The 56294-nt window shown below is 60.0% G+C and carries 55 protein-coding genes (2 of these 55 cut by a window edge); 21 read left to right on the forward strand and 34 right to left on the reverse strand.

The window, feature by feature from the left end; genetic code table 11:
* The 5 genes from hscA to udk all read left to right on the forward strand — a co-directional run.
* On the forward strand, nucleotides 1-982 hold the 3' portion of the coding sequence (gene hscA / locus NKT35_RS02335) for a Fe-S protein assembly chaperone HscA (RefSeq protein WP_254298393.1). It extends 878 nt beyond the left edge of the window; 982 of the gene's 1860 nt are visible here — the last part of the coding sequence; its start codon lies off the left edge, out of view; the stop codon is at nucleotides 980-982.
* A 9-nt stretch (nucleotides 983-991) separates the two neighbouring features.
* The gene (gene fdx / locus NKT35_RS02340; protein ID WP_254298395.1) at nucleotides 992-1333 is read left to right on the forward strand and encodes an ISC system 2Fe-2S type ferredoxin; all 342 of its coding nucleotides are present in this window, start codon (nucleotides 992-994) and stop codon (nucleotides 1331-1333) included.
* Between the two features lie 17 nt (nucleotides 1334-1350).
* On the forward strand, nucleotides 1351-1545 hold the full coding sequence (gene iscX, locus NKT35_RS02345; protein WP_254298397.1) for a Fe-S cluster assembly protein IscX: 195 nt from the start codon (nucleotides 1351-1353) through the stop codon (nucleotides 1543-1545).
* Between the two features lie 131 nt (nucleotides 1546-1676).
* Nucleotides 1677-2312, forward strand: coding sequence for a glutathione S-transferase family protein (locus NKT35_RS02350; protein ID WP_254298399.1), 636 nt, complete (start codon nucleotides 1677-1679; stop codon nucleotides 2310-2312).
* Nucleotides 2313-2406: 94 nt separating this feature from the next.
* Nucleotides 2407-3021 (forward strand): uridine kinase, encoded by a 615-nt coding sequence (gene udk / locus NKT35_RS02355; RefSeq protein ID WP_254298401.1) that lies wholly within the window; start codon nucleotides 2407-2409, stop codon nucleotides 3019-3021.
* Nucleotides 3022-3077: 56 nt separating this feature from the next.
* Here the strand turns inward: udk and NKT35_RS02360 are convergent, their stop codons facing one another.
* The 6 genes from NKT35_RS02360 to NKT35_RS02385 form a co-directional block, all read right to left on the reverse strand.
* Nucleotides 3078-4091 (reverse strand): MvdC/MvdD family ATP grasp protein, encoded by a 1014-nt coding sequence (locus NKT35_RS02360; protein ID WP_254298403.1) that lies wholly within the window; start codon nucleotides 4089-4091, stop codon nucleotides 3078-3080.
* A gap of 81 nt (nucleotides 4092-4172) precedes the next feature.
* Nucleotides 4173-4391 carry a hypothetical protein gene (locus NKT35_RS02365; RefSeq protein WP_254298405.1) on the reverse strand — a complete coding sequence of 73 codons (219 nt, stop codon included), beginning with the start codon at nucleotides 4389-4391 and terminating at the stop codon, nucleotides 4173-4175.
* Between the two features lie 24 nt (nucleotides 4392-4415).
* Nucleotides 4416-4592, reverse strand: a complete 177-nt coding sequence (locus tag NKT35_RS02370) for a hypothetical protein (protein WP_254298407.1) — start codon at nucleotides 4590-4592, stop codon at nucleotides 4416-4418.
* A 319-nt stretch (nucleotides 4593-4911) separates the two neighbouring features.
* On the reverse strand, nucleotides 4912-7062 hold the full coding sequence (locus NKT35_RS02375) for a peptidase domain-containing ABC transporter (RefSeq protein WP_254298409.1): 2151 nt from the start codon (nucleotides 7060-7062) through the stop codon (nucleotides 4912-4914).
* A 2-nt stretch (nucleotides 7063-7064) separates the two neighbouring features.
* Complete coding sequence (locus NKT35_RS02380) at nucleotides 7065-8177, reverse strand: HlyD family secretion protein (RefSeq protein WP_254298411.1); 1113 nt, start codon at nucleotides 8175-8177, stop codon at nucleotides 7065-7067.
* Between the two features lie 558 nt (nucleotides 8178-8735).
* On the reverse strand, nucleotides 8736-9101 hold the full coding sequence (locus NKT35_RS02385) for a hypothetical protein (protein WP_254298412.1): 366 nt from the start codon (nucleotides 9099-9101) through the stop codon (nucleotides 8736-8738).
* 856 nt (nucleotides 9102-9957) lie between these two features.
* On the opposite strand from NKT35_RS02385, the gene NKT35_RS02390 reads away from it, so the two are divergent.
* Nucleotides 9958-10323, forward strand: a complete 366-nt coding sequence (locus tag NKT35_RS02390; RefSeq protein ID WP_254298415.1) for a hypothetical protein — start codon at nucleotides 9958-9960, stop codon at nucleotides 10321-10323.
* Nucleotides 10324-10552: 229 nt separating this feature from the next.
* Complete coding sequence (locus NKT35_RS02395; protein WP_254298417.1) at nucleotides 10553-11005, forward strand: LEA/WHy family protein; 453 nt, start codon at nucleotides 10553-10555, stop codon at nucleotides 11003-11005.
* Nucleotides 11006-11008: 3 nt separating this feature from the next.
* On the opposite strand, the gene NKT35_RS02400 is transcribed toward NKT35_RS02395, so the two are convergent.
* Together NKT35_RS02400 and NKT35_RS02405 are read right to left on the reverse strand one after the other, a co-directional pair.
* Nucleotides 11009-11452 (reverse strand): hypothetical protein, encoded by a 444-nt coding sequence (locus NKT35_RS02400; protein ID WP_254298419.1) that lies wholly within the window; start codon nucleotides 11450-11452, stop codon nucleotides 11009-11011.
* 102 nt (nucleotides 11453-11554) lie between these two features.
* The gene (locus NKT35_RS02405) at nucleotides 11555-13438 is read right to left on the reverse strand and encodes a methyl-accepting chemotaxis protein (RefSeq protein WP_254298421.1); all 1884 of its coding nucleotides are present in this window, start codon (nucleotides 13436-13438) and stop codon (nucleotides 11555-11557) included.
* Here NKT35_RS02405 and NKT35_RS02410 point away from each other — a divergent pair.
* Complete coding sequence (locus NKT35_RS02410; RefSeq protein WP_254298423.1) at nucleotides 13428-13742, forward strand: hypothetical protein; 315 nt, start codon at nucleotides 13428-13430, stop codon at nucleotides 13740-13742. The two genes, NKT35_RS02405 and NKT35_RS02410, sit on opposite strands and share 11 nt — an antisense overlap.
* Before the next feature lie 128 nt (nucleotides 13743-13870).
* Here NKT35_RS02410 and NKT35_RS02415 read toward each other — a convergent pair whose 3' ends face one another.
* Both NKT35_RS02415 and NKT35_RS02420 read right to left on the reverse strand, forming a co-directional pair.
* The gene (locus NKT35_RS02415; protein WP_254298425.1) at nucleotides 13871-15757 is read right to left on the reverse strand and encodes a methyl-accepting chemotaxis protein; all 1887 of its coding nucleotides are present in this window, start codon (nucleotides 15755-15757) and stop codon (nucleotides 13871-13873) included.
* A 113-nt stretch (nucleotides 15758-15870) separates the two neighbouring features.
* Complete coding sequence (locus NKT35_RS02420; protein ID WP_254298427.1) at nucleotides 15871-16812, reverse strand: LysR family transcriptional regulator; 942 nt, start codon at nucleotides 16810-16812, stop codon at nucleotides 15871-15873.
* Between the two features lie 86 nt (nucleotides 16813-16898).
* On the opposite strand from NKT35_RS02420, the gene NKT35_RS02425 reads away from it, so the two are divergent.
* Both NKT35_RS02425 and NKT35_RS02430 read left to right on the forward strand, forming a co-directional pair.
* Nucleotides 16899-18410, forward strand: a complete 1512-nt coding sequence (locus NKT35_RS02425) for an MFS transporter (protein WP_254298429.1) — start codon at nucleotides 16899-16901, stop codon at nucleotides 18408-18410.
* Between the two features lie 51 nt (nucleotides 18411-18461).
* The gene (locus tag NKT35_RS02430; protein ID WP_254298431.1) at nucleotides 18462-19106 is read left to right on the forward strand and encodes a TetR/AcrR family transcriptional regulator; all 645 of its coding nucleotides are present in this window, start codon (nucleotides 18462-18464) and stop codon (nucleotides 19104-19106) included.
* A 128-nt stretch (nucleotides 19107-19234) separates the two neighbouring features.
* Here the strand turns inward: NKT35_RS02430 and sucD are convergent, their stop codons facing one another.
* The 13 genes from sucD to NKT35_RS02495 all read right to left on the reverse strand — a co-directional run bounded on the left by sucD (nucleotide 19235) and on the right by NKT35_RS02495 (nucleotide 33182).
* A complete protein-coding gene (gene sucD / locus NKT35_RS02435) occupies nucleotides 19235-20119 on the reverse strand; it encodes a succinate--CoA ligase subunit alpha (protein ID WP_254298433.1) in 885 nt (294 codons plus the stop codon).
* Between the two features lie 27 nt (nucleotides 20120-20146).
* The gene (gene sucC / locus NKT35_RS02440; protein WP_254298434.1) at nucleotides 20147-21319 is read right to left on the reverse strand and encodes an ADP-forming succinate--CoA ligase subunit beta; all 1173 of its coding nucleotides are present in this window, start codon (nucleotides 21317-21319) and stop codon (nucleotides 20147-20149) included.
* Between the two features lie 164 nt (nucleotides 21320-21483).
* On the reverse strand, nucleotides 21484-22917 hold the full coding sequence (gene lpdA / locus NKT35_RS02445; RefSeq protein ID WP_254298436.1) for a dihydrolipoyl dehydrogenase: 1434 nt from the start codon (nucleotides 22915-22917) through the stop codon (nucleotides 21484-21486).
* Nucleotides 22918-22933: 16 nt separating this feature from the next.
* On the reverse strand, nucleotides 22934-23119 hold the full coding sequence (locus NKT35_RS02450) for a hypothetical protein (protein ID WP_254298438.1): 186 nt from the start codon (nucleotides 23117-23119) through the stop codon (nucleotides 22934-22936).
* 56 nt (nucleotides 23120-23175) lie between these two features.
* Nucleotides 23176-24420 (reverse strand): 2-oxoglutarate dehydrogenase complex dihydrolipoyllysine-residue succinyltransferase, encoded by a 1245-nt coding sequence (gene odhB / locus NKT35_RS02455; RefSeq protein WP_254298442.1) that lies wholly within the window; start codon nucleotides 24418-24420, stop codon nucleotides 23176-23178.
* A 52-nt stretch (nucleotides 24421-24472) separates the two neighbouring features.
* The gene (locus NKT35_RS02460; protein WP_254298455.1) at nucleotides 24473-27301 is read right to left on the reverse strand and encodes a 2-oxoglutarate dehydrogenase E1 component; all 2829 of its coding nucleotides are present in this window, start codon (nucleotides 27299-27301) and stop codon (nucleotides 24473-24475) included.
* Nucleotides 27302-27431: 130 nt separating this feature from the next.
* A complete protein-coding gene (gltA, locus tag NKT35_RS02465; RefSeq protein ID WP_254298470.1) occupies nucleotides 27432-28721 on the reverse strand; it encodes a citrate synthase in 1290 nt (429 codons plus the stop codon).
* Nucleotides 28722-28769: 48 nt separating this feature from the next.
* Nucleotides 28770-29018, reverse strand: a complete 249-nt coding sequence (locus NKT35_RS02470; protein WP_254298486.1) for an FAD assembly factor SdhE — start codon at nucleotides 29016-29018, stop codon at nucleotides 28770-28772.
* The gene (locus tag NKT35_RS02475) at nucleotides 29015-29725 is read right to left on the reverse strand and encodes a succinate dehydrogenase iron-sulfur subunit (RefSeq protein ID WP_254298502.1); all 711 of its coding nucleotides are present in this window, start codon (nucleotides 29723-29725) and stop codon (nucleotides 29015-29017) included. Before NKT35_RS02475 ends, NKT35_RS02470 begins: the two co-directional genes overlap by 4 nt.
* Nucleotides 29726-29739: 14 nt before the next feature.
* A complete protein-coding gene (sdhA, locus tag NKT35_RS02480; protein ID WP_254298524.1) occupies nucleotides 29740-31512 on the reverse strand; it encodes a succinate dehydrogenase flavoprotein subunit in 1773 nt (590 codons plus the stop codon).
* The gene (gene sdhD, locus NKT35_RS02485; protein ID WP_254298525.1) at nucleotides 31512-31856 is read right to left on the reverse strand and encodes a succinate dehydrogenase, hydrophobic membrane anchor protein; all 345 of its coding nucleotides are present in this window, start codon (nucleotides 31854-31856) and stop codon (nucleotides 31512-31514) included. Before sdhD ends, sdhA begins: the two co-directional genes overlap by 1 nt.
* Entirely contained in the window at nucleotides 31850-32227 is a 378-nt protein-coding gene (gene sdhC, locus NKT35_RS02490; protein WP_254298543.1) for a succinate dehydrogenase, cytochrome b556 subunit, read from the reverse strand. Before sdhC ends, sdhD begins: the two co-directional genes overlap by 7 nt.
* 220 nt (nucleotides 32228-32447) lie before the next feature.
* Entirely contained in the window at nucleotides 32448-33182 is a 735-nt protein-coding gene (locus tag NKT35_RS02495; RefSeq protein WP_254298551.1) for a GntR family transcriptional regulator, read from the reverse strand.
* 198 nt (nucleotides 33183-33380) lie between these two features.
* Here NKT35_RS02495 and NKT35_RS02500 point away from each other — a divergent pair, with 198 nt between their 5' ends.
* From NKT35_RS02500 to lysS, 3 genes are all read left to right on the forward strand, one after another.
* A complete protein-coding gene (locus NKT35_RS02500; protein ID WP_021478556.1) occupies nucleotides 33381-34361 on the forward strand; it encodes a malate dehydrogenase in 981 nt (326 codons plus the stop codon).
* A 111-nt stretch (nucleotides 34362-34472) separates the two neighbouring features.
* Nucleotides 34473-35580 (forward strand): peptide chain release factor 2 gene (gene prfB / locus NKT35_RS02505; RefSeq protein WP_254298554.1). Its coding sequence is split into 2 segments (ribosomal slippage): nucleotides 34473-34556 and nucleotides 34558-35580, totalling 1107 coding nucleotides; the frame shifts between segments, so codons are not numbered across the junction.
* 87 nt (nucleotides 35581-35667) lie between these two features.
* Nucleotides 35668-37176 carry a lysine--tRNA ligase gene (gene lysS, locus NKT35_RS02510; RefSeq protein ID WP_254298558.1) on the forward strand — a complete coding sequence of 503 codons (1509 nt, stop codon included), beginning with the start codon at nucleotides 35668-35670 and terminating at the stop codon, nucleotides 37174-37176.
* A 129-nt stretch (nucleotides 37177-37305) separates the two neighbouring features.
* Here lysS and NKT35_RS02515 read toward each other — a convergent pair whose 3' ends face one another.
* The 4 genes from NKT35_RS02515 to NKT35_RS02530 all read right to left on the reverse strand — a co-directional run bounded on the left by NKT35_RS02515 (nucleotide 37306) and on the right by NKT35_RS02530 (nucleotide 40696).
* A complete protein-coding gene (locus NKT35_RS02515) occupies nucleotides 37306-38148 on the reverse strand; it encodes a polysaccharide deacetylase family protein (RefSeq protein ID WP_254298561.1) in 843 nt (280 codons plus the stop codon).
* 37 nt (nucleotides 38149-38185) lie between these two features.
* Nucleotides 38186-38563 (reverse strand): hypothetical protein, encoded by a 378-nt coding sequence (locus tag NKT35_RS02520; RefSeq protein WP_254298564.1) that lies wholly within the window; start codon nucleotides 38561-38563, stop codon nucleotides 38186-38188.
* Between the two features lie 770 nt (nucleotides 38564-39333).
* The gene (locus NKT35_RS02525; protein ID WP_254298567.1) at nucleotides 39334-39729 is read right to left on the reverse strand and encodes a hypothetical protein; all 396 of its coding nucleotides are present in this window, start codon (nucleotides 39727-39729) and stop codon (nucleotides 39334-39336) included.
* Between the two features lie 499 nt (nucleotides 39730-40228).
* Nucleotides 40229-40696: a hypothetical protein gene (locus NKT35_RS02530; RefSeq protein WP_254298570.1), complete on the reverse strand. Its 468-nt coding sequence runs from the start codon at nucleotides 40694-40696 to the stop codon at nucleotides 40229-40231.
* Between the two features lie 430 nt (nucleotides 40697-41126).
* On the opposite strand from NKT35_RS02530, the gene NKT35_RS02535 reads away from it, so the two are divergent.
* The 3 genes from NKT35_RS02535 (at nucleotide 41127) to NKT35_RS02545 (ending at nucleotide 42792) form a co-directional block, all read left to right on the forward strand.
* The gene (locus NKT35_RS02535) at nucleotides 41127-41543 is read left to right on the forward strand and encodes a DUF1484 domain-containing protein (RefSeq protein WP_254298573.1); all 417 of its coding nucleotides are present in this window, start codon (nucleotides 41127-41129) and stop codon (nucleotides 41541-41543) included.
* A gap of 657 nt (nucleotides 41544-42200) precedes the next feature.
* A complete protein-coding gene (locus NKT35_RS02540; RefSeq protein ID WP_254298575.1) occupies nucleotides 42201-42515 on the forward strand; it encodes a DNA-binding protein in 315 nt (104 codons plus the stop codon).
* Nucleotides 42516-42519: 4 nt separating this feature from the next.
* Nucleotides 42520-42792: a helix-turn-helix domain-containing protein gene (locus NKT35_RS02545; protein ID WP_254298578.1), complete on the forward strand. Its 273-nt coding sequence runs from the start codon at nucleotides 42520-42522 to the stop codon at nucleotides 42790-42792.
* A gap of 331 nt (nucleotides 42793-43123) precedes the next feature.
* Here the strand turns inward: NKT35_RS02545 and NKT35_RS02550 are convergent, their stop codons facing one another.
* The 3 genes from NKT35_RS02550 to NKT35_RS02560 form a co-directional block, all read right to left on the reverse strand.
* A complete protein-coding gene (locus NKT35_RS02550; protein ID WP_254298581.1) occupies nucleotides 43124-44440 on the reverse strand; it encodes an enoyl ACP reductase FabMG family protein in 1317 nt (438 codons plus the stop codon).
* Between the two features lie 112 nt (nucleotides 44441-44552).
* On the reverse strand, nucleotides 44553-45743 hold the full coding sequence (locus NKT35_RS02555; RefSeq protein WP_254298583.1) for a radical SAM/SPASM domain-containing protein: 1191 nt from the start codon (nucleotides 45741-45743) through the stop codon (nucleotides 44553-44555).
* Nucleotides 45744-45850: 107 nt separating this feature from the next.
* Nucleotides 45851-47473 (reverse strand): methyl-accepting chemotaxis protein, encoded by a 1623-nt coding sequence (locus tag NKT35_RS02560; RefSeq protein WP_254298585.1) that lies wholly within the window; start codon nucleotides 47471-47473, stop codon nucleotides 45851-45853.
* A 440-nt stretch (nucleotides 47474-47913) separates the two neighbouring features.
* On the opposite strand from NKT35_RS02560, the gene NKT35_RS02565 reads away from it, so the two are divergent.
* Nucleotides 47914-49530, forward strand: coding sequence for a methyl-accepting chemotaxis protein (locus tag NKT35_RS02565; RefSeq protein WP_254298586.1), 1617 nt, complete (start codon nucleotides 47914-47916; stop codon nucleotides 49528-49530).
* 45 nt (nucleotides 49531-49575) lie between these two features.
* On the opposite strand, the gene NKT35_RS02570 is transcribed toward NKT35_RS02565, so the two are convergent.
* Nucleotides 49576-50340 (reverse strand): SDR family oxidoreductase, encoded by a 765-nt coding sequence (locus NKT35_RS02570; protein ID WP_254298588.1) that lies wholly within the window; start codon nucleotides 50338-50340, stop codon nucleotides 49576-49578.
* A 349-nt stretch (nucleotides 50341-50689) separates the two neighbouring features.
* Between NKT35_RS02570 and NKT35_RS02575 the strand changes: the two genes are divergently transcribed.
* A complete protein-coding gene (locus tag NKT35_RS02575) occupies nucleotides 50690-51307 on the forward strand; it encodes a hypothetical protein (protein ID WP_254298590.1) in 618 nt (205 codons plus the stop codon).
* A gap of 72 nt (nucleotides 51308-51379) precedes the next feature.
* On the opposite strand, the gene NKT35_RS02580 is transcribed toward NKT35_RS02575, so the two are convergent.
* Nucleotides 51380-51616: a hypothetical protein gene (locus NKT35_RS02580; protein WP_254298592.1), complete on the reverse strand. Its 237-nt coding sequence runs from the start codon at nucleotides 51614-51616 to the stop codon at nucleotides 51380-51382.
* A 288-nt stretch (nucleotides 51617-51904) separates the two neighbouring features.
* On the reverse strand, nucleotides 51905-52705 hold the full coding sequence (locus NKT35_RS02585) for an AraC family transcriptional regulator (RefSeq protein ID WP_254298594.1): 801 nt from the start codon (nucleotides 52703-52705) through the stop codon (nucleotides 51905-51907).
* A gap of 91 nt (nucleotides 52706-52796) precedes the next feature.
* Between NKT35_RS02585 and NKT35_RS02590 the strand changes: the two genes are divergently transcribed.
* The 3 genes from NKT35_RS02590 to NKT35_RS02600 all read left to right on the forward strand — a co-directional run bounded on the left by NKT35_RS02590 (nucleotide 52797) and on the right by NKT35_RS02600 (nucleotide 55470).
* Entirely contained in the window at nucleotides 52797-53546 is a 750-nt protein-coding gene (locus NKT35_RS02590; protein ID WP_254298596.1) for an alpha/beta fold hydrolase, read from the forward strand.
* Nucleotides 53547-53774: 228 nt separating this feature from the next.
* The gene (locus NKT35_RS02595) at nucleotides 53775-54200 is read left to right on the forward strand and encodes a hypothetical protein (RefSeq protein WP_254298598.1); all 426 of its coding nucleotides are present in this window, start codon (nucleotides 53775-53777) and stop codon (nucleotides 54198-54200) included.
* 265 nt (nucleotides 54201-54465) lie between these two features.
* Nucleotides 54466-55470: a hypothetical protein gene (locus tag NKT35_RS02600; protein WP_254298599.1), complete on the forward strand. Its 1005-nt coding sequence runs from the start codon at nucleotides 54466-54468 to the stop codon at nucleotides 55468-55470.
* Nucleotide 55471: 1 nt separating this feature from the next.
* Here the strand turns inward: NKT35_RS02600 and NKT35_RS02605 are convergent, their stop codons facing one another.
* On the reverse strand, nucleotides 55472-56294 hold the 3' end of the coding sequence (locus NKT35_RS02605) for an EAL domain-containing protein (RefSeq protein WP_254298601.1). It continues 3506 nt past the right edge of the window; only the last 823 of its 4329 coding nucleotides appear in the window; its start codon lies off the right edge, out of view; the stop codon is at nucleotides 55472-55474.

The following is a 56294-nucleotide window of genomic DNA, read 5'->3' on the forward strand; positions in this document are numbered from 1 at the left end:
GCTGGATCTGGAACTGGACCAAGCCGCCTTGCACGCCATCACCAAGACGCTGGTGGACAAGACGCTGACCCCGGTGCGCAAGGCCCTGCGCGACGCCAAGATTTCCACCGACGACATCCAGGGCGTGGTGATGGTGGGCGGCGCCACCCGCATGCCGCACGTGCAAAAAGCCGTGGCCGACTTCTTCGGCCGCGCGCCGCTGACCAATCTGGACCCGGACAAAGTGGTGGCGCTCGGCGCCGCCATCCAGGCCAATGTGCTGGCCGGCAACAAGCAGGACGACGAGTGGCTGCTGCTGGACGTGCTGCCGCTGTCGCTGGGCATCGAAACCATGGGCGGCCTGACCGAGAAGATCATTCCGCGCAACAGCACCATTCCGGTGGCCCGCGCCCAGGACTTCACCACCTTCAAGGATGGCCAGACCGCCATGTCCATCCACGTGCTGCAGGGCGAGCGCGAGCTGGTGACCGACTGCCGCAGCCTGGCCAAATTCGTGCTGAGCGGCATTCCGCCGATGGTGGCGGGCGCCGCGCGCATCCGCATCACCTTCCAGGTGGACGCCGACGGCCTGCTGTCGGTCACCGCCCGCGAGCAGACCTCAGGCGTGGAGGCCAGCATCGAAGTCAAGCCGTCCTACGGCCTGTCCGACGACGAAATCAGCCGCATGCTGACCGACTCCATGGCCAACGTGCAGGAAGACATCGAGGCGCGCAAGCTGCGCGAAGCCATCGTCGATGCCGAGAGCCTGGCGGAAGCCACCCGCAACGCGCTGTCGCAAGACGGCGACCTGCTGGACGCGGCCGAGCGCGCCGAGGTGGAAGCCGCGGTCGCCGCCGTGAGCGCAGCCATCGCCGAAGGCGTCACCCGCCGCGTCAACGAAGCCAGCGCCGCGCTGAACCACGCTACCGAAACCTTCGCCTCCCGCCGCATGGATCGCAATATCCAGCGCGCGCTGAAGGGCCACAAGATTACCGATTTGTAAGGACTCGCCATGCCGCGAATCATCGTACTGCCCCATCCCGACCTGTGCCCCGAAGGCGCGGTGATCGACAACGCCGAAACCGGCCAAAGCATTTGCGACGCGCTGCTCGCCCACGACATCGAAATCGAGCACGCCTGTGAAATGTCCTGCGCCTGCACCACCTGCCACTGCATCGTCCGCGAAGGCGGCAACTCGCTGAACGAGGCCGACGAGCTGGAAGAAGACCTGCTGGACAAGGCTTGGGGCCTGGAAGCCCAGTCGCGTCTGTCCTGCCAGGCCCTCGTCGCCGACGAGGATCTGGTGATCGAGATTCCGAAGTACACAATCAACCACGCCCGCGAACATCACTGACAGGAAGGGAACGACTGATGAAATGGACCGACGTTAACGACATCGCCATCGAGCTGGCCGAAGCCCACCCGGACGTGGATCCGAAGGCCGTGCGCTTTGTCGATCTGCACAACTACGTGGTGGATCTGCCCGGCTTCGACGATGACCACGCCCGCGGCGGCGAACGTGTGCTGGAAGCGATCCAGCAAGCGTGGATAGACGAAGTGGAATAAGCATCTCCCCATCCAAGACAAATGCCCCAGACCGGGGCATTTGTCTTTTCCACGGCTGAAAAACGCCGCCGCCAAGGGTATGATCCAAGAACGCGAGCCGGCCTTCGCCGCCTCACCGCCCTGGAGCCGCCATGTTCACCCTCGTCATCGGCAACAAAAACTATTCCTCCTGGTCGCTGCGCCCCTGGCTGGTGCTGAAAATGCTGAATGAACCGTTCCAGGAACAGCAGATCGACCTTTTCCTGTCCGATACCAAGGCGCGCATCCTCGCTGCCAACCCCGCCGGCAAAGTGCCGGTGCTGATCGACGACAAGCTGCGCATCTGGGACTCGCTGGCCATCTGCGAATACCTGGCGGATTGCTTCCCCGCGGCCAGGCTGTGGCCGGATGACAACAAGCAGCGCGCCGTCGCCCGCTCCATCGTGGCGGAGATCCATGCCGGCTTCGAAGCGCTGCGCGGCAAACTGCCGATGGACATCTCCCATCAGGGCATCGCTTACGACCGCACGCCGGCGGTGAGCTTAGACATTGATCGCGTCATCGCGCTGTGGGAAGAGCAGCGCGCGAAACACGCGGCGGATGGCGATTTTCTGTTCGGCCACTTCACCATCGCCGACGCTTTCTTCGCCCCAATCTGCACTCGCTTTCAAACCTATAACATCGCGCTGCAGCCCCAAGCCCAGGCTTGCGCCCGCCATATCCTGGAGCTGCCGGCCATGCTGGAATGGTATCAAGCGGCGCGATGCGAGCGCCGACGCCCGGACTGAATCAAATCGTGTCGCAAATCGAGTGGAACAACGCGCCATAAGTCATTAGAATGGCGCGTTTTTTATATTTTCATTACATCAAGGAAAGTCCAACATGAGCACTCCGTTCATCATTGGCGTTGCCGGCGGCAGCGGCAGCGGCAAAACCACGGTTACCAATAAAGTGCTGGAAACCATTGGTTCCGAGATGGCGGCCGTAATCATCCAGGACTACTACTATCGCGACCAGAGCCATCTGACCTTCGAACAGCGCCTGGGCACCAACTACGACCACCCGCAAGCCTTCGACTGGCCGCTGTTGATCTCGCACATCGATGATCTGCGCAATGGCCGCTCCATCGAGATGCCGCTGTACGACTTCGCCAACCACACCCGCTCCGACAAGACAGTCACCGTGCAACCGGCGCCGGTGATCGTGATCGAAGGCCTGTTCCCGCTTTACGACGCCGCGCTGCGCGAAATGATGTCGCTGAAGATCTTCGTCGACACCGACTCCGACGTGCGCTTCATCCGTCGCCTGAAGCGCGACATCGCCGAACGCGGCCGCACCATGGAAAGCGTGATCGAACAATACCTGTCCACCGTGCGCCCGATGCACAACCAGTTCATCGAGCCGACCAAGCGCTTCGCCGACGTGATCCTGCCGCACGGCGCCAACGATCCTGCGGTGGACATCATCACCACCAAGGTGGCCAGCTTGATGGTGTGATCAGGCCTTCCCTGACCATAAAGAATGCCAGCGGCGCGAGCCCTGGCATTTTTCGTTCAGGCCGGGCTCGCCACACGGCGAGCATCTCTTCTGGCCGCCTGCCCCAATAGCGTCTCCGCCAATGCATCGGCGATGGGAAAACCCGTAGCAGTCTGCATCCAGACAAACTCGCCGGCGGGATTGATCTCCAGAAACACCCACTCGCCGGCCGGCGTCACGATCAAATCCAGCGCGCCGTAATTAAGCTGCAGCGCATCCATCAAGCGCAAAATCCGCCGCCGCATCTCCTCCGGCACCGGATACGGCCGCCATTCCTCCCGCAAGCCCGCGCCATCGCGCCGCCAGTCCACCCGGCTCTTGTCTCCGCGCTGCGAATCCACCGCACCGCAGAACAGCCGCTCGCCCACCACCGTAATGCGCAGCTCCAGCGCCTTGGGAATGTATTGCTGAAACGTCATGGGACCGTTTGCCAGACTATCCAGTTGACGCAGATGCTCCTCGCGCACGCGGTTGGTATACATGACCCGGGTGACGTCATCGTCGCGGATGGTCAAGGCGCGCAGAGGCTTGGCGACGATATCGCCGTCAAAGCGGTGGTAAAACGCGCGCACCGCCTCCGGATCGTTGCTGGTCAGCGTTTCCGGCACCGTCATGCCAAGCTGGCGCGCCAGTTTGAGCTGCAAAGGCTTATTGTCGGCTTGATACACTCGCTCGAACGGATCCAGCTGGAAGGCGTCGCTGCAGGCCAGCATGCCCTGCAGCACCGCGTAGCATTCGTGATAAACCGCCTCTTTGTGCGGCTTCGGCATCTCATCCGGCAAATTCCGCGCCAATGCCAGACGGCGGAAATAAATGGCTCCCAACTCGTCCAGGCTGAAGCGCTCGCCGGCGGGACCAGTCAGCAGCTCGCTGCGCTCCGCCGCGGACGACGGCGCCAGATTGAGCCTGACCGATGTCGGATATTGGTCGGTATTCAAACGAATGGGTTCGGCGCCGCGCGCCTTGAGCGCGGCTGCGACCAAGTCCGGACAATAAGGATCGCGGCTGTGGCTGACGATCAAAACCTTCATCTTGCTGCCTCTCCAAAACAAAACGGGCGAGCCTCGGCTCGCCCTTTCGGCATGGGCTAGCCCATGCTTAATACTGAAAAATCACACCTCGAACAGCGGCGGCTGGTCGCCCTCTTCGCCCACCGCCAGAGTCGTGATCTGGTCGCGCAGAGGCGTGGAGGCATGCGATTCCTCGCCGATCGCCAGCGTGCTGGCATGCGACTCTTCGCCAATCGCCAGAGTTGTAGCTTGCGCGCCGCCGCCAACCAAGGCGATCTCATGATCTTCCAAAAATGCTGCGAACAACGGTTTCTGAGCCATGCTCATTTCCTCCAAAAACTTTGCTTAAAAGTCCTGCGTCGGCAACGGTTCGCCCGGATGTTCCGGTATGGCCATGGTGACCTGATCGCCCAGCAAAGCGTGGGTCACATCGAATTTGAACGGCGGCACAGCCTGCCCGGCGCCGCCGACCTGCTCGACTTCATGAGCTTCCAAAAATTGGACGAAAAACGCTTGTTGCATTTTAATTTCCTTGTCATTGCGCGACCTGCCGCCAAGGTCGGGTTCATCACGAGCGGCCGGCTTCTCGCGCCAGTCCGACGCCAGAAGCGATAAAACTCACGCAATAGGGAGTGGGAGCGGCACTTATTCAGGCCAAGCCGCTCAATAATGCGCATAAAATCCCAAAGGCATTAAAATGCATGCCAAATGCATTTAAGTCAAGATCATAATTGTTTCATGGCATTCACAAACCGCAGCGATGCGACCCCTGCTCCATCTCATCAGAGGTCGCTTCAAACGACCAAACCAGCCAGTTGGCAAAAATCAGCATTGGCCGCGCTCATGCATGGCTGGCCTCGCTCAAACGCTCACTAGCCAACGCTCTCTCACCACTGGCTATTCGTCCGCCAGCCATCGCCACCACACGGTCCGCCATCGCGATCGTCTCTGGCCGGTGCGCGATCACCACCCGTGTTAGCGGCAGGTCCCGAAGCGATTGATTCACCCGATACTCGTTTTCCACATCCAGATGACTGGTCGCCTCATCCAAAAATAGAATGCTTGGTCGTTTATGCAGGGCTCGAGCCAGCAACAGGCGCTGCTTTTGCCCGCCGGAGAGCACTGCGCCCATATCGCCGATCAGCGTTTGATAAGCCATAGGCATCGCCAACACATCCTGGTGTACTGCCGCCATACGGGCTGCCACCTGCACCCGCTCCATGTCTGGACTATTAGCAGAAAAGGCAATATTTTCAGCGATTGAGCCGGCAAACAACTGATCTTCTTGCATCACCGCACCCAAGCGGCTGCGCCATTGTTTCAAACCCAAGCTCTGCATCGGCACGCCATCCACCAGTACCTCGCCCTGGCTTGGCTTAAGCAGCCCCAGCATCACTTTCAGTAAAGTGGTCTTGCCACAACCGGATGGGCCAGTGATAGCCATTGACTCCCCGGCTGCGATGCTCAGATCTACGCCATCGAGTATCCACGGCTCGCCTTCCGCATGGCGGAAGCGCACCCCTCGCAGCTCCAGCGCCGGCGGAATCATCGCATCAGCCTCCTCTATGACTGATCCCGCTGCTACAGCGCTTTCCGGTTCGCTCAGCACGATGTCAGCCAAACGTTCGCGCTGAATGCGCAGCATGCGGATCTGAAAGAACAAATCCACCAGGCCGCCTACTCGGCTGGAAAACTGCATCTTGTAGCTGCCATAGGCAAACATCATGCCAATGGAAAACTGGTGATCCATTACCAGCAGCGCGCCGAAGTAAGTCACCAGAATGCCCTCCAGGCCGAAAATCAATCCATTGGCCAACTGATACAAAGTAGACATGCGCTGAGTCGCCAAACCGCGATTGGTGCTGTTCACCACCAGATTCAACCACTGGCTGCGTCGGTCGCTCTCGCGATTGAACAGCTTGATCGACTGCGCGCCGCGTATGCTTTCCATGAAATGGCTCTGCTCGCGCGCCGACAATACAATCTGCTCTTCATTCGCCTGCTTGAACGGCGCATAGGTCGCCGCCCTGATCAAGATGTAGATCGTCAGCGCCAGCAAGGTGATCATGGCCAGCTGAACGCTGTAAAACAGCATCATCGCCAGCGCCAAGACCGCCATCACGCCATCCAGGATGGAACTGAGCGCGGTGGTGGTCAGCGTCTGGCGGATGGTATTGATGGCGCCGAAGCGCGACAGCACATCGCCCAGATGCCGCTTTTCGAAATACGACATCGGCAAGCCCAACAGCCGGGTAAACACGCTGGCTACCCACTGCATGTTCAGCTGAGTGGAAAAATAGATCACCAGCCAGGAGCGCAAAGTTCCAACCAACATTTGCACCAGCATCAACATCAAAAAACCTAGCGCCATCACCTTGAGCAGGTCGCGGTCGTTCTGCACGATCACGCCATCTATCACCCATTGTTGAAAAAAAGGCGCCAACAGCGTCATCACTTCCAGCGCGGCGGACAAGGCCACCACCTGGAAAATGGACCGCTTCAGGCCGAGCACCTGCCCTACCAAGGCGCGCAGGCTGACATCCTGTTTCTCTTCCTTTTTTTCGAACTGCGGCGTCGGCGACAACTCCAACGCCACACCGGTGAAATGACGCGATGTCTCCTCAAAAGAAAGCTTGCGCGCGCCAAAGGCGGGATCGTGAATCTCCACCCGCCCTGCCGCCACCCGCTTGAGCACCACGAAGTGGTTCAAATCCCAATGCAGGATGCAGGGAGTCTGCAACTGGTCCAATTCATCCAGTTCCAGACGCAATGGACGGCTGGCTAAGTGCAAGGCATCAGCATGCTCCACCAATTGCTTGAGCGTGGCGCCCTTGGCCGAGATCGCATAGCGGCGGCGCAAGCTGGCGATGTCGGACACATGGCCGTGAAAGCTGGCGATCATGGTGAGGCAAGCCAAGCCGCACTCGGCCGCCTCGGTTTGCAACAACATGGGGAGACGACGGCCAAAGCCGTATTGCAAGGCGTCCAACATGATTAAAACTTTCCTTTGATCGCCAGCAAGGGCTCGAAGATCCACTCGATGATGCGGCGCTTATCCACCAAGATGTCCGCCTCCACCAACATATCGGCCTGTAATGGCTCTTGGCGGCCATAGGCCAGCACCGATTGCTTGTCCGGCTGCACGGTTACGCGATACAAGGGATCTTGATTGACGGCGGCCGGATCGGCGCGTAGCGCTGTGCCTGGCTGGGCGCTGCGAGACACTTCCAGCACCGTGCCTTCGTATTGGCCGAATTTTTGATAAGGGAAGGCGGCATAGCGCAGTTGCACCCGTTGGCCGGGCCGCACAAAGCCGATGGCGCTGGAGGGCGCGTAAAACCAAGCTTGCAGACGCGAACGCGCCGGCACGATGCTGGCCAGCGCCTGACCAGCGACTACTGCTTGGCCTTCTGTGGCTTGCAAGGAAGTGATGATCCCGGCAATCGGCGCGACCACCGTCAACTCGCGGCGGGATTCCGTTTCCCCTTGCTCCTGCTGCAAACCGTAAAGCGATCGCTCGATATCGCTTTTTTGCGTGTCATAGCGACTGGGCTGCGCTTGGATATCTGATCGCGCGGCATTGATCTGCGCGCCCAGATCCGTCGCCGTCCGTTCCAGCGCCGCCAGGCGCGCCTGTTGATCCAGCAGAGCGTCGCTTCTTTCCTGCACCTGCTGCGGCGGAGCAAAACCAGACTGCCCCAGCGCCTGATAGCGCGCCAACTGCGCCTGCGCGGATTGGACCCGGCTGCGCTGCAGCGCGTGTTCGGTTTCCAACTGCTTGCGCTGGGTTTCCAAGTCTTGCAGTTTTTGCCGCAACGCTGCCATCTGCTCGCCATTGAGCCGCGCCAGATTGCCCAGCTCGGCGCGAAAGTTGTCTTGCCGCTTGCGCAGGCTCAGCAACGACTCGGCTGTGGTCTCTCCCAGCTTGGTCACCCGCTCGGCGGACACTGTGAACAAAGGCTGGCCGCGCGTCACCAACTGGCCCTCGCGCACCAGCCTCGTCACCACCACGCCGGCTTGCAAAGGCGCGGCTTGGGCTAAGCCCAAGTCCGGCTGCAAACTGCCATGCGCTGGTATACGGCGGGTATAGTCCAGTGCAAACAGCATGATAAGGATGAGCAAGGTAAAAAACGAGGACAACGCTACCAATAGCCCGATCATGCCATTCTGTTTCAACAATGCCTTACCAGAGGTATTATTTTGGCTCTGATAATCTACAGCTTCTTTTCGAAATAACATGTTACAACAGTATGTTTATAATATTAATTTAAAGCCAAATTGAATTAGAATAAATGACTCCAAAAGCTTTAACTTATTAGCAAAGCTTCAATAATTTTCAACCCAAAATAACGACTAAAAAACATGCTTTTCACTTATTAAATGAAAAATAAATTGACACAACAGTCAACACAATAATAATCCAGAATGGGTAGCCAAATGGATCTCTAGCATCTGGCAGTGCGGAAAACATCAAACATGGCCATATCATAATCATGATAAGTTTCACAAGCCTACTTTTCATAAAATTACTCAACTCTCATTAGATTGAATAAACAACTCATTAAATAAAGCAATTTACCGCGAAAGGGCCTAGTGAATTTATTAAAATTACATGGCTTATTTAATAAACACAAAGGCCCTATCAAATTCAAGTCACGCCAAATGTCACTCTAAATATCTATTACAGCGGTTATTATTCATTCTTTGTTGGAATCTACTATTTTCCTTAATTAGCTTATACCCGGTATATGCTGCCTTAGCCGCTGCAACTATACACACTGGGGCAGTAAATCCAGTCTCTGCAGTCGCACAGATTTCCCCCGCACGAGCTCCTTGATACACAACTGCAACACCTAGAGGTACAGACTCACTAATATGCTCACCAATAATTGTTTGACAAGGCAAAGAAATAGGTTCGCTACCTTGATTGCCACTGTCAGACATTTCTCTTCTCAATTCCATCCTATCAGCCTCATCCATACGGCCTCCGGAAATAAAAGATAAATTTTCCTCTTTTATCGTATGCATCATCACTCTCCAAAGCAATATATCAATGTAATTAATGGTACGAAACTGTAAAACTTATAACATACCACCTCAACAAGTCACATCAAAGCCCTGAAATGACAAATGATTAAAGCATGGGGAATTTCATTTTGCAATAGAATGTAAACAAATTGAAAAACCATAACGATCTTTGTTGCAAAACCGCCCTATGACACCCAATGCAAAGCAATGACATTGCTCCCCATCAACATACAAGGGCACCAACTGGAAACCTAAAAATCAACACTCAAAATGCACTGGTCATTTATGATTTTACTGGAATTGGTACAGCATGATCGTATATCACGGTTCAGTTATGCCGCCATTTAGTTCTGCCTGATTGGAAAGAGAACAGCCAGGGCACGCAATTTTGTAACGAGATCCGGCTTTGTTGCATAACTAAAAATCATGCCAGAATGTGGAAGAATTATGGTGGAAAATTCCACACTAAATCAGCAATTTTCTCTACCTTTCTTGCTACACCGTGGCACAAAAATTAGTTATGCAACAAAGCCTTTCTTATCTAATAAATTCATATCTCTCCTGACATTAATGCAGCTGATCCGTGCTGCACGATTTTCTCAACAGAATTCCTATCAACCAATGCATTTAAAATGGCTATAAAGAGAAAGAAATAACAATATGCTCTTCAAAATCCTATAAGTAGATGTTTTTCGAACCCAAGACCAGTACATTTCATTTACATTACACCAATTCAAAAATAAACTCAATTGTCATTTTTTGTTATGTGCAACGCCTCGTCCTCTTGACACCCCGTCTCCTCTTCCATGCGAGCTGACAGCATCGTATCGACATTGCTCGGCGGGAGCGTTCTTGCTACTTGACGCACCTGGTTTCGCCTTTCACAATCACCCAGCTATCTCGACATGACCAGCAAGAGGACAATATGCCTACCATCAAGCCGCGCAACCCATTGGCTTGCGCGCCGATACTGAAAAAGGGCGGAGCCCATGGCCAAAGCCGCTCCGGACAGCGCCGCAGCCAGAAACAAGCGATGTGGATGGAATGGGAAGACTGGCAAGATGAGCGACAGCTCGCCGCTCAACAGCAAGCATCAGACGCCGAGGAGGTTTTTTTGAAATCGGCAGCCCCAAAAGAAACAGGCCATCACCCGATGGCCTGTTTCTTTTGGGGCTGCCCCTCTCCCGCAGTCTTCGCGAGACGCGGATCTGCCTCTGGCATGTGATTGATCGACGCGTGGCCAGTCGGCTAGGCAATGATATCGAACAGACGATCAAGCCCGCCCCGCTGGCTAGCGCGCAATCATCCAGCCCAAGCTTGCAGCAGCGTTCGACAAGAATGCCGCTGGACCCGCGTCTTAATCCGCGCAACAATTCAGCACACTCCGTTTACACAATAAGACAGTGGCGGCCAGTAGAATGCCGGCATTGTCTCCATCCCTTGGAATGTCTGTCATGAAGTGGATCGTCAGCGCCCTGCTGCTGCTCAGCCTCGCCGGCTGCGGCAGCATGGGTTTCAAGAAGCCTCAGGTCAGCCTGAGCAATGTGGAACCGGGCAAGAGCACCCTGTTCGAGCAGAATTTCACCGTCACGCTGCGCATCGCCAACCCCAACCCGGTGCCACTGAACGCCAGCGGGCTGGACTTCGAGCTGATGCTGGGCGGCGACAAGCTGGGCAACGGCAACAGCGCCCAGGCCATCTCCATTCCGGCCAATGGCGAAGGACTGGTGCCCTTGCAGGTGCACACGTCCCTGGCGGCCTGGATTCGGCAGCTGGCCAATTGGCAGCAGCTGCCGGGCGGCAAGCTGGAGTATCAGATCCGCGGCGAGCTGAAAGATTTGAACGGCCTCGCCACGCTGCCCTTCGACAATCGCGGCGAATGGAAGCTGCCGCAGATCGGCAAATAAGCCTTATTGCTTAGGCAGGGCCAGGCAGTTGTTGCCGTCGAAACTGACGCTCAGCACTTCCTGGCTTTTCTTTTCCACCACGAAATTGGTATTGCACTGATAGTGCGTGGTGCCGCCGCCCGTCATGCCGTCATTCACCCAGCGGCCCGGCGTTTCCACTATCCGGCTCTGGCCGTCCTTGTCCGTCACCGTCACCTTGGTGCCCGGCTCGTACCGGGTATTCTGCCGCAGCGGCTCTTGCTCGGTGCTTTCCTTGACATAGGTATACAGGCTATTGCCATTCGGCATGGTCATGGTCTTGGTCGGCGGCCCCCAGGCGGCCAGCAGCTCGTTCACGTCTCTCCCTTGCCAGCGGAACACTTTCTGCGCGTAGCCTTCCTTGCTGGGAATCATCGAGCAGCCGGCGGCCAGGCTGGCCAGCAGCAAGGGCAACAGAACTTTGTTCATCGTTTTCTTCTCAGTTGTGGGTTTGCTCTATTTTCCCGTCTGGGCATGAAAAACGCCAGCCCAAAGGCTGGCGTCGGATGGCGACGGCAAACGCCGCGCAATTTACAGCTTGAAGCGGCTGAACGCCTGCTGCATCGCTCTGGCCACGCCATCCAGCGTCAGCAAGGTCTTCTGCGCATTTTGCAGGGCGGCGTCGGAGTCCAGTATCTGGTTGTTGATCGATTCCGTGCTCTGCGCCATCGCCGTGGTGGCATTGTGCTGCTCGCCGGTCGACAAGGCCACGTCGCCTATCTTCTCCACCACCTGCCGCATCGCGCTGGTGATGTCCACCAAGCGGGTGCGGGCTTGCTCGGTCTGCGAGGCGCTGCTGTCCACCGCCTGGATGGTGCTGTGCATATTGCCCACCGCGCGGCCGGTTTCGCTGAGAATGTTTTGCACCATATTGCCGATTTCCACCGTGGCGCTGCCGGTGCGCTCGGCCAGCTTGCGCACTTCGTCGGCCACCACCGCGAAGCCGCGGCCCTGCTCGCCGGCGCGCGCCGCTTCAATCGCCGCGTTCAGCGCCAGCAGATTGGTCTGGTCGGCGATGTCGCGGATCACGCTGGTGATCTTGGAGATTTCCTGCGAGCGCTGCTCCAGGGATGACAACAGCTCGGACAGTTCGCTCACCGAGGCGCTGGTATCCGCCATCTGGGTGCTGATGCGCTGCAGCTCGTCGGCGCTGGCCTGGGAGCTCGCGCCGGTGTCGCGCGCCAGCGTGTCGGTTTCGCGGGTGGCGTCGGCGATGTGCGAGATGCTCACCGTCACCTCTTCGATGGCCGCCGCATTGGAGCTGGAGATATCCGCCAACACGTGCGAATCCTCGGCCAGCCGCGCCACATCGGCCCCCACCTCGATCACCCCGCGAGCCAGTTGCTCCGCTTCGTCCCGCAGATCGCGGAACATGCCGTTCAGCCGGCCGACGAACTGGTTGAAGGCATCCGCCATTTGCGCCACTTCGTCCTCGCCTTGCACATCGATGCGGCGGGTCAGATCGCCTTCGCCTTGCGAAATCTCGCGCAGCGCGTCGCGCACCTGGATCAAGCCCTTCATCAAACGGCCCAGATAGGCGCCGGACAACAGCAGCGTCACCACCAGCACCGCCAGCAGCGACAAGGCCATGTCTTCCACCATCTGGCGCAGCGGCGACTCCAGGATATCGCTGTCCACCACCACGCCCAGCACCCAGTTGCTGCCTTCCACTGTGCTCAGTTTCAGCAGGCGGCCGCTGCCGTCCAGATCGATATGGGCCAGTTCCGGCTTGTCCACCAGGCTGGCGATTTTGGCCTCATCCATGCCAGGCATCAGATCGGCCAGCGGCTTGAGCGAGGTATCCGGCTTGGGATAGGCGATCAGTTTGCCGTCTTTGCTCATCAGGAACACAAAACCATTGCCCGGCAACGATACCGACAGCACCGACTTCACCAGCTGGCCGATGGCGATGTCGCCGCCGGCCACCTTGTTGCCGCCCGGCACCGCCTGGGCGATGGTGATCACCAGATCGTTGATCGAGGCGCTGGCCGGCTTGTACGGCGCGGTGACGATGACGCCGCTTTGCGCCTTGGCCATCTTGAACCAGCCGCGCGAGGCCGGATCGTAATCCGGGCTGGGTTTCTGCTTGCCGGGAATCGAGTACACCATGCCTTTGGTGTCGCCGTCGCCGACGAAGATCTGGGTGTAGCCGCCGGCCTCGGCCAGCTGCTGCAGATACAGGGTGGGATCGGCTTCGCCGCCATGCCGCAGCGCGCTGGAAATGATCAGCTTGCGCTGCTCCAACCAACCAGACACGTAACGCTGCTGGCCTGAAATCGCCAGGTCCAGCTGCGTGGACACGCTGTCCGACAAATTGCTGCGGAACTTCAGATAAGCGCTGATGGCCGTGGCGCAGGTGGCCACCAACATGGCCAGCGCCAGCAACAGGGCAAGCTTGCTGCGAATGGATTTCATGAACTCGGCTTCTCGTCTCGATAGGGCTGCCAGCTCGCCAGATGCGAAGAAAGGAACGCCAGGCGTCCCTTTCTGCATGCCGCCGCGCCAGTGGTGGCTTTCGGTTTTCAGCGGAGTGGCAAAATTTGACCGCCATATTGTAAACACGACTTACAAATACAGCGATACTTTAAAACAAGAATACGCCAAGCGTCTGCCACTCATCCTAAAATTAACTATACAACATGGCATTTTTGCCACAAGAAGCATCTACTCAGGCCAGGCTATGCCGCCTGGACAAACAATCGGGACACAAGCCGCCTGAATAAGAAAATGGAACGCCGCCAACCATCAGCTGCGAACCAGGCGCCAAGCCCCGTCCACGCTGCCGGATGAAAGCGCTCCATTCAGCAAGGAAAGCGCCGGGCCAAGCCGCCGCTATTTTTTGTCAGATCACAGCTTGAAGCGGCCAAACGCCTCTTGCATGGTGCGCGCCAGACGGTTCAAGCCTTCCAGCGTCTGCATTGCGCCCTGCAGCGCGGCGTCGGAATCCAGAATCTGGTTATTGATGGATTCGGTGCTCTGCGCCATCGCCGTGGTGGCATTGTGCTGCTCGCTGGTGGACAGCGCCACGTCGCCGATCTTGTCTATCACCTGCTGCATCGCGTCGCTGATGGCGATCAGACGGCCGCGCGCCTGGCTGGTCAGCTCCACGCTGGTATCCACCGCGCCGACGGTGCGCTGCATATTGCCCACCGCCTTGCCAGTTTCGCTGAGGATGTTTTCCACCATCTCGCTGATTTCCACCGTCGCCTTGCCGGTGCGCTCGGCCAGCTTGCGCACTTCGTCGGCCACCACGGCGAAGCCGCGGCCCTGCTCGCCGGCGCGGGCCGCTTCAATAGCGGCGTTCAAGGCCAGCAGATTGGTCTGGTCGGCGATGTCGCTGATCACATTGGTGATCTTGGAGATTTCCTGCGAACGCTGCTCCAGCGAGGCCAGCAGCGCCGACAGCTCGCTCACCGACTGGCTGGTCTGCTCCATTTCGTTGCTGATGCGCTGCATGTCGCCCGCGCTCTCGCGCGAATGCTCGCCGGTGTTGCGCGCCAGCGAATCGGTTTCGCGCGTCGCCTCGGCGATGTGCGAGATGCTGACGGTCACCTCCTCGATGGCCGCCGCGTTGGAGCTGGAAATATCGGCCAGGCGGTGAGAATCGTTGGCTACCTGCTTCACCGCGCCGCCCACTTCGATCACGCCGTTCGCCAGCTGTTCGGCCTCGCCGCGCAGCTCGCGGAACATGCCGTTCAAGCGGCCGACGAATTCATTGAAAGCCGCGGCGGTCTGCGCCACTTCGTCCTCGCCCTTCACTTCGATGCGGCGGGTCAGATCGCCCTCGCCTTGCGAGATTTCCTGCATCGCGTCACGCACCTGGATCAGGCCGCGCAACAGCTTGTTCAGATAGCCGGAACTGAAGCCCACCAGCACCAGCAGCACCACCGCCACGCAGCCGCTGATCAGCCAGATCAGGTCGGTCACCGGCTTCAGCGTCGCCTCTTCGTCCGCCATCGCGCCCAGCACCCAGTCAGAGCCTTCGATCTGGCGCAGTTGCAGCAAATAGGTTTTGCCCTGGATATCGACTTCCACCACATCATTGCCGCTCAACAGCTGCTGGAAGCGGTTGTCGTCCAAAGCGGGAATCGCCTCGCCGATCTGCTTCAACTCCATGCCTGCTTGCGGGTAAGCGATGATCTTACCCTTGCGCGTCACCAGGAAGGCGCCGCCTTCGCCGGCCATCTTGATATCCAGCACCGACTTCACCAGCTTTTCGATCAGGATGTCGCCGCCCACCACGATTTCCTGGCCCGGCACCTTGTCGGCGATGGTGATCACCAGCTTGTCCTTGGTTTCCGGCTCGGAGTCCTTGTAGGGATCGGTCACCACGATGCCGCCTTGGGCCTTGGCCAGCTGGAACCAGGGGCGCTGCGCCGGCTGGTATTCCGCGCTCGGCTTGCCGCGTCCCGGCACCGAGTAGACCATGTCGCCGCTGTCGCCATGGCCGGCGTAGATGATGTTGAAGCCGCCGCCCTTGGCGATCTGCTGCAGATAGTAGCTGGCCTGCGGGTCGCCGGCGCGGCTGAGGCTGGCGCTGATCAAGTTCTTGCGCACTGTCAGCCATTCGGACACCAGCCCGCCTTGCAGCTGCAGCACCTGGGAGACTTCGCGTTTGGCCTCGCTGACCGCGTGGCTGCGGATATTCAGGCAAGCGATAAGAGTGACGCTGAGCGTGGCGATCAGAATGGAGACCGCCGTCAGCGACATGAGCTTGTGTCGGATGGAGCGCATGAGATGATTAGCCGATACTGATAAAAGGGCTATTATCCGTCATGTCAGCTGCCATGCATTGTTAAAAATCACATTCAGTTTAAATATTAATGGCAACTTTCAATTAAATCGCTTTATATCTTGACCAAAACCGCCGCCAGCCTCCTGGTCTGCTCCCATAGCAAGCGATGAATAAACAAGCGCAAGGCGTCGCTATCCCCGCGCGGATGCCAAACATGCTCCACCGCGATGGACAATCCGGCATCGTCCAAGGGGCTGATGCGCAGACCCGCGCCGGAGCCCAAGGCCTCCACGATCAAATCCGGCAGCACCGCCACGGCCGGCAGGCGCGCCAGCAATAAGGGAATCGCCAACAAGCTGGCCGTTGAGGCGATGACGCGGCGCTCCAAACCATGGCCGCGCAGATAATCATCCACCAGGCTGGCGCTATTGCCGGCATAAGAGGTATACACATGCGGCGGCTCCGCCAGTTGCTGGGCATCCAGCCGCGCCGGCAAGGTCAGCCGCGCCGGATGATGCAGGCAGACAAAGCGGCTATGGAACAGCAGCTGGCGGCTCAGCCTGCCGGACAAGGCCGGAAAGTGGCCGATGGCGCCGTCTATCTTGCCCGCCGCCAGCGCCTCCTCCACTGCCGCCGCCGGCATCGCCATCCCCTCCAATCGCAAACCTGGCGCCTGCGTCTGCAAGGAGGCGATCAGCTCCGGCAGCAGCGCAGCCTCCAGCAAATCCGGCATCGCCAGCCTATATACGCCTTCCAAGCCGGCCGGGTCGAAAACCGGCGCGTCCAGCAAACGCTGCGCCTCTTGCAGCCAGGCCTCCAGCCTGGGCAGCAGCGCGTCGGCGAAGGGGGTGCGCTCCAAGCGCCGGCCATAGCGGCACAGCAAGGGGTCGCCGCATTGCTGGCGCAGCTTCTTCAAAATATGGCTGACCGCCGGCTGGCCCAGGCACAAACGCTCGGCGCTCTGGCTGACGCTGCGGGTGCTGAGCAAGGCATGCAGCGCCGCCAGGCTGTTCAGGTCCAGCCGGCGCAAGCGCAAAACATCTATATTATCCATATCGATATATTAGATGAAAAACATCGATTTTATTAAAGTCATAGCGCTTTCTACACTGGCGGCATCTCCCCATTAGCTGCCGCGCCATGAACGACTCCGCCTCCCCCTCTCCCAGCCATGGGCTGCGCCTTTTGGCCATCGCCTTGATCGCCTGGCTGGAATTCCTGCAAAACGGCCTGCTCAATTTCGCGTCCTCGCAAATCATGGGCGGCGTCGGCGCCGGGCCGGAGGAGTTCAGCCAGGCCGCGATGGCCTATGCCTTGTGTGCCGTCATGGCCTTGTTCAACCACCAATGGTGCGTGGAGCGCTTCGGCTCGCGCCGCCACCTGCAGGCTTCCATCCTGTTGTTTGGTTTGGGCGCCTTGCTGGCGGGCACGGCATCCTCCCCCGCCGGCTTCATCGCAGGCCGAGCGGTTCAAGGGTTGGGCGGCGCGGCCTTTTTCACGGCAGCCCGGCTGGAGGTGGCGCAGATATCGCCGGCCAAACGCGGCCTGGGACTGGTGGTGTTCGGCCAGGCGCTGCTGCTGGGCAGCGCCTTGGGGCCATTGCTGGGCGGCTGGCTGCTGCAAAGCCATGGCTGGCGCGCGCTATGCCTGGGCATTTTGCCCTTGCTGCCGCCCGCCTGGTGGGCGGCCAGCCTGTTGCCGCTGCGTCCGCCCGCTCGCCGCCCAGCCCATTATCCGACCGGCGTCTTTCTCTGCCTGCTGGCGGCGGCGTTTTTGCTGCAATGGCTGATCCAGCAGACGCCCTACCGCCTGTTCGCCCACCCGCAGTCGCTATGGCTGATCGCGGCAGCGGCGCTGGGCAGCTTCCTGGCATTCCGCGCGACGCATCGCCGCCAAGCCTCGGACCGGCGGCGCTGGCGGCTGCTGCGCCGGCCCAGCTATCGGATCGGCTTGCTGGGCTATAGCTGCTGTTATCTGCTGGTTTCGGCCAATAGCTACATCCTGCCCATGCTGACCATGCAGGCGCTGGGCTATGACTTGCCCAACAGCGGGCTGTTGCTGTCCGTCAGCTATTTCGCCGGCCTGGTTTTTTCCTTGCTGTACGCCCGCCTGCTGCTGGGCAAGCGTCCGCCCAGCCTGCGCCAGACCCTGGTCGCCGCCTGCGGCTTGCTGGCGGCTTACGGCTGGCTGATGAGCGGCCTGGAGGGCAATGCCGAGCGCTGGCGCGTCGCCGCCATCCTGCTGCTCAATGGCGGCTTCATGTCGCTATTCATCATGGCGGTGGCGCAGGGCACCTTCCGCCGCATCGCGCCCGCCGCCTTTGGCCATGCCTATCAGACCAAGAACATCGTGCGCCAGGTGTCGGTGTCCGCCGGCGTGGCCTTGGCCAGCGTTTTCATGCAGGCGCGCAATGCGCTGCACTACACCCGCCTGGCCGAAAGGTTTTCTTGGAATTCGCCACAGTTTGTCGATACTTTGCATGTTTTGCGACAACAACTGCCCGATTTGAGCGATACTCAACGCTTGGGAGTTTTGGCCGGTGAACTGGCCAAGCAGTCCGCCTTGCTTTCCTGCCTGGAGTTTTTCCGGCTGGAATGCTGGATCGCGCTGGCGCTGGCCATGAGCCTGCTTGCCTGGCGCGCAGCGGATTGAACGCGCTAGCCGCGCTCCGCAAGCACCGTATTTGAATCAGGAAGAAAACCCATGCGAAAAAGCGGCAGTCACTCTGAGACCTTCAACAAGATCGTCGAGGCCAGCCTGCAGCTGTTCAACCAGGAAGGCGAGCGGCTCATCACCACCAACCATATCGCCGAACGGATGAACATCAGCACAGGCAAGCTTTACTATCACTTCCGCAACAAGGAAGAAATCATCACCGAGCTCTACCACCGCTACGTCCGCGGCATGGGAGAGCAGCTCGCGTCCGCGCTGAACCACAGCAACTCCATCGAGGCGATGGTGATGGCGATGGAGAAAACGCTGCGCCACATCTGGAGCTTCCGTTTCCTGCCCAAGTGCATGCCCAGCCTGTTCTGCATCAACCCCAAGCTGGCGGAAGAGCACCAGGCGCTGTCGCGCGGCCAGCTCAACAGCAAGCTGGGGCAATTGTTCGGCCGCCTGCGCGAGCAAGGCATGATCCTGGTGGACGACCAGCAGCTTTCGCACCTGGTGCAACATTTCCAGATGGTGCAAACCGGCTGGATCAGCACCATCAAACAGAACGCCAGCCCGGCGGAGCTGGAAAAGCTGATCGAATCCGGCTGCCGCAGCCTGATGTTCCTGTTGTCGCCCTACGTCAGCCCGCGTTATCAGCCGCCGTTCCAGCGCGCCTGCGCTCGGTTCGCCTGACTCGCCTGTCCTCGCCTCGCGGCATCGCCGCTGGCGAACCCGCGTAACAGGGCCCTACGGCATAGCCAATAAAAAAACACCCCGCGATCGCTCGCGGGGTGTTTTCGTTCAGACCGGATAAACCGGGCTTAGATCATGCCTTTGCTTTTCAGCAGTTCGAACATGGTCTTGCCGATTTCGGCCGGGCTGCGGGTGTAGGCGATGCCTGCGCGCTCGAAAGCCTTGAACTTCTCTTCGGCCGTGCCCTTGCCGCCGGAGATGATGGCGCCGGCATGGCCCATGCGCTTGCCCTTCGGCGCGGTGACGCCGGCGATGTAGCCGACTACCGGCTTGGTCACGTAGGACTTGGCGAACTCGGCCGCTTCTTCTTCGGCGGAACCGCCGATTTCGCCGATCATCACGATGGCGTCGGTGTCCGGATCATCCTGGAACAGCTTCAGCGCGTCGATGTGGCTGGTGCCCGGGATCGGATCGCCGCCGATGCCGATGCAGGTGGACTGGCCCAGGCCCAGCGCGGTGGTTTGCGCCACGGCTTCATAGGTCAGGGTGCCGGAGCGGGACACGATGCCGATGCGGCCCGGGTTATGGATGTGCCACGGCATGATGCCGATCTTGCACTCGCCCGGGGTGATGATGCCGGGACAGTTCGGGCCGATCAGGCGGATGCCGGCTTCGTCGACGGCCTTCTTCACGTACAGCATGTCCAGAGTCGGCACGCCTTCGGTGATGCAGACAATCAGCTTCACGCCGCTGTCGATGGCTTCCAGGATGGAATCCTTGGCGAAGGCTGCGGGCACGTAGATCACCGAGGCGTCAGCCTGGGTTTGACGCACGGCGTCCTTCATGGTGTTGAACACCGGCAGGCCCAGGTGCTCGGCACCGCCCTTGCCCGGGGTCACGCCGCCTACGACCTTGGTGCCGACCTTCAGCGCCTGTTCGGCGTGGAAGGTGCCGTTCTTGCCGGTGAAGCCTTGCACCAGCACTTTGGTGTCTTTGTTTACCAATACGCTCATTTTGTATTCCTCAGCTCAGTGCGGGTCTCAGGCCACGGCCTTGACGGCGGCGACGATCTTCTCGGCAGCGTCGTTCAGACCCTGGGCGGAAGTCAGTTTCAGACCGGATTCGTCCAGGATCTTGGCGCCCAGTTCGGCGTTGTTGCCTTCCAGACGAACCACGACCGGCACGGTCACATTCACTTCCTTGACGGCGGCGATGATGGCTTCGGCGATCATGTCGCAGCGGACGATGCCGCCGAAGATGTTGATCAGCACGCCTTGCACCGAGGTGTCGGCCAGGATCAGCTTGAACGCTTCGATCACGCGCTCTTTGGTGGCGCCGCCGCCCACGTCCAGGAAGTTGGCCGGCTGGCCGCCCTTCAGCTTGATGATGTCCATGGTGGCCATCGCCAGGCCGGCGCCGTTCACCATGCAGCCGATATTGCCTTCCAGGGCCACGTAGTTCAGGTCGAACTCGGAAGCCTTCACTTCACGCTCGTTCTCCTGGCTCTTGTCGCGCTGGGCCAGCAGTTCCGGGTGGCGGTACAGGGCATTGGAGTCCAGGTTGATCTTGCCGTCCACGCAAGCGAGCTCGCCGTTTTCGCGCAGCGCCAGCGGGTTCACTTCGAACAGGGCGAAGTCGTTTTCGACGAAGGCCTGGTAGGAGCCCAGCATCAGCTTGGAGAAAGCGGTGATCTGCGCGCCGGACAGGCCCAGCGCGAACGCGGCGTCGCGCGCCTGGAACGGCTGCATGCCGACCAGCGGGTCCACTTCGATCTTGATGATCTTTTCCGGGGTCTCTTCAGCCACCTTCTCGATTTCCACGCCGCCTTCGGTGGAAACCATGAACACGACGCGCTGGCTGCCGCGGTCGACCACGGCGCCCAGGTACAGCTCGCGCTGCACCGGGTACATGTCTTCGCAGACCAGAACCGAGTTCACCGGCTGGCCGGCGGCGTCGGTCTGATAGGTCACCAGATTGGTGCCGATCAGGGTCTTGGCGACTTCGGCGGCTTCTTCGCGGCTCTTCACCACTTTCACGCCACCGGCCTTGCCGCGGCCACCGGCGTGCACCTGGGCCTTGACGACGGCGAATTTGCCGCCCAGCTTGTCGTAAGCGGCAGCCGCTTCTTCCGGCGACTTGGCCAGAATGCCTTGTTGCACCGGCAGGCCGTAACGGCTCAGCAGCTCTTTCGCTTGGTATTCATGCAGGTTCATCTATGGTTTCCTTTCGGGGAAATGATGGCGGGCATGCGCCTCTGCCTCTATTCCTTGATCGCTTGCCAAACCTTTTGTTGGCACAGACCGACGGCCAGCCCCCCGGCTGGCCGCTCATCCGTTGCCGGTCGGGTCGTGCGCATTGTACACGACCCGGACCGACCTCAACCGTGCAACGCGCGCTTGTCGGCGGCGAGGGCGGCTTCGTGGATCACTTCCGACAACGACGGGTGGGCGTGGATGATGCGCGCCAGGTCTTCGCTGGCCGCCTTGAACTCCATGCTCACCACGCCTTCGCTGACCAGCTCGGACACCATCGGGCCTATCATGTGCAGGCCCAGGATGCGGTCGGTCTTGGCGTCGGCCAGAATCTTCACCGTGCCTTGCGCCTGGCCCAGGCCCAGCGCGCGGCCGTTGGCGCCGAAGCCGGACGTGCCCTTTTTGTACTCGACGCCCTCAGCCTTCAGCTGCTCTTCGGTCTTGCCGACCCAGGCGATTTCCGGCGAGGTGTAGATCACCCACGGGATCACGCCGAAGTCGACGTGCGGCTTCTGGCCGGCGATGCGCTCGGCCACGGCCACGCCCTCTTCCGACGCCTTGTGCGCCAGCATCGGGCCGCGCACCACGTCGCCGATCGCCCAGATATTGGGCAGATTGGTGTGGCAATGCTCGTCCACAGCGATGAAGCCGCGCTCGTCCAGTTGCAGGCCCACCACATCGACGCCCAGGCCCTGAATGTTCGGCACGCGGCCGATGGAGACGATCAGCTTGTCGAACTCGGCCTTCACCGCTTCGCCGTTCAGTTCGTAATTGACGGTGACGCTCTTCTTGCCGGCCTTCACTTCGCCGATTTTGACGCCCAGCTTGATGTCGAGACCCGTATCTTTAGTCAGCGTCTTGAACGCTTCCTTGGCGATCTGCTGGTCGGCGGCGGCCAGGAAGGTCGGCGCGGCTTCCAGAATGGTCACCTCGGCGCCCAGGCGCTTCCAGACCGAGCCCATTTCCAGGCCGATCACGCCGGCGCCGATCACGCCCAGACGCTTCGGCACCGCGGCCAGCGCCAGCGCGCCTTCGTTGTCCAGCACCAGCTGGTTGTCGGTGGCCAGGCCCGGCAGCGCGCGCGGACTGGAACCGGTGGCCACGATCACGTGGACAGCTTCCAGCGTATCCACCACCGCGCCATTGTCGGTGACTTCGATCAGCCACTTGTCGCCCTGGCGGCCCTTGAAGGCGGCCAGGCCGTGGATGTTGGCGACCTTGTTCTTCTTGAACAGGAAGCCGATGCCGGCGGCGTTCTTGGTGATGATGTCGGTCTTGCGGCTCAGCATCTGGCCGACGTCCATCTTGGCGCCGGACACGGAAATGCCGTGCTTGGCGAAATCATGCTGCACGGCGTGGAAGTTTTCCGACGACTGCAGCAGCGCCTTGGACGGAATGCAACCCACGTTCAGGCAGGTGCCGCCAAGCGACGGCTTGCCTTCCGGGTTCTTGAACGCATCGACGCAGGCGGTGTTGAAACCGAGCTGGGCCGCGCGGATGGCGGCAACATAGCCGCCGGGGCCGCCGCCGATCACTACCACATCAAACTGTTGGCTCATGGGATTTCCCTTGGGGTCAGGCCTTGCCGACTTTGAACAGCAAGGCCCCGAAAGCGATCATGAACAGCGCGATGACGATCTTGCCGAACAAAACATAGCGGTCTTCCCGTATTCCCTGCTGGCGTTTCTTCCAGGTGAGGAACAACAGCGCCACCCCGGCCAAAACCGAGGCGATGGCGTAAACCCAATCCGGCAGATTCATTCAAACTCCATTCATGTGAAATCAGACGGGCCTGCGCATGGCAGGCCCGGCCATCATTACAGGTCGAGCAGCAGGCGAGCCGGATCTTCTATGGCGTCCTTGATGGCCACCAGGCTCAGCACCGCTTCGCGACCGTCGATGATGCGGTGGTCGTAGGACTGGGCAAGATACATCATCGGACGCACCACCACTTGACCGTTCTCAACCACGGCGCGCTCCTTGGTGGCGTGCATGCCCAGGATCGCCGATTGCGGCGGGTTGATGATGGGGGTGGACATCATCGAACCGAAGGTGCCGCCGTTGGAGATGGTGTAAGTGCCGCCGGTCAGCTCTTCCACCGTCAGCTTGCCCTCCTGGGCGCGCTTGCCGAAGTCGGCGATCTGCTTCTCGATCTCGGCCAGGGACAGCTGGTCGGCGTTGCGGATCACCGGCACCACCAGGCCGCGCGGGCTGCCCACGGCCACGCCGATGTCGAAGTAGCCGTGGTAGACGATGTCGTTGCCGTCAACCGAGGCGTTCACGATCGGGTATTTCTTCAGCGCGGCCACGGCGGCCTTGACGAAGAAGCCCATGAAACCCAGCTTGATGCCGTGTTCCTTCTCGAAACGGTCCTTGTACTTGGCGCGCAGGTCCATCACCGGCTTCATGTTCACTTCATTGAAGGTGGTGAGGATGGCGTTGGTCTGCTGGCTCAGCAGCAGGCGCTCGGCCACGCGCTGGCGCAGGCGCGACATCGGCACGCGCTGTTCGGCGCGGCCGGACAGGATGCCGGCCACGTTTACCGCTGCCGGGGTGGAGGACAGCGCCACGCCGGCGCTGGCGATCACCGGGCCGGCTTGCGACGGAGCGGATTGCTTGGCGGCGGCTTGCACGTCTTCCTTCAGCACGCGGCCATCGCGGCCGGAACCGGCCACCTTGGACAGGTCCACGCCGGTTTCGGCGGCCAGTTTGGCGGCGGACGGCATGGCGGCGGCGCCGGCAACCGGAGCGGCTTGAACCGGAGCCGGAGCGGCTGTGGGGGCCGGAGCGGCGGCAGCGGCCGGGGCGGCTGCGCCAGCCTTGGCGGCGGTGTCGATGCGGGCCAGCAATTGGCCGGAGGTGACGGTCGCGCCGTCTTGCTCAACGATTTCCACCAGCACGCCGGCTTGCGGGGCCGGCAGTTCCAGCACGACTTTGTCCGTTTCCAGGTCGATCAGGTTTTCGTCGCGGTTGACGAATTCGCCCACCTTCTTGTGCCAGCTCATCAGGGCGGCTTCGGATACGGACTCGGGCAGTTGCGGGACTTGGACTTCAATCAGCATGTTCTTCTCCATGGCGGGGCGGCCGCGGTGCCGCCCCTTTTCTCTCGTTGGCTCAGCGGGAAACCGTCATCGCTTCTTCGACGAAGGCCTTCAGCTGGGCGACGTGCTTGCTCATATAGCCGACGGCCGGCGAAGCGGACGACGGACGACCGGCGAAGGACAATTGCTGCTTGGACGACAGCAGGCCTTCCAGGCGATGGCGGATCTGGTACCAGGCGCCCTGGTTGCGCGGCTCTTCCTGCACCCACATCACTTCCTTGGCCTGCGGGAAGCGCGCCAGCTCGGCGGCCACCTGCTCGGTCGGGAACGGGTACAGCTGTTCGATGCGGACGATGGCCACTTCTTCCTCCAGACCGCGTTCCTTGCGGCCGGCGGCGAGGTCGTAATACACCTGGCCGGCGCACAGCACCACGCGCTTGACCTTCTTGCCGTCCTTGACCACGCTGTCGCCGATCACCGGGCGGAAGCTGCCGGAGCTCAGGTCTGCGATCGGGCTCATCGAGTCCTTGAAGCGCAGCAGGCGCTTGGACAGGAAGATCACCAGCGGCTTGCGATACGGGCGTAGCACCTGGCGGCGCAGCAGGTGGAACATCTGGCCGGCTTCGGACGGCATCACGATCTGCATATTGTGCTCGGCGCACAGTTGCAGCCAGCGCTCGACGCGGGCGGAGGAGTGTTCCGGGCCCTGGCCGTCATAGCCGTGCGGCAGGATGTTGGTCAGGCCGCACAGACGGCCCCACTTGGTTTCGCCGGAGGAAATGAACTGGTCGATGGCCACCTGGGCGCCGTTGGCGAAGTCGCCGAACTGGGCTTCCCAGATCACCAGCTGGTCCGGAGAGGAACAGGCATAGCCGTATTCATAGGCCAGCACCGCTTCTTCGTTCAGGATGGAGTCGATCACCAGGAAATCGGCCTGGTTGTCGGACATATTGCGCAGCGGCACGTAAGCGCCCTGGTCCCAGCGTTCGCGGTTCTGATCGTGCAGCACGGCGTGGCGGTGGCTGAAGGTGCCGCGGCCGGAGTCTTCGCCGGAGATGCGCACGCCGTAGCCATTGGTCACCAGGCTGGCGTAGGCCAGCGTTTCGGCCATGCCCCAATCCACCGGCTGTTCGCCGGCGGCCATCGCCTTGCGGGCAGTCAGCACCTTCTGCACGGTCGGGTGCAGCTTGAAGCCGTCCGGCAGCGTGGTGAACTTGTCGGTCAGGCGCTGCAGATCGGCCTGCGGCAGCGAGGTGTCGGTCGGGTGCGCCCAGTGGGTGCCCAGATACTGGCTGAAATCCAGCGCGTGTTCGCGCTTGTAGTTGGACAGCGTGGTCTGTTCGACATGCTCGCCCTTGTCCAGCGCGTCGCGGTAGGCCTGGATCTGCGCGTCGGACTCTTCAGTCTTCAGCACGCCTTCCTTGGCCAGACGCTCGGCGTACATCGCGCGCACGCCTTGGTGCTTGGCGATCTTCTTGTACATCATCGGCTGGGTCAGGAAGGGATCGTCGCCCTCGTTGTGGCCCAGTTTGCGATAGCACACCAGGTCGATGACCACATCCTTCTTGAAGGTCATGCGGTAGTCCAGCGCGGCCTGCATCACGTAGCAGACGGCTTCCGGATCATCGCCGTTCACGTGCAGGATAGGCGCTTCGACCATCTTGGCCACGTCGGTGCAATACATCGTCGAGCGGATGTCGCGAGTATCCGAAGTGGTGAAGCCCACCTGGTTGTTGATGACGATGTGGATGGTGCCGCCGGTGCCGTAGCCGCGGGTTTGCGACAGGTTGAAGGTGCCCTGGTTGACGCCCAGGCCGCCGAAGGCGGAGTCGCCGTGGATCAATACCGGCACCACGGTCTTGCGTTCGCTGTCCTTGCGGCGCTCCTGGCGCGCGCGAACCGAGCCCTCCACCACTGGGTTGACGATTTCCAGGTGGGAGGGGTTGAATGCCAGCGACACGTGCATCGGGCCATTGGCGGTCGGGATGTCGGACGAGAAGCCCATGTGGTACTTCACGTCGCCGGAGGCCATCTGCTGGGCGGCCTTGCCTTCGAACTCGGCGAACAGGTCGCGCGGCTGTTTGCCCAGGGTGTTGACCAGCACGTTCAGGCGGCCGCGGTGGGCCATGCCGATGATCAGTTCCTGCACGCCTTGCGAGGTGGCGTTCTGGATCAGGTGGTCCAGCGCCGCGATGGCGGATTCGCCGCCTTCCAGCGAGAAGCGCTTCTGGCCCACATACTTGGTGTGCAGGTAGCGCTCCAGCGTTTCGGCCGCGGTGATCTGCTTCAGAATGCGCTTTTTCTTGTCGGCGTCGTAGCGCGGCGTGGACAGGTCGCCCTCGAAGCGCTTCTGCACCCAATGCTTTTCAGACGATTGGGTGATGTGCATGTATTCCACGCCGATATTGCCGCAGTAGGTCTGCTTCAGACGCGACAGGATGTCGGACAGCGGCAGCTTCTGCGCGCCCACCAGCGAGCCGGCGTTGAACTGCACCGCCATGTCGGCGTCGGTGAGGCCGTGGGTAGCCGGATCCAGCTCGCGCACGATCTCCTGGTCCATCCGCTTCAGCGGGTCCAGATTGGCCTGGCGCGCGCCCAGCACGCGGTAGGCGGAGATCAGCTTCAGCACGCCCACCTGCTTTTGCATCGCTTCCCAATCGGTGGCGGCGGCGCCGCGCTGGCCGATCACCGGCTTTTTGGCCAGCTGGATGAACGATTCCTGGATGGGCTGGTGCGGCACATCGCGCTCGGCGGCGCCCGGCGATTGGGCCAGCTTGTCGAAATAGTCGCGCCACTCCTGCGGCACGGAATTGACGTCAGCGAGGTACTGTTCGTACAGCTCCTCGATGAACGGGGCATTCCCGCCGAACAGGTAGGAATGGCTGTACATGGATTGCATCATGGTCTGGCTACCCTTTGTCTAAGACGTTGCAGCAATTACTCAAAGCGCTATGGCAAGGCGGCCTTGCCGCAGCGCTCTGAAAAAAGGGCTGGTCGAAGCCCCCGCTCCAACCAACCCCGATTCAGTCAAATCAACGCTTGGCGACTTCCACGAAGTCGCGGCGGCCGGCGCCGGTGTACAGCTGGCGCGGACGGCCAATCTTCATGCCCGGATCGCCGATCATCTCGTTCCAGTGCGCGATCCAGCCCACAGTGCGGGCCAGCGCGAAGATCGGGGTGAACATCGAAACCGGGATGCCGATGGCGGCCAGCACGATGCCGGAGTAGAAGTCCACGTTCGGGTACAGCTTGCGCTCGATGAAGTACGGATCGTTCAGGGCGATCTTTTCCAGCTCCATCGCCAGCTTGAACTTCGGGTCATTGTGCAGGCCCAGTTCCTTCAGCACGTCGTCGCAAGTCTGCTTCATGATGGCGGCGCGCGGGTCCATGTTCTTGTACACGCGGTGGCCGAAGCCCATCAGTTTGTAGCGCTTGTCCTTCACGCCTTGCATGAAGTCGGCCACATTGTCCACGGAGCCGATTTCGTCGAGCATCTTCAGCACGGCTTCATTGGCGCCGCCGTGGGACGGGCCCCACAGGCAGGCGATGCCGGCGGCGATACATGCGAACGGGTTGGCGCCGGAAGAACCGGCCAGACGCACGGTGGAGGTGGAGGCGTTCTGCTCGTGGTCGGCGTGCAGGGTGAAGATGCGGTCCATGGCGCGGGCCAGAACCGGGTTCACCTTGTACTCTTCGCACGGGGTGGAGAACATCATGTGCAGGAAGTTTTCCGCGTAGGTCAGGCCGTTCTTCGGGTAGGAGAACGGCAGGCCCTTGTTGTAGCGGTAAGCTTGGGCGGCGATGGTCGGCAGCTTGGCGATCAGGCGGTGCGCCGAGATGCGGCGGTGCTCCGGATTGGAGATGTCCAGCGAGTCATGGTAGAAGGCGGACAGCGCGCCCACCACGCCCACCATCACGGCCATCGGGTGCGCGTCGCGGCGGAAACCCTTGAACAGGCTCATCAGCTGGTCGTGCAGCATGTTGTGGCGCATCACGCCGCGCTCGAATTCCTTGCGCTGGGCCGCGGTCGGCAGTTCGCCGTTCAGCAGCAGGTAGCACACTTCCAGGTAGTCGCTCTTCTCGGCCAGTTGCTCGATCGGGTAGCCGCGGTAGTACAGCTGGCCCAGATCGCCGTCGATGAAGGTGATGCCGGATTCGCAGCTGGCGGTGGCCAGGAAGCCCGGGTCGAAAGTGAACATGCCGGTTTTGCCGAAGGAGCGGATGTCGACGACGTCCGGACCCAGGCTGCCCTCCAGCACGGGCAGGTCGATGGTTTCTTTACCCTCGTTGTAGCTGAGCGTTACTTTGCGATTCGTTTCCACAGCAATACTCCCAGTCGTTTATTTCGTTGTTGTTGTGGTGGAAAACCATCACAGCGATCGCAGGATCGCCACGATGGCCATTTCTTCCGGATCCTCGAGATCGGCCTTGCCGTTTACGATATCCAGAAAGTCAGTGTCCGGCAGGTCCAGCAAGCGCCGGTAGGCCTCGATCTCGGCCGGGGACAGCCGCTCGAACGGGCCGGCGAAGAATTTCTCCAGCACCAGGTCGAGTTCGAGCAGGCCCCGGCGCGAACGCCAGCGGATCCGTTTCAGTTCGATCGGATCGTAAGCGGTCATACCGCGCGCCTTACCATCAGGTCCTTGATCTTGCCGATCGCCTTGGTCGGGTTCAGACCCTTGGGGCAAACGTCGACGCAGTTCATGATGGTGTGGCAACGGAACAGGCGGTAGGGATCTTCCAGATTGTCCAGACGCTCGCTGGTGGCTTCATCGCGGGTATCCGCAATGAAACGGTAGGCCGCCAACAGGCCGGCCGGGCCGACGAACTTGTCCGGATTCCACCAGAACGACGGGCAGGACGTGGAGCAACACGCGCACAGGATGCACTCGTACAGGCCGTCCAGCTCCTTGCGGTCTTCCGGCGACTGCTTGCGCTCGCGTTCCGGCGGCGGCGTGTCGTTGATCACATACGGCTTGATCGAGTTGTACTGCTTGAAGAACTGCGCCATGTCCACGATCAGGTCGCGCACCACCGGCAGGCCCGGCAGCGGACGCAGCTCGATCGGCTGTTTCAGGCCGCGGAAGTCGGTCAGGCAGGCCAGACCATTCTTGCCGTTGATGTTCATGGCGTCGGAGCCGCACACGCCTTCGCGACAGGAGCGGCGGAAGGACAGCGTGTCGTCCTTGATCTTCAGCTTCACCAGCGCGTCTAGGAGCTTGTGCTCGGTGGAATCCATCTCCACGCTGATGTCCTGCATATACGGCTTGGCATCCTTGTCCGGGTTGTAACGGTAGATGCTGAATTTGATGGTTTCGGTCGTCATCTCTGGTTCAACCCTTAGTAGGAGCGCGTCTTCAACGCGATCGTGTCCACGGTCAACGGCTTCATGTTCACCGGCTTGTATTCCAGTCGATTGCCATCGCGGAACCACAGCGTGTGCTTGAGCCAGTTCTGGTCGTCGCGGCCGTTCGGGGTTTCATCGGTGTCCGGCGCGTCGTCGCGCACGTGGGCGCCGCGGCTCTCGGTGCGGGCGTTGGCGCTGATCATGGTGGCCTTGGCCACTTCGATCAGGTTTTCCAGCTCCAGCGCTTCGATGCGGGCGGTGTTGAACACCTTGGACTTGTCGCCGATTTCAGTCTTGGCGACCATCTTTTCCACTTCCAGGATCTTGTCCACGCCTTGGGACAGCATGTCCTTGAAGCGGAACACGCCGCAGTGCGCCTGCATGGTGCGCTGCAGTTCGGCGCGCGCTTCATGCACCGGCACGCCATTGGTCTGGTTGTCCAGGCGGGCGACGCGGGCGACGGAGCGCTCCACATCGGCGGTGGACAGTTCCGGCAGATCTTCCGGCTGCTGCTTGATGAACTCGATCATCGAGTTGGCCGAGCTCTTGCCGAAGACCAGCAGGTCCAGCAGCGAGTTGGTGCCCAGGCGGTTGGCGCCGTGCACCGATGCGCAGGCGCATTCGCCGGCGGCGTAGAAGCCATGCACCGCTTGGCCGTGAATCACCACTTCGCCGTGGTAATTGGTGGGGATGCCGCCCATCTGGTAGTGGCAGGTCGGCACCACCGGGATCGGGGCCTTGATCGGGTCCACGCCGGCGAACTTGATCGAGATTTCGCGGATGCCCGGCAGCTTGGACTTGATCACCTCGGGGTCGAGGTGGGTGATGTCCAGCAGCACGTGATCCTTGTTCGGACCGCAGCCGCGGCCTTCGTTGATCTCGGTCACCATGGCGCGCGACACCACGTCGCGGGAAGCCAGGTCCTTAGCGTTCGGCGCGTAGCGTTCCATGAAGCGTTCGCCCTGCGCATTGCGCAGAATGCCGCCTTCGCCGCGCACGCCTTCAGTGATCAGCACGCCCGCGCCGGCCACGCCGGTCGGGTGGAACTGCCAGAATTCCATATCTTCCAGCGGAATGCCCGCGCGCGCCGCCATGCCCACGCCGTCGCCGGTATTGATGAAGGCGTTGGTGGACGAAGCGAAGATGCGGCCGGCGCCGCCGGTGGCGAACAAGGTGGCCTTGGCCTGGAACACCACGATTTCCGAGGTTTCCATTTCCATGGCCACCACGCCTTGCACGCGGCCTTCGGCGTCGCGGATCAGGTCCAGCGCCATCCATTCCACGAAGAAATGGGTGTTGGCGCGCACATTGCGCTGATACAGCGCGTGCAGCATGGCGTGGCCGGTGCGGTCGGCCGCGGCGCAAGCGCGGCGAACCGGCTTCTCGCCGAAGTTCGACATATGGCCGCCGAACGGACGCTGGTAGATGGTGCCGTCGGCGTTGCGGTCGAACGGCATGCCGAAGTGCTCCAGCTCCACCACCACCTTCGGGGCTTCGCGGCACATGAATTCAATCGCGTCCTGGTCGCCCAGCCAGTCCGACCCCTTGACGGTGTCGTACATATGCCAGTGCCAATGATCTTCCTCGGAGTTGCCGAGCGAAGCGGACACGCCGCCCTGGGCGGCTACGGTGTGGGAACGGGTCGGGAAGACTTTGGACAGCACGGCGGTCTTCAGGCCGGCCTCCGACAGTTGCAGCGCGGCACGCATGCCTGCGCCGCCGGCGCCCACGATTACGGCATCAAAATGACGAACGGCTACGCCCATTACAGCCCCCAAACCACTTTAACGGAATAGATAAAACAGGAAACCAGCCACAGGATGGTGAATACGTGCAGCGCCAGGCGGATGCCCACCGGCTTCACATAGTCCATCCATACGTCGCGGATGCCCACCCATACGTGCAGGAACAGCGCCAGCAGCGTCACTTGGGTGAACAGCTGCACCCAGGTCTGGCTGAACAATGCCTTCCAGCCGTCGAAGCCGTTGGGCAGCGCCAGCAGGAACAAGGCCATGGCCACGGTGTAGATCACCATGACGGTCGCGGTGACGCGCTGCATCACCCAATCGCGCAGGCCGTAGCCGGCGCCGACAACAATGCGGTTTACCATAGTGCGATGCCTCCCAGGACCACGGTCAGCACCAGGCTGACGGCCAACACGGTTTTGGCGGTGGCGCGGGCGGTCTCAAGCTCAAGACCTTTGTGAACGTCCAGAAACAGAAAACGGATGCCTGCGCAGAAGTGGTGCATATAAGCCCAGATCAGGCCCAGCAATACCAGTTTCATCAGCGGGTGGGAGACGACGGCGCGGTAAGTTTCGAACGACTCGGCGGAGCTGAGCGAACCGTGCAGCAGATAGATCAACAGCGGGAGGGAAAAGAACAACGCCACACCACTGACCCGGTGCAGGATGGAGACGAAACCCGGAACGGGCAGTCTGATCCTGGCCAAGTCCAGATGCTTCGGTCTTTGCTTCTGCATAAGGCTTTCCTTGGATGTTTTGTGACCAAGTGGTTTACATAACGGGAGGCCCACCTGGGCGCCCGCCCGGAAGGTTCGGTCCTTGTCGGCGGGCCGATAACTTCCTTTTCCTTGCATATCGCGATAATCCATTTGCAATATGCGCCGGGGATTCTAACAAAACTTCGCCTACACCGGGTCGATCACAACCCGTTTTAATCTATGTCAAATCCGCCACAGTTCAATCGTGCTTCACTGTGTAAGCCAATTGGTGGGTCAGACAGTAACGCTGCCGCCACTCCAGCGGCTGACCGTCCATGCCCGCCGACAGGCGCAGCAGGCATAGCGCCGGCACATCGGCCACCATGCCGGTCACGCCCAGCAAACTCGCCTCTTCGCGCGGCAGCATTTCCGCGCGGAACTGCTCGCACACCACTTTCAAACGCACGCCGAAACGCTGCTGCAAGGTGGCGTGCACGCCTTCCGAACTCCGCAGCCAGCGCGCGTCCAGCGTGTCGAAGGTTTCCGCCGGCAGCAGCACATCGTCCAGCGCCACCGGCGCCGCATGCCAGCGCCACAACAAGCGCACCCGCCACAAGGGCGCCAATCGTCTGAGCTTCAGCGCGGCGGCGATATCCTCGCTCGCGTTCAGGCGCGACAAACCCAGAAACTCCCTCGCCAACTCGTCCGGCTGCTCCTGGAACAAGCCCGGCGTCAACAGGCTGGACTCGCCCCAATCGCTGGGCACCGGCGCCACGAAAGTGCCCCTGCCCTGCTCCCGGTACAACAAGCCATCCGCCACCAGCTCGGTCAGCGCCTTGCGCACCGTGCCCTGGCTGGCACCCAGCTCGCCGGCCAGGTCCCATTCGCTGGGCAGCGCGTCATGGGCTCGCCACTCGCCCTCGGCCATTCTTTGCCTCAGTACCTGTTTGACCTGGGCATAAAGCGGCTGTCTTTTCAGCGCATTGACTGTCATGGTGTGTGTTGTATCACCAAACAAATCAAGCGTAAAGGCAAGTCTTATATAAGACATAAGACTAAAACGGTTGTTTGACAGCTTATTCGCGCCGGGTAGTCCAAATCGATAAACAGCCGTGTTACACTCAGCGCCACACCTATACTGCAGAGCAACATCTGCAGCTCATTATCGGATACATCAAAGGAGAGTCCGCCAATGAAAGCCCCCGTTCGCGTTGCCGTTACCGGCGCTGCCGGCCAGATCGGCTACAGCCTGCTGTTCCGCATTGCCAGTGGTGAAATGCTCGGCAAGGATCAACCGGTCATTCTTCACCTCCTGGACCTGCCGCAGGCCCAAACCGCGCTGAAGGGCGTGATGATGGAGCTGGAAGACTGTGCCTTCCCGCTCTTGGCCGGCATGGTGGCCACCGATGACCCGAACGTGGCCTTCAAGGACGTGAAGGTTGCATTGCTGGTCGGCGCCCGCCCGCGCAGCAAGGGCATGGAGCGCAAGGACCTGCTGGAAGCCAACGGCGCCATCTTCACCGTGCAGGGCAAGGCGCTGAACGATCACGCCGCCCGCGACGTCAAGGTGCTGGTAGTCGGCAACCCGGCCAACACCAATGCCTGGATCGCCATGAAGTCGGCTCCGGACCTGGATCCGAAAAACTTTACCGCCATGTTGCGTCTTGACCACAATCGCGCGCTGTCGCAGATCGCCGCCAAGACCGGCAAGCCGGTGGCTTCCATTGAAAAGCTGGCCGTATGGGGCAACCACTCGCCGACCATGTACGCCGACTACCGCTTCGCCACCATCGATGGCCAATCGGTTAAAACCCTGATCAACGACGACGTGTGGAACCGCGACGTGTTCCTGCCCACCGTGGGCAAGCGCGGCGCCGCCATCATCGAAGCGCGCGGCCTGTCGTCCGCCGCCTCCGCCGCCAACGCCGCCATCGACCACATCCATGACTGGGTGCTGGGCAGCAACGGCAAGTGGGTGACCATGGGCATTCCGTCCGACGGCTCCTACGGCATTCCGGAAGGCGTGATGTACGGCGTGCCGGTTGTATGCGAAAATGGCGAATACAAGCGTGTGGAAGGCCTGGAAATCGACGCGTTCAGCCGCGAGCGGATGGACCTGACCCTGGCCGAACTGGAAGAAGAGCGCGCAGCCATCGCTCACCTGTTTGGCTAAGACCCGGCCTGACTCCTGACGAAGCGCACCAAATGGTGCGCTTTTGTCATTGGACAAACCGCCGCGCACTATTTGCATTTACTAATACAGACTGCCATTTGGAGCAAGAGCATGATTGAAGTTGAAGTCCTGAACCAAATCGCGGCCAAAATCGAAGACCTGGCCGCCCGCGCCGCCGATATTCGGGGGTATCTTTGACTACGACGGCAAAAAAGACCGTCTGGAAGAAGTTAGCCGCCTGACCGAAGACCCGGAAATCTGGAACGAGCCGAAAAAGGCGCAGGATCTGGGCCGCGAGCGCAAGCAACTGGAAGACGTGGTACTGGTGCTGGACAGCATCAACGCCACCATCGCCGACAGCCGCGAACTGTTTGAAATGGGCAAGAGCGAGGAAGACGACGACACCATCTTCGCCGTGCAGGCCGATCTGGAAGAAGTGGAAGAAAAAGTGGCGAAGATGGAATTCCGCCGCATGTTCCACGACCCGATGGACCCGACCAACTGCTTCATCGACATCCAGGCCGGCGCCGGCGGCACCGAAGCCCAGGACTGGGCCGGCATGCTGGTGCGCATGTACACCCGCTACGCCGAACGCAAGGGCTTCAAGGTGGACGTACTGGAACTGTCCGAAGGCGAAGTGGCCGGCGTCACCAGCGCCACGCTGAAGATCGAAGGCGAATACGCCTACGGCCTGCTGCGCACCGAAGTGGGCGTGCACCGCCTGGTGCGCGTGTCGCCGTTCGACTCCAACGCCCGCCGCCACACCTCGTTCTCGTCGGTGTTCGTCTACCCGGAAGTGGACGACAGCTTCGAGATCGACATCAACCCGGCCGACGTGCGCACCGATACCTACCGCGCCTCCGGCGCCGGCGGTCAGCACATCAACAAGACCGACTCGGCCGTGCGTCTGACCCACATCCCGACCAATATCGTGGTGCAGTGCCAGAACGACCGTTCCCAGCACCGCAACCGCGACGAAGCCTGGCAGATGCTGCGCGCCAAGCTGTACGAGCTGGAACTGAAGAAGCGCAACGAAGCCAAGCAAGCGCTGGAAGACACCAAGACCGACGTGGGCTGGGGCCACCAGATCCGCTCCTATGTGTTCGACCAGTCCCGCATCAAGGATTTGCGCACCAGCTACGAAGTGGGCAACATCAAGGGCGTCATGGATGGCGACCTGGACGGCTTCATCGAAGCCAGCCTGAAACAAGGCGTGTAATTGCTATCGACCGGCCGCCCGCGGCCGGTTTTTGCCGTTTTTTAAAAGTGTATTTGCCGAAGGACCCCAACCCGGCACGGAGTCATCATGTCTGATCACGAACAAGCACCGGCGCAAAGCCAAGACGAAAACCAGATCATGGCGGAACGCCGCCAGAAACTGCAGGCGATCCGCGAAAAAGGCATCGCCTACCCCAACGACTTCAAACGCAGCCACTTCGCCAAACCGCTGCAGGACGACCACGCCGCTAAAGAAGCCGAGGCGCTGGAAGCCGAAAAAATCGAAGTCGCCGTCGCCGGCCGCATGATGCTTAAACGTGTGATGGGCAAAGCCAGCTTCGCCACGCTGCAGGACGTGAGCGGCCGCATCCAGGCCTTCATCTCCCGCGACAACGTGGGCGAAGACGTCTACGCCGACTTCAAGCGCTGGGACTTGGGTGACATCATCGCCATCAAGGGCGTGCTGTTCAAGACCAAGACCGGCGAACTGACAGTGCAAGCCACCGAAGTGCGCATGCTGTCCAAGAACATCCGTCCGCTGCCGGAAAAATTCCACGGCATCGCCGACCAGGAAACCAAGTACCGCCAGCGCTACGCCGACCTGATCATGAGCGAAGAGACGCGCGACACCTTCGTCAAGCGCTCCAAGATCGTGCAGAAGGTGCGCGACGTGATGGTGGGCGAAGGCTACCTGGAAGTGGAAACCCCGATGATGCACCCGATCCCGGGCGGCGCGTCGGCCAAGCCGTTTGTCACCCACCACAACGCCCTGGACATGCCGCTCTACCTGCGCATCGCTCCGGAGCTGTACCTGAAGCGCCTGGTGGTGGGCGGCCTGGAACGCGTGTTCGAGATCAACCGCAACTTCCGCAACGAGGGGATGAGCACGCGCCACAACCCCGAGTTCACCATGATCGAGTTCTACGAAGCGTATAGCGACTACCAGCGCATGATGGAGATGACCGAAACCATCATCCGCGAATGCGCGCTGGTTTCCTGCGGCTCCACCACCGTGAGCTACCAAGGCAAGGAAGTGGACCTGGGCAAGCCGTTCGACCGCTTCACCATCGTGGAAGCGATCAAGCACTACAACCCGCAATACACCGACGCGCAGCTGTCCGACGCCGCCTGGGTGGCCAGCGAGATCAAGCGCCTGGGCGGCAAGCTGCCCCCGGCGCCGGGTCTGGGCAGCCTGCAACTGGCGCTGTTCGAAGAATGCGCCGAGTCGCTGCTGTGGAACCCGACCTTCATCATCGACTACCCGGTGGAGGTCTCCCCGCTGGCGCGCGGTTCCGACACGCAGCCGGGCCTGACCGAGCGTTTCGAGCTGTTCATCGTCGGCCGCGAGCACGCCAACGGCTACTCGGAGTTGAACGATCCGGAAGACCAGGCCGCGCGCTTCCAGGCGCAAGTGGCGCAGAAGGATGCCGGCGACGACGAAGCGATGCACTACGACGCCGACTACATCCGCGCCATGGAATACGGCCTGCCGCCGACCGGCGGTTGCGGCATCGGCATCGACCGTTTGGTGATGTTGCTGACCGACGCGCCGTCCATCAGGGATGTTATTCTCTTCCCGCATATGAGGCCTGAGTAAGCATTTGGCTGGAGTTGGATATGTCGAAACCGCTCACCAAAAGTGAGCGGTTTTTTTACTTACAACACACCAAAAGAAATGGAAAATCGTAAGTTATACTGAAATAAAATAAGACCTAAGCCATACTTTTCAAGGCTGTGCGCAAGTCCAACCAGCAGAAATAGTATTAGTGCTAATATAATTTTTTACTGCCACTACGGGTGCCACCCATAGATCTGAGCGACGGCTATATAAATAGCTTATAATCTTTTCATAAGCTGCCGCAGTAACAGAATAACCATCTCCGGTATCTCCTAACGAGTGAAAAATGAGTACAGTCCAAGTCCCATGAGCAATTCCATTATCGATAGCTTGTTTTGCCATATTAAAAGCAGTCACATCATCGCCATGCACTGGTAGACCACCAATGTAATAACGCCGTTGCATTACAACTTCAGGATCATTTTCGCCTGTACCAGCTATTCGAGCTCCCGATACAACTGCCGACAACAATGCTGCATATTCACAAGTACCAACTTGTCGACTTTGCACCCCATCTTGTGAACCAATACTATAAGCACCTTCTGGATATGCATAAGTATGGTCCGTTGGAACCATAGAGTAAATATTCTTTAACAACCACCATTCCATATTACTTACATCACTAGCAACATCAGTCCAACTTTTACTTACCAGAACAGAAGCCCCCCAATGAGAGTAGGAATGATTACCGATTTCATGCCCTCTTTGGAATGCCTGTTGCCACGATGCAGCATTAGTTACTACTGGTGGCATGCCCTGAGCTGTCAAATAGAATGTCCCACGAAATCCATAGCGATCCAAAATATTAACTTGGCTAAGTTGACTAGGCCATCCATCATCTGCCGATATGCTTACTGCACTCTTTACTGAGTTAGGCCATGTAATAGCAAAGGAAGAGCTAGGTAGCACTGCAGCCACCAACCATAGTACTTGACAAATAGTTTTTTTCACAAGAACCAATCCTTTTCAAATAAAATTAGCTAAAGTTTTACTTATTACAAATTTCATATTTTCTTTTAGCACCATGAATATCTCGACGAACCAAAGCCAGCTTCTCTTGAATCATTTTTAAATCTTGATAGTCCCCATCACCACCCTCTATAGAATTACGTTTAAAAGCGATGAGAGTTTCCATTGAGCTTGCCTTATTTTTTAAAGAATTTATTTCCTCAAATGCTTCCCTGCAATTTTTTTCATTATTTTTAGACACTGAATTAATAATATTTTTTTTACTACGTTCAGCCTCAAAAGATAAGTGTAGTGTTGCCAATTCAGCCTCTAACTCTTGATTCTTCTGTTTCAAAATCAACAACTCAGATAAATTATCCGATTTCACTACGATAGCCCTCTCGTCTGCGTGAGCCATGCCATTCTCCACTGTGCTACTGCTCGGATTACTAAAAAAAAATCGACAAGTTCCAAACCCGGCAAGCCCACCGATAAAAAATATACTCACAAGAAACGGAACTCCCCCTCTAAGAACCATAAATCCTCCTAACCACTATATGTAACTTCGTAAATTCAATAAATCATTCCAACCAGAACCTAAGAAATACTATAATACTTTATACTAATTTAACCAAGGCCCTAGGTTTGGCTGAGCCAGGCGAAGCCCAACGTTTACCGCGCAATACGGATTAGTTTTGTGTCCGCTCCGCGGACAGATATTTACGTGCCGGTTCCGCCCTGCAGAACGGGTCCATTTCTTTTGCCTCGCCAAAAGAAATGGACGAAAGAAAAGGCGACCCAACAGCGCTGCGAAACCCCGCCTCCAAAGCCATTTTCAAGGAGCCGCCGGTACTAGCCGCGCGCGACCGTCGCGCGGCGTCGAACAGCCGGCGTCTTAAAACCTTGAAAATGGCTTCGGAGTCGGCGAGCGCTGATGGGATAGGGGCCAATCGGTTCGACTCTAAGCGCAGGTTGCCGTCATCCAGCAGGGATGACGCACCACTTGTCCAACCCTTACTTTCCTGCTTTCTCCAACACCACGTACCTTGATATCATAAAGACTGCTAGGACGAAACAGTTAGGTTGAATATCCCATAGGGGCGATCCACCACTTTTACATGAGCCACTCACGATAATCCATGCGGTACATAGTGGTAAAAACTCCCCAGATTCGCATCAATATAAAATTTAGTCACTCATACGCAAATCCTCACAAACGCACTCCTTCAACCACGCAACAAAATCTTCGTAAACTGTTACAGATGGAAAACCTTCACGCTCAGCCTTTCCAGACCAAGTCAAATGAACGACTATTACCGTTTTACTTACCTTTTGTTCATCTAGTAAAAAACCTGCAATATCATCAGAATATGTGCTAACAGCAAAGGGTTGTATGTCTTTATATCGAATCGAGTTTGGCAATGCCGCTTCCAACCGAAACTCTCTACGCAACTTATCTGATCTATCTTGTGATGAAACAAATCTCCATGCCAAAAAATAATTTGCACCATTCAGAGCCATCTGCAAATATGGCTGCGGAAGCAATTGACGATTTGGTCCTCTTATATCTTGATGATCTATCAAATTAATAACTCCCAAAGTATAAATTCACCCTTATTTCCATAAAGCTATTCCGTGCAAAGCCGAACGTTTACAACACAATGCTGATTGGTTTTGCGTTCGCTCCGCGGACAGATATTTAAGTGCCGGGTCCGCCCGGCAGAACGGGTCCATTTCTTTTGCTTCGCCAAAAGAAATGGACGAAAGAAAAGGCGACCCAACAGCGCTGCGAAACCCCGCCTCCAAAGCCAACTCAAGGAGCCGCCGAAACTACATGCATGCGAATCTTTGATTCGCCCAGCGGTACGCGCTACCGTCGAGCGGCATCGAACAGCCGGCGTCTTAAAACCTTGAGTTGGCTTCGGAGTCGGCGAGCGCTGATGGGATAGGGGCAAGTCGGTTCGGTTCAAGTAACCGATTAAACAAACTCCAGCGGTAGGGTGGGCAAGCTTCAAAGCTTGCCCACACGCTTTCTGCATACCGTTAGCCGTGGGCAAATCAAGATTTGCTCACCCTATGTAACTCATTCCACTTGATTTTTATACGTTTTGGTAAATTTCACCCCATTAAAAGTATGAGTACAGCAGCGACAATGAGGCTCCAATGTTGATGGACCTATATTGGGATTAACAATTTGAAGCACTCCATCCTCTGCAACAAATAGCCCACTAAAATAACTTGACTCACCAATCAATACATAATCTCTCTTCTGAAATTCATGCAATGCCACCATCCAGAAAATTGGTTCTGTTCTGTCTAGCCGAGCGCTTGCCTCAGAGAAAACATCATTCCAATTACTCCCAACCTTTGACAGAAGAAATTTAAACAGCGGAGTATAGTCCAAACCTCGCTGTACATTCCTCTTCATTCCTTGTCTCTTGACATCGGTTGAGTCTATTTTTTTCCCACTGCGCTTGTAGTCACTACCATGGTGATGGAAAACACCATGAGCCAATGTATTAACTTTACGAAAAAGTGGCTTCTTGCCCATTACAACCCCGCTTGTACCCACAGATTCAAATATTTATTTGCACAGTTTACGCTTATTTACATTAGTGTGCTGCTCATCCCGCACTTCTTGCTTGCGAAATAGCCTGTATTCCCTGGCCCTGAATCTCTGGCTCAAAGCACAGCTCTTTTTTCATTTTATTTGCTTGCCTGAGCAACCATCCAGCCGGATAATCTAACCCGTGCCGTTCAATAGCGGCACCGGGATTGGCGTCCCGCATTCAGGCGGACTTGTGTGCAAGGCTGGGCCTTGTCGCGTCCGTACACCATTGCACGTCCTCTATGGCGGGCCATGGTGGGAGCATCTATGATGCGCCGCTCCTGGATCGGTACGCCAATCCCGCCATGTGCCTGCCACCCCTACTTGGCGTTGGGGTTGGCAGGGTTAAGCACCTATCCAGGAGGGTTTTGCCATGCCTAGCATCACCCGCAGTTCGTCGCACCTCGCGTTTTCCCTGAACAACCGTCACCCTGCCCGCAGCCGCTGGCTGCTGAACAAGCAAGCTCCTACGCATCCGCCAAGCTTGTTAGCCATGACGCGGCTGCACGAGGCCTTTGCCGCCTTGCAGGAACAATTGGCCAACAAGGATCAGTCAAAAGTCAGAGAGCCGGCCGCGCGTGTGGCGCATTTGTGCCACGACATCGAACAGGCGGTGGTGGAGTCCATCTGCCACTTGTCCCACGGCCAGTTGGGTTTGCAATCCGTGATCGAGCTGCTGGCTTGCCTGGGCGATGATGTCCGCCTGCCTTCCAGCCGCATCAAGGAGCTGCTGGAGCCGCTGGATAAACGGATGAGCCAGTCCCTCCCCCTGCTCACCCGCGTGCTGTAAGCCCTGTGCCATAAGCCGACAGCCTGCGCGCTTCCCAGCGGCAGGCTGTTTTGGTAGCGTGGGCAAATCAAGATTTGCCCACCCTACCGGTCCTCTTCTCGACAGCCGATCGATTTGGATTCGACCGATTTTGTAGGGTGGAATCCCGGCCATGCCGGGAGTTCCACCGCAATGCGTTCCACCGCAGTGGCGGATCGCCCCTCCGGGGCATCCGCCCTACCTCGTACCAGCCGCACGCTCATTAGAACGAATACAACGCGCCCCTTCCCCCTTCAGCACGCGCCGGCCAAAAAACGTCGGGCGAGGTTTTAAGACGTCGGCTGTTCGACACCGCGCGACGCTAGCGCGTACCGCTGAGCGAATCAAAGATTCGCACGCATGTAGTTCCGGCGGCTCCTCGCTCGGCGCTTTTTTGCCGGGGTTTCACGGGCTGCTGGGGCGGCCGGGGATAAAAGGGGGCTGGCCGCACAACCCCCTTTTCCGTCCGCCGGGCGGAACCGGCACCCACACATCGTCCGCAAAGCGGGCTCTACATCTGCGACGCAAACTGGCAGTTCTGCCGAGCCCCTGCCCCTTGAGCCATTTTTAACGGCAGACTGGCATTTTATCTTCACGAGTCGTCATTGCCACCATACGGCAATGCCGTATAATGATGCTATGTACACCGTCATTGAGACACACGTCTTCAAGCGTTGTGCTGATGAAGTTTGGTCCACGTCAGAACGTTTGGCCTTCATCGAGTGCCTGGCAAACAATGCCCTTGCAGGCAGCGTTATTCCTGGTTCTGGCGGCTTACGCAAAATTCGCTGGAGTCGAGCAGGGATAGGCAAGCGGGGTGGTGTCAGAGTGGTCTATTACAATCTGCTTGAAGATGGCTGCATTTACTTGCTCATCGCGTATACCAAGGCCAAATTCGACAATTTGCCCGTGGCATTTCTCAAGCAGTTACGTGAAGAGGTGGAAGGTGGATAAGGAAATGGAACAGTTTCAGGCAGACCTGCTGCAATCGGTCAGGGAAATGAAAGCGGGCGAAGCCGCCCGCATCACCAAAGTGGAAATGTCCCCCATAGCCGCCACCCGCGCCAAAACAGGCTTGTCGCAAGCCGCTTTTGCTGGCCTGCTGGGGGTAAGCACACGTACCCTGCAAGACTGGGAGCAAAACCGGCGGCAACCCACTGGCGCGGCCAAGACGCTCTTGAAAGTGGCCGCGCAGCATCCAGAAATTCTGCGCGATCTCAAAACCACATAAGCTGGGCATCTGGGCAAGCTTCAAAGCTTGCCCACGCGCTTGCCGTACATGGCTACCCGTGGGCAAATCAAGATTTGCCCGCCCTACTGGTCCTCTTCTCGACAGCCGGTCGATTTGGATTCGACCGATTTTGCAGGGTGGAATCCCGGCCATGCCGGGAGTTCCACCGCAATGAGCTCCACCGAATGCATCCCCTCAATGCGCTCCACCGCAATGGCGGATCGCCCCGTTGGGGCATCCGCCCTACAACTTGCTGCCAGATGGCCATTTCGCGCAGATCATAAAAAAAACCCGGCGTCTCAACCGGGGTTTTATTGGCTTGAACGTTCGCTCAGCCGTGCATACGCGCCAGCTGGCGGGCGATGATGTCGTGGTTGAGCCATAGCACCGGGGCCGAAGGCGCGGCGGCTTCGCCGAACATCAGCGGGCCGGTGCCTTCCAGCACCAGGCTGCTCAGCAGGTCGGTCACCAGCGCGTTGCGGTCTTTATGCTTGCTGGTGATGTCTTCGGAGGTGCCTATCATCACCTCGGCCAGTTCCGGCGAGTTGTCCATCGGCCAGGCCGGGAAGTCGCGGAAGGTCTGCATGGTCGCGCTGGTATTGTAGGCCTCGATCTGCGACAGCAGATCCGCCACCGAATAGCCGTCTTGCAGCAGCGCTTCGCAGGCCGCCCATTGCGCTTCCGCCCAGTTGCCGCCGCCTTCCTGCTTCAGCGCCTTCAGCAGCGGGAACAGCGACAGCTCCACGCCGACGAAGATGTCGGACGAATTGGTGCGGATTTCCGGGCAGTTGAACACCGTGGCCTTGACGCCTTGCGACCAGGCGGCGCGGGCGTGGTCTTCCAGCCGCTTCTTGGCGCGGCCCTGGGTGTAGTTGGTATAGGTCTGCCACTGGTATTGGCCGTCGATCAGAATCTCGGTGCCGTGATAGCCGTAAGCCGTGTAGCGCGCCTGGCCGCCAGTGCGTTCCAGCCGCTCGCGCAGCGCGGCGCTGCCTTCGATCAGGTACTGGAAAGTATTGGCGGTGACTTCATCGAAGTTTTGCAGGATCAGCTTGCCCAGGTCGCTGTCCAGCAGCGCGCGCGTGGACAGGAAACGGTCGCCGCGGCCTTTGTAGATGCGGTTGGCGATGGCCAGGAACACTTTCACCTTGGGGATGCCGCCGGCCATGGTGTGGGCGAACAGCACATTGCCGCCGTCTTTCACCAGCGGGTCCAGTTGGGCCATCACTTCGGCCACGCCTTGCTTGAAACGCGCCACGCCGGCCTGGCGGCAGCGCTCCACTTGCGCCCAGTCCAGCTTTTGTTCTTGCCAGTTCTTCAGCGTCAGCGGCGCCAGCAGCTCGGTCGGCGTCGCTTCGCCCGCCGGCGCGTCCAGGTCGAAACCGGCCATCAGCGGCACATTGATCACCTTGCCGCCCAGACGCGCCTCGGCTTCAGCCAGTTCTTCGGCGTTCAGCGGGCGCAGGCTGTTGTCGGCCTCGCGGCGGCCCACGGTCAGACCGATGATGGTCATGCCGGCTTCGCGCGCCTGGTTGATCAGGCCGTTGGCGTAGCCGCGGCCAAACAGTTCGCCAAACAGGACGAACACATCGCCTTGGCGGAACAATTGGCCTTGCGGGAGGTTTCTCAGGGATGTCGGTGCATTCACGGCGCGTCGCTCGGATAGGTCAAAGGCTCTAATTCTAATGTCAAGCGGACGCGGCGGCAATTCAGCGCTTACGCGGCCGGAGGCCTGCCAGCCCCCGGCAAGGGCTCACGCGCTAGGGCATGATCTCGACGTACTCGTACACCTCGCAATCGCGCAATTGCTTGCGCGCCGCCAGGCTGGCTCGCTCAAACCAGGCTTGCGGGCCATGGCGGTCTATCTCCTGGCCGATGAAGCACAGCAGCTCGCAGATCGGCTCCACCACGTTCTGGCGGTAGCGGGCGTCGTTTTTCTCATAGCCCAGATAGAGGTTTTTCATGCAATTGCCGCGGCACCAGCTGTAGGCCTCGCAGCCAGGGCAGGGCATGGCCGGCGTGGCTTGCAGCGGGCTGGCGCGCAGCCAGTTGCCTTTCACGTCGCCCATTTTCATTTGCGGCAGATACATCATGTCCGGGCAGGGGTAGATTTCGCCGCTGGGCATGACATTGAGCAGATGGGTGGAGACCCGGCATTGGGTGCGGCCGGCGTAAAGCTCCTGGGCGCGATCCGGAAACAGCTTGTTGCGGACGATGCCCATCAGGGGAATCAGCGGGTAAAGGCGGTCGGTAGCGGCGAAAAAACGGGCGATCAGCTGGCGCAGCACCGCTTTGCGCTGGTCCAGCGACGCCTGGCCGTACATTTCGTCGGCCACGAACTGCCAGTACAGATAATCAAAAGGCGAATCTTCAGCCAGCAATTGGTCCAGCTCTTCAAAACTGGTATCCGGATTGCCCCAGGTGACGCGCGCGGTCAGCGTGCCGCCCAGCAAGGGCCGAACCTTGGCGAGGTTGCGCATCACCTGCCGGTAAATGCCGCGGCCGCGGTAGCCGTCGGTAATGGCTTCGCCGCCGTCTATCGACACCAGCACATTGGACAGGCGCGCCAGCGCCCAGGCTGGCATATCGTCCAGCAGCGTGCCATTGGTTTGCAGTTGAAAACGGAAGCTGGGGAAACGGCGCATCGCCTCCAGCATCAGCGGCTGGTTCAGCGTCGGCTCGCCGCCGTAGAAAGTGATGTATACGTCTTTGCCAGCCAAATGGGCATCGACAAAGGCGGCCAGCTGTTCAATGTCGTACTGGATTTCGGTTTGCGAGCCCAGCACCTCGCCGACGCCCAGCGAGCAATAGGTGCACTTGAGATTGCATTTCAGCGTGGTGAGCAGTTGCAGCTCCGCCCGCGCGCCGACGATGGGCGGTTCGGCGCCGGCCTTGGGCGGGCAGGAATCGTGAAAATGGACGGGGGCCAGCGGCAAAGGGGAAGCGATCATCTTGAAGCTCCGGTTGGTCAAACCGGGCATCTTGCTCCCGCCGCTCGCCGGACTTCTTGATCTGCGCCAAACGGGGCCGCCTTGCCGCGCGGCCCCAAACGGAACCCTTACAACCGATATTGCTTGAGCGTGGCGATTTGCTGATTGGCCAGATCATCCAGCCGCACCGCGCTATTGGCTGCCTCCTGCGCGGCGGAGGATGATTCCTCGGTCATCTGCGCGATCTGCTCCACCCTTTGAGCGATATTGTTGGTGGCGTCGCCCTGCTCCTTGATGGCGCCGGATATCTCGGCCACCATGCCCACTGTTTCCTCGGTCGCCTGGCCGATCTGCGAGATGGCCTTGTCGGCGTTGTCGGCGCGCTCCACGCCGTTGCGCACCAGTTCCTCCGCCGCGCGCATATGCTCGGTGGCGGCCGATGAGCGGTCGCGCATGGCGGTGATGGTGGAGGAGATTTCCTGGGTGGACAGCGAAGTGCGTTCCGCCAGCTTTCTCACCTCGTCCGCCACCACGGCGAAGCCGCGGCCCATCTCGCCGGCCCGCGCCGCCTCGATCGCCGCGTTCAAGGCCAGCAGATTGGTCTGGTCGGCGATGTCCTTGATCACGCCCACCACCGTGTTCACCTGAGTGCTGTAGTTTTCCAGATCGCGGATGCTGGAGCCGGCGCTATCCACCGCGCGCGAGATTTCGCGGATGTCCTGTATGGTCTGGGCGATGGTGGCGGAGCCCTGCTTGGCCAGTTCGCCGGCATTTTGCGCCAACCGGCGCGACTCCTCCGCCCGCTCGGCCACATGATTGACGCTGACTGTCATCTGTTCGATGGTGGCGGCCATGCTGGCGGCCGATTCGCTCTGCGCGCCGGCGGCGGCCGATACCTGGGTGGCGGTTTGCGACAGATCCTGCGCCGATTGCGCCACGCTGCCGGCGCCGCTCTGGATGGATTGCAGGCTGCCCTGCAGGTTTTCCAACAGCTCGTTGAAGGCTTGCGAGGTCTGGCCTATCTCGTCATTGCGCAGCACTTTGGCGCGGCGGGTGAAGTCATGGCTGCGGCTCACCTCTTGCAGCGTGCTCTGGATGGCGCTCAGCCCGCTCTGGATGGTGGAAAACAAGGACCAGCCAAAGCCCAGCAGCAGGATGAACACGACCACCACCAGCCCGCCCATCTGCCCCATCACGCCGTGATAGGTCTGGGTGTTTTGCTCCAGCGTGTCGAAAGAAAGCTTGATGTTGTATTCGATGTGGTCGGACAAACTCTGGCGCAAACTGATTGCAGCATCTTTGATTGCGCCGCTGGTGATCATCTTCATCGCCTCGGCGCTGTGTTCCGGCCTGCTCGATAGCTGAAAAAAGGTATGCATCGCCGCCGCGTATGCGGCCAGATTCTTTCTATCCGCATTCAGCAACTGCCTGTCGTGGTCATCGGAAATGTCGTTCTTTTCATAAGTATCAAACGCCGTTTGCGCCTTGCTTACGGCGGCATCCGCCTCCGCCGCCGCGGCCTGTTTTTCCGCTGGATCGGAAGACACCGCATTCTTGGTCACCGCCGAACGCACATCCATAAAAGCGTAAGTGGCGGCATTCAAATCCCGCACGCTGGGTGAGAAATTGCTCACCACGCCATCGAATCGGTCTTTCGCCTGGCCCAATTGATACCAACCCATGGCGCTGAGCGCGCCCACAGCCAATAGCGCCACCACAATGGTGAGCAGCAACTTCCGAATGATAGTCATGCGCTTCCCCATGCCTTGCCCGACATTGGCCTAGCCATGCCGCGCTGATTTCCACTTGTGCTTGCGATGGAGTTATAGAGCAGGCTGGGGCTTAGTTCTAAGTAGAAATTCAAGTAGATGAAATCGGCGCCGCGGTAATTATCATCAATATCATTTGACGATGGCATTTCGTGGAATTGACGCGAAACACGCATGCGGTCCCCGGCCCAACAGCGAGATGGCCCCGCGCCCGTCCTCCTCTGTCGCTAAGCATTTATGCCTGATGACATGCAAATGCTTGCCCATTTACCATTAGCATGTATAAATGCATAAAAAATTCAAAAGCCTTGCTGCAGCACGCAGGCAAGGCGGCATACGCGCCTCGCGTCTTGGCGTCGCGCACGCCGCTTATCCCTTTCCCAACCTACTGGCCGCACCAGCTTTAGACGGAGTGGATCGCCATGACAGTCTCTAAAAAAATCTTGCTGCTGATCGCCTTATCCATCCTGGCCCTGATCGGCATCGGCTCCTACAGCCTGTATACCCAATCCCAATTGGCCGCCACCTCGCGCAATTTCGCCAAAGTGGACTTTCCCAGCCTGATTCTGCTGGACCGCCTCAACAACACGTTCTCGCTGATGCGGCTCACCGGCATGCAGGCGCTGGTGGCGGAAACCGCCGCCGACCGCGCGCTGGTCAAAGGCAAGCTGGATCAGCAATATCAAACCGCCAAGGCGGCGCTGGCCGAATACGGCACCATGCTGAACGACGACGAAGACCGCGGCCTGTACAACGACGATCTGCGGCTGCTGGAACAATACATGGGCACCATGCAGCCGCTGCTGGCAGCGGTGGACCGCGGCGCCATGGAAGAGGCGCGGCAGATCCGCGCTCACTCCGCCACCCCGGCCGGCGACAAGCTCAGCCATGCCATCGCCGCCCATATCGACTACAACAAGCGTTTCGTCGATAAGGAAGTGGCGGACAACCAGGCGCTGACCGAGACATCGCGCGATGTCACATTGTCCGTCACCGTCTTGCTAGCCATCTTGCTGATCGGCATTGGCCTGCGTTGCTTCGTGTCCATCACCCGCCCGCTGCGCGACCTCAACCAAACCATGCACGCCATCGGCGAGCGGCTGGACTTCACCCGCCAGGTGCGGGTGCATAACCGCAAGGACGAAATCGGCAATACCGCGCTGATTTTCAATCAGCTGGTGGAGCGCATCCGCGACAGCCTGAACGACATCTCGCACAACTGCGCCAAGGTGTCGGCCTACTCTTCAGACCTGGCGGGCGCGGCCGGCAATGTGCTCACCGCCGCCGAAAAACAGAACGAAGCCTCGGCCTCCATCGCCGCCACCATGCAGCAGCTGACCGTCAGCATCAACCACGTGGGCGACCGCGCCGAGCACAGCAACCAGCAAACCGAGGAAGCCAGCCGCCACGCCGGCAATGGCCAGCAGGTGATCTCCAAAACGGTGGAGGAAATCCGCTCCATCTCCAGCACCGTGGTGCAGGCCAGCAGCAGCTTGAGCGAGCTGGAAGAACAGAACCGCCGCATCGCCAACTCGGTCAGCAGCATCAAGGACATCGCCGATCAGACCAATTTGCTGGCGCTGAACGCCGCCATCGAAGCGGCGCGGGCCGGCGAGATGGGGCGCGGCTTCGCAGTGGTGGCCGACGAAGTTCGCAAGCTGGCTGAACGCACCACCATCCTGACCGGCGAGATCGACCAGGTGATACGCGGCATCACCGACACCTCGCGCCTCACCACCACGCGGATGGGCGAAACCCAGCAACTGGTGGAATCCGGCGTGGTGCGGGCCGACGAGGCGCTGGCCGCCATCGGCGAAATCGGCAAATCATCCAGCAGCGCCTCGCATATGGTGGGCGAAATCGCCGAATCGATACGCGAGCAAGGCGAGGCCTGCAACGCCATCGCCATCCAGGTGGAAAAGATCGCCGAAATGGCCACCCAATCCAGCGCGGCGGCGCAGCAAACCGCCAGCACCGCCGAGCAATTGGACGAAGCGGTGCTGGCGATGAACGAAGCGGTCAGCCGCTATCGGCTGTGACACCACCCATTGGGCCGCGCCCCAAGCGCGGCCCTCGCTCAAAGACTAGCCGCGCGTGATGGAGACCCCGCCATCCGCCCGTATCGCCTCGCCGGTGATGAAACTGGCGGCATCGGACAACATGAACAAAGCCGCGCGGGCGATTTCCTCCGGCTCCGCCAAGCGCTTCAAGGCATGCAGCCCTTCGACAAAGCTTCTCGCCTCTGCCGTGGGCGCGGCGGAGCGGCCCATCTCGGTATCGGTTCCGCCCGGCAACAAAGCATTGGCGCGGATGCCTTGCGCGCCGTACTCGGCGGCGATCACCTGGCTCAAACCGATCAAACCCGCCTTGCTGGCCGCGTAAGCCGCCATGCCCGGAAAGCCTGCGGTCTGCCCGACAAAGCTGGAGGTAAACAACAGCGCGCCGCCGCCCCGCGCCAGCATGACGGGGATTTGCTGCCGGGCGGCCAGAAACGCGCCGCTCAAATTGGTGTCCAGCACCTGCCGCCAATTATCCGCCGACAACAGATGCGTAGGCGCGTTATCGCCCAGCATGCCCGCATTGTTGAAGGCAATGTCGAGGCCGCCAAAGCGCTCGCGCGCCAATGCGACCGCCGCCGCGGCCGTTTGCTCTTCCCTCACATCTCCCGCCAAGCAAACCGCCTCGCCGCCTGCGGCTATGATCTCGTCGCTCAAGGCTTCCAGGGCCTGCGCGCGCCGCGCCACCAGCACCACGCGCGCGCCTTCCCGCGCGAACAGCCGCGCCGCCGCCCGCCCTATGCCTGAGCTCGCGCCGGTAATGATCGCCACCTTGCCCGCCAACTGCGCCATCTTGCTCTCCCCAAGTTCCAGAATGAGCGGTCAGCATGCGATGGCCGCGCCGCGGCGGCGACCCGATTCTTGCCGTAGTCTCTGGCGCGAGATGACCGGCAACACTGCCAACGTCTAGGATGGATGCGTCGCGCCTAGTCTTTTGAGAAGGCCCTGAATGGACCGGCTATCGCGCATGGTGCGCAAGCCCTCCGCGGCCCGGTTGCGAATGACGCCAGACCGCGGCCAACCTGTCCATATGGACGCAGGCCAATAAATGCCATTGTCAAATTCAGGCTTTATAACAGTGCCTCAGGCCTATCCTGGCCTGAGGACACGACCATCCAACTTAAAATCGATGAGGCATGAAATGAAGCTGCCGTTTTCCTTGAATCCGCGCGCCGCGTTGGCTGCGCTGTGCTTGCTGCTCTCCGCCCAGGCCTTCGCCGCCACCGAGACCATCGCGATCTTCCGCCATGGCGAAAAGCCCGATCAAGGCCTGGGCCAACTGACCTGCCAAGGCCTGAACCGCGCCCTGGCCCTGCCGCGCGTGCTGAACAGCGCCTTCGGCTCGCCGGACGCCTTGTTCGCGCCCGACCCCGCCACCCAAGTGTCCGACTCCGGCAACAACTACTACTATGTGCGCCCGCTCGCCACGATAGAGCCCACCGCCATCAGCGCCGGCCTGCCGGTCAACACTGCCTACGGCTTTACCCAAACGGCCAATCTGGCCGCCAAGCTGCTGAGCTCGGACTATGCCAACTCCACCGTGTACGTGGCGTGGGAGCATAAGAAGATCGTCACGCTGGCCAAGCAGATCTTCGCCAACCTGGGACAAAGCGCGAACATCCCTTCCTGGTCGGGCAATGACTACGACAGCATCTATGTCATCACCATCAACAGCTCCGGCAATCAGCGCAATGCGGCCTTCTCCATCCAAACGGAAGGCCTGAACGGACAGAGCACCACCTGCCCCGGCGCCAACTGAGCCTGGCGCCCGCCGCGCAACGCAAAACGGGATGCAAGCATCCCGTTTTATTTCCCTTTGCCCGGCCTTGGCTTATTGGAACTGTTCGCCGTGGTTTTCCAGTTTTTTATGGCCGCATTCCTGGCACACCACATAGCGGTCGATCAGGTCGATGGCCGCCGCGCCGCCGCCGCCCACGCCGGAAAAGAAACCATCCACAAACGCCTTGAGTTGCTCTCTGCGGCTGGCGCCGTACTTCGACGGCTTCTGTTTGATCAATTCTTTATGTTCGGTGGCTTTGCCGCAGACTTCGCAAAACTGCATGGTCATGATCGCGCTCCTGATGGGATCGAAGACAGACATCAATTATGCCATTAGAATCTAAAAATGTAATAAAAATGCAGCCTTCACCCCCTGACGCCGCGCATTCAAGAATCTCCGGCCTAACCTCACAGTGCCGCCCTGCGCTCGTCACACGGCGAAATCAGCGAATTGGCCAGCGACGACGATGGCTACGCGGACTACAGCGCGGATAGCTCCGACAGCTCGGACTTCAGCCTGGACGACACCGACTACTCCTGATTTCCGGCCTGATGCGCGAATAGCCGCCCAGCGCGGCTATTCGTCTCCTCCCGGCCTTGGCAAAGCCTTGGCCGCGAACTGCGTAGGCGCAGCCCCCAACGCCCGGCGAAAAGCGGCGCTGAACGCGCTGACGCTGCCATAGCCCAAATCCGCCGCGATCCGGCTGACAGGCAGCCCCTCATCCAAGCGCGCGATCGCCGCCAGCAGGCAGGCCTGCTGACGCCACAGGGCAAAGCCCATTCCGCATTCCCGCTGAAACAAGCGGGTAAAGGTTCGCCGGCTCATCGCCGCCCGCTCCGCCATCTGTTCGATGCCCACCTCCAGGCTGGGCTCGGCCAACAAGCTCCGGCACAACGCCGCCAGACGTGGATGCTTGGGCAGGGGCGCGTTCAGCGGCAATCCCGGCATGGCGGCCAGCTCATGCAAGAGCAGGTTCATCAAGCCGCCATCGCGTCCGCCGTCCGGGTAGCGGGCGGGCAGCAGCGCAGCCGCTTCCAGCAGTTTTTCCAACAAAGGGGACACCGCCACCACCTGGCAGCGCCCGCCCAAACCCGCCCGCCGCGCGCCGGCCGCGCTGACAAACACATTCCACATTTCCACTTGGCCGGACATCCGCATGCCATGCGGCAAGCCCGCCGGCAACCACACCGCCCGCCCCGCCGGCACCACCCAATTGCCGGCGGCGGTAAACACCGACATGACGCCGCGGGCGGCATAAGCGAACTGGCCGCGCGCATGGACATGGTCGTCAAACACCGCGCCGGCGGGGTAAACCGCGCGCCGGAGCACCAGTTCGCGCGGGACGTCGTCATCAGGATTGAAGGGATCGCTTCGCATGGCTCAAACTCTACACATATTGACCCGATATCGAAAGCAAGCCAATTCCGCCGCCATTACAGTGGAGGCCTATCCACAAAGGAGTCCTTTCATGACGCCTCGCTTCCACCGGGTCGGCCGCGGCCCTCACACCGTCATCGCGCTGCATGGCTGGTTTGGCGACCGCCTGTCGTTTTCTCCCATCGAGCCCTACCTGGATACGGATCGCTACAGCTATGTTTTCATGGATTACCGCGGCTATGGCGATAGGCTGAACTGCGCCGGCGACTTCACCATAGAAGAGACCGCCCAGGACGCCTTGACCTTGGCCGACGCGCTGGACTTGCCTCGTTTCAGCCTGCTGGGCCACTCCATGGGCGCCATGGCGGCCGAGCGGCTGGCCTGCGTGGCCCCCGAGCGCGTTCGAAGACTCGTGTTGCTGGCGCCAGTTCCGGCCTGCGGCCTGCTTTGCAGCGAGGAAACGCGCGCGCTGCAAACCCAGGCGGCGACAGATCCCGCCGCCCGGCGCGCGATCATCGACCGCAGCACCGGCAAGCGGCTGCCGGCCGCCTGGCTGGATTGGAAAGCGCAGTCCTCCTGGCAACGCTCCACGCCAGAAGCCTTCGCCGCCTATGGCCGGGCCTGGACGGAAACCGATTTCAGCCAGGACATCCTCGATCGCCATCCCGCCCTGATCATCACCGGCGGCCACGATCCCGTCTTCAACCGCGAACGGATGCTCCGCGCCACCCTGCAATGGCGTCCCTCCGCCAAGCTGGAAATCCTGCGGGATGCGGGACACTACCCGATGAACGAAACGCCGCTGGCCCTGATCAGCTTGCTGGAGAACTTTCTGGAGTGAACGCCGATAGCGCCGCGCGGCCTGGCTCCGCCCATGCTTTCGGCAAGTCGGCAGACCGGAGACCTATGGCTTAAACATAAGCATGCGCGGAGTACTTCCGCGGCGCGCCGACGGGTCCAATCAAATTATGAACAGATACAAATAGACAAGCCTGTCGGCCCCTGCTCAGCGGATGCGCAACAAAAGCCTGCCATAGTCCACAGCAAGCAACACCGGAAGGACTTAAACATGAAAACCATCAAACTCGTGATGAGCGGCGCAGCGATGCTGGCCGCATCCCTGTTCAGCCTGCCCAGCCAGGCTGGCGTATCCATCAGCGTCGGCGAGCCCGGCTTTTACGGCCAGATCGACATCGGCGGCGCGCCGGCTCCGCAGCTGGTCTACCCGCAACCGGTGATGATCCAGCCGGTTCCGGTCGCGGCCGCGCCCATCTATCTGCGCGTGCCTCCCGGCCACATGAAGCATTGGGACCGCTATTGCATGCAATACCATGCCTGCAACCGCCGCGTGTACTTCGTCCGCGACGACTGGTATCAACGCGTCTACGTGCCGCACTACCATGCGCACCATGGCCATCCGCATGGCGACCCTTACCGCCACGAACACTATGACGAGCATCATGGAGATCATCATCGCGATGATTGGGGCCGCTGACGCCGCCCTCCTCCGCTCAATGAAAGGGACGCCTCGCGCGTCCTTTTTTCATATTCATTCATACAAATTCTTCAGGCCGGCGCGCATGAAAATAGGCCGACAAACCCATTTCATTCTTCAAAACCGCCATCCGCTCCGTCCGCTGGGTCATTTATGGCAAACAGAGCGTCCCGGCTCCCGGCTGCGACATTTTGCCGCAGCGAATCTTCTCCGTCGGGCATCCATACTTCACGCGCCAAAACGCTTATCCACCAAGGAAAACAAGATGACCGCTCGCCATGCCCTGCTGAAACTGCTGCCCGCCCTGACTGCACTGGCCGCTTCGTCCGGCGCCTACGCCTGCGCCAGCTGCGGCTGCACCCTCAGCTCCGATTGGGAAAGCCAAGGCTTCACCACGCAGCCTGGCCTGAAGATGGACATCCGCTACGACTACCTGAATCAGAACCAGCTGCGCAGCGGCACCGGTTCCATCACGCCCAGCGCCGCCAGCCAGTTGAATGGCGGCAATCAGGAAGTCGAGCAGTACACCCGCAACAACTATCTGACCCTGGGCTTTGACTACACCTTCTCCTCCGCCTGGGGCGTGAACGTGCAGCTCCCCTACATCGACCGCAGCCACAGCACCTTGGGCACCGGTTCGGACGGCAGCACGGCGGCGCCAGAGGGCGGCGCTTACACCTCCAGCACCTCCGGCCTGGGCGACGTCAAAGTCATCGGCCGCTATCAAGGCTTTGCCGAAGCGCGCAACTTCGGCTTGCTGTTCGGCTTGAAACTGCCCACCGGCAGCCATACCCAAACCGGCCTGTCCACCGACCCGGCGTCGCCGGGCGTCGCCGCGCCCATCGATCGCGGCCTGCAGCCGGGCACCGGCACCACCGACGCCATTCTGGGCGCTTACTACTTCGGCCAGTTGGGCCGCGACTGGAGCTACTTCACCCAGGCGACGGTGCAAAGCGCGCTGGATTCGTCCGACCAGTATCGTCCGGGAACCGGCGTCAACCTGAACCTGGGCGTGCGCTACGGCGGCTTTGCCGGCTGGATGCCGCAATTGCAGCTGAATGCCCGCTATGCGGCCCATGATAACGGCGCGCAGGCCGATACAGTCAGCACCGGCGGCACGCTGCTGTATCTGAGCCCGGGCGTGACCGTGCCGCTGAACAAGCAAGCCTCGGTTTACGGCTTCATGCAAGTGCCGCTGTATCAGAAAGTGAACGGCGTGCAATTGGCGCCGCGCTACACCACTTCCATCGGCGTGCGCTACGCCTTCTGACTCAGCCCCGGCTCATATGGCTGGCCCAGCGCCGCTCGCTGCGCATGCGCTCGGTCAGCGCAAGGCTGCTGATGGGAGGACTGATCCAGTAACCCTGCAAGATATCGCAGCCCAGCCTTTCCAGCGCCTGGGCCTGCTGGCTGGTCTCCACGCCTTCCGCCACCGTTTTCAGGTTCATCGAGTGCGCCAGCGAGATGATCATTTCCACCATCGTCATCGCCTCCGGCGCTTCCAGCATCCGGCTGACGAAGGTGCGGTCTATCTTCAGCTCATCCACCGGCAAGCGCGCCAGATAAGCCAGCGAGGAATAACCGGTGCCGAAATCATCCAGCGCGATGATGATGCCCAGCTCGCGCAAGCGCCGCAGTTTTTCGACATTGGAATCCAGGTCGGACATGATCTGGCTCTCGGTGATTTCGATGTCTATCCCCTCTCTGTCCGGGAAGTCGCGCAGCACCGCCTCCATCATGGGCACGAAATCCGGCTGCCGCAGCTGCAAGGCCGACACATTGACCGCGACACGCGTCGCCTCCAGCCCTTCTTCGCGCCAGGCAAGGCAATCGCTAGTGGCCTGCTGCAGCACCCAGCGGCCGACATCGACGATCAAGCCCTGCTCTTCCAGCAGGGGAATGAACTGGTCGGGCGGCACCAGCCCGTGCTGCGGATGGTTCCAACGGATCAAGGCCTCCACGCCGATCAGGCGATGCGCCAGGGCATCCACCTTGGGCTGGTAATGCAAGAGAAACTGCCCTTGTTCCAGCGCTTGCCGCAGTTGGCTCGCCCAGGCCAGCGCCGCCGTCGCCCGCGTGGTCATTTCCTCGCGA

The organism is Chromobacterium sp. IIBBL 290-4 (assembly GCF_024207115.1).
Taxonomy (GTDB): Bacteria; Pseudomonadota; Gammaproteobacteria; order Burkholderiales; family Chromobacteriaceae; genus Chromobacterium.

Bases quoted from the DNA above. Each gene is read 5' to 3' on its own strand.
- NKT35_RS02375 (WP_254298409.1), bottom strand. From the start codon at position 7,062: ATGTTGGACGCCTTGCAATACGGCTTTGGCCGTCGTCTCCCCATGTTG.
- NKT35_RS02555 (WP_254298583.1), bottom strand. From the start codon at position 45,743: ATGATCGCTTCCCCTTTGCCGCTGGCCCCCGTCCATTTTCACGATTCC.
- NKT35_RS02450 (WP_254298438.1), bottom strand. From the start codon at position 23,119: ATGAATCTGCCGGATTGGGTTTACGCCATCGCCTCGGTTTTGGCCGGG.
- NKT35_RS02475 (WP_254298502.1), bottom strand. From the start codon at position 29,725: ATGACGACCGAAACCATCAAATTCAGCATCTACCGTTACAACCCGGAC.
- NKT35_RS02405 (WP_254298421.1), bottom strand. From the start codon at position 13,438: ATGAAATCCATTCGCAGCAAGCTTGCCCTGTTGCTGGCGCTGGCCATG.
- NKT35_RS02415 (WP_254298425.1), bottom strand. From the start codon at position 15,757: ATGCGCTCCATCCGACACAAGCTCATGTCGCTGACGGCGGTCTCCATT.
- sdhA (WP_254298524.1), bottom strand. From the start codon at position 31,512: ATGGGCGTAGCCGTTCGTCATTTTGATGCCGTAATCGTGGGCGCCGGC.
- NKT35_RS02395 (WP_254298417.1), top strand. From the start codon at position 10,553: ATGAAGTGGATCGTCAGCGCCCTGCTGCTGCTCAGCCTCGCCGGCTGC.
- NKT35_RS02370 (WP_254298407.1), bottom strand. From the start codon at position 4,592: ATGCAACAAGCGTTTTTCGTCCAATTTTTGGAAGCTCATGAAGTCGAG.
- NKT35_RS02585 (WP_254298594.1), bottom strand. From the start codon at position 52,705: ATGCGAAGCGATCCCTTCAATCCTGATGACGACGTCCCGCGCGAACTG.
- odhB (WP_254298442.1), bottom strand. From the start codon at position 24,420: ATGCTGATTGAAGTCCAAGTCCCGCAACTGCCCGAGTCCGTATCCGAA.
- NKT35_RS02500 (WP_021478556.1), top strand. From the start codon at position 33,381: ATGAAAGCCCCCGTTCGCGTTGCCGTTACCGGCGCTGCCGGCCAGATC.
- NKT35_RS02530 (WP_254298570.1), bottom strand. From the start codon at position 40,696: ATGGGCAAGAAGCCACTTTTTCGTAAAGTTAATACATTGGCTCATGGT.
- sucD (WP_254298433.1), bottom strand. From the start codon at position 20,119: ATGAGCGTATTGGTAAACAAAGACACCAAAGTGCTGGTGCAAGGCTTC.
- sdhC (WP_254298543.1), bottom strand. From the start codon at position 32,227: ATGCAGAAGCAAAGACCGAAGCATCTGGACTTGGCCAGGATCAGACTG.
- NKT35_RS02350 (WP_254298399.1), top strand. From the start codon at position 1,677: ATGTTCACCCTCGTCATCGGCAACAAAAACTATTCCTCCTGGTCGCTG.
- NKT35_RS02460 (WP_254298455.1), bottom strand. From the start codon at position 27,301: ATGATGCAATCCATGTACAGCCATTCCTACCTGTTCGGCGGGAATGCC.
- NKT35_RS02410 (WP_254298423.1), top strand. From the start codon at position 13,428: ATGGATTTCATGAACTCGGCTTCTCGTCTCGATAGGGCTGCCAGCTCG.
- sucC (WP_254298434.1), bottom strand. From the start codon at position 21,319: ATGAACCTGCATGAATACCAAGCGAAAGAGCTGCTGAGCCGTTACGGC.
- NKT35_RS02400 (WP_254298419.1), bottom strand. From the start codon at position 11,452: ATGAACAAAGTTCTGTTGCCCTTGCTGCTGGCCAGCCTGGCCGCCGGC.
- NKT35_RS02545 (WP_254298578.1), top strand. From the start codon at position 42,520: ATGGAACAGTTTCAGGCAGACCTGCTGCAATCGGTCAGGGAAATGAAA.
- sdhD (WP_254298525.1), bottom strand. From the start codon at position 31,856: ATGGTAAACCGCATTGTTGTCGGCGCCGGCTACGGCCTGCGCGATTGG.
- udk (WP_254298401.1), top strand. From the start codon at position 2,407: ATGAGCACTCCGTTCATCATTGGCGTTGCCGGCGGCAGCGGCAGCGGC.
- NKT35_RS02385 (WP_254298412.1), bottom strand. From the start codon at position 9,101: ATGATGCATACGATAAAAGAGGAAAATTTATCTTTTATTTCCGGAGGC.
- NKT35_RS02420 (WP_254298427.1), bottom strand. From the start codon at position 16,812: ATGGATAATATAGATGTTTTGCGCTTGCGCCGGCTGGACCTGAACAGC.
- NKT35_RS02535 (WP_254298573.1), top strand. From the start codon at position 41,127: ATGCCTAGCATCACCCGCAGTTCGTCGCACCTCGCGTTTTCCCTGAAC.
- NKT35_RS02365 (WP_254298405.1), bottom strand. From the start codon at position 4,391: ATGGCTCAGAAACCGTTGTTCGCAGCATTTTTGGAAGATCATGAGATC.
- NKT35_RS02590 (WP_254298596.1), top strand. From the start codon at position 52,797: ATGACGCCTCGCTTCCACCGGGTCGGCCGCGGCCCTCACACCGTCATC.
- NKT35_RS02425 (WP_254298429.1), top strand. From the start codon at position 16,899: ATGAACGACTCCGCCTCCCCCTCTCCCAGCCATGGGCTGCGCCTTTTG.
- NKT35_RS02560 (WP_254298585.1), bottom strand. From the start codon at position 47,473: ATGACTATCATTCGGAAGTTGCTGCTCACCATTGTGGTGGCGCTATTG.
- NKT35_RS02495 (WP_254298551.1), bottom strand. From the start codon at position 33,182: ATGACAGTCAATGCGCTGAAAAGACAGCCGCTTTATGCCCAGGTCAAA.
- NKT35_RS02575 (WP_254298590.1), top strand. From the start codon at position 50,690: ATGAAGCTGCCGTTTTCCTTGAATCCGCGCGCCGCGTTGGCTGCGCTG.
- NKT35_RS02570 (WP_254298588.1), bottom strand. From the start codon at position 50,340: ATGGCGCAGTTGGCGGGCAAGGTGGCGATCATTACCGGCGCGAGCTCA.
- fdx (WP_254298395.1), top strand. From the start codon at position 992: ATGCCGCGAATCATCGTACTGCCCCATCCCGACCTGTGCCCCGAAGGC.
- NKT35_RS02470 (WP_254298486.1), bottom strand. From the start codon at position 29,018: ATGACCGCTTACGATCCGATCGAACTGAAACGGATCCGCTGGCGTTCG.
- lysS (WP_254298558.1), top strand. From the start codon at position 35,668: ATGTCTGATCACGAACAAGCACCGGCGCAAAGCCAAGACGAAAACCAG.
- NKT35_RS02580 (WP_254298592.1), bottom strand. From the start codon at position 51,616: ATGACCATGCAGTTTTGCGAAGTCTGCGGCAAAGCCACCGAACATAAA.
- NKT35_RS02595 (WP_254298598.1), top strand. From the start codon at position 53,775: ATGAAAACCATCAAACTCGTGATGAGCGGCGCAGCGATGCTGGCCGCA.
- NKT35_RS02600 (WP_254298599.1), top strand. From the start codon at position 54,466: ATGACCGCTCGCCATGCCCTGCTGAAACTGCTGCCCGCCCTGACTGCA.
- lpdA (WP_254298436.1), bottom strand. From the start codon at position 22,917: ATGAGCCAACAGTTTGATGTGGTAGTGATCGGCGGCGGCCCCGGCGGC.
- NKT35_RS02520 (WP_254298564.1), bottom strand. From the start codon at position 38,563: ATGGCTCACGCAGACGAGAGGGCTATCGTAGTGAAATCGGATAATTTA.
- NKT35_RS02430 (WP_254298431.1), top strand. From the start codon at position 18,462: ATGCGAAAAAGCGGCAGTCACTCTGAGACCTTCAACAAGATCGTCGAG.
- NKT35_RS02380 (WP_254298411.1), bottom strand. From the start codon at position 8,177: ATGCTGTTTGCACTGGACTATACCCGCCGTATACCAGCGCATGGCAGT.
- NKT35_RS02360 (WP_254298403.1), bottom strand. From the start codon at position 4,091: ATGAAGGTTTTGATCGTCAGCCACAGCCGCGATCCTTATTGTCCGGAC.
- NKT35_RS02565 (WP_254298586.1), top strand. From the start codon at position 47,914: ATGACAGTCTCTAAAAAAATCTTGCTGCTGATCGCCTTATCCATCCTG.
- iscX (WP_254298397.1), top strand. From the start codon at position 1,351: ATGAAATGGACCGACGTTAACGACATCGCCATCGAGCTGGCCGAAGCC.
- NKT35_RS02540 (WP_254298575.1), top strand. From the start codon at position 42,201: ATGTACACCGTCATTGAGACACACGTCTTCAAGCGTTGTGCTGATGAA.